The following is a 57518-nucleotide window of genomic DNA, read 5'->3' as shown; positions in this document are numbered from 1 at the left end:
CGTTCCGTCTCCCGGTACGCGTCGGCGACCAGCCCGCAGTGCTCGTCCACGAAGCTCCAGACGTCGGCGGCGACATGGACGAGCAGCCGGATGTCCTCGGGCTGGCGCCGGGTGGTCTCGTCCACCAGGCCCTGCCACACCATGGCCCCGCCGAGCCGGAAGGCGTGCAGCAACGCGTCGAGCGGCAGGCCCTGTTCGGCCCGGCACTCGCCGATGCGCCACGACAGCCGGCAGGCGGCCTCGCGGGACTCGCGGGGCCGGATCAGGGAGCCGACGCTCAGCCGCAGCGAGCGGTTGACCTCCTGCCAGATCTCGGCGGCGTCGGCGTCGATCGCGGCCCGGTACGCCGGTTCCTCCTCGCGCAGTACGGCCACCAGCCGGTGGGTCAGCCCCGCGAGGTCGTCCATGAGTGCCTGGGCGGCGCGGTGCAGGACGGCGACGGCCTCGGCGTCCACCAGGGAGCGGGCGCGGCGGGGCCCGGCGGGGGCCCGGTCGGCGGAGTGGACCGGGGAGGCGGACGGTGTGCCGGGAGAGGTCCCGGCGGACGGCGTGGCGTACGTGACGGGGGACGCGTGCAGCGCCCGGACCCGCGAGCGGATGACATGCGGCATGGCGGCCTCCACCGGGGAGTCGGTTCGCTCCGGCGCGGCGGAGTGCGGCCGGGCCCGCGCCGGATCTTCCTGACGTCCGCAGAATGGCATACCGCCCGGTCGGTACCTAGGGGTTTGCCGCATTCTCCTCGTCACGGTCCAGCAATCGCGCCAGTTCCGTCCGGGACCTGACCCCCAGCAGGGCGAAGACGTTGCGCAGATGGTGGTCGACCGTGCGCGGGCTGACCGAGAGCCGTACCGCCACCTCCCGGTTGGTCGCGCCCTCCGCCACGCACCGGGCGACGCGCCGCTGCTGGGCGGTGAGCAGGTCCACCGGCCCCGCGCCGGCCACCGACTCGCCCGCCGCCCGGAGTTCACCGCCCGCGCGTTCGGCCCAGGCGCGGGCGCCGCACCGCTCGAACGCGACGAGCGCGTCCCGCAGCGGGTCCCGGGCCTCGCGGGTCCGGCGCCGACGCCGCAGCCACTGGCCGTACAGCAGTTGCGTCCGGGCGCGTTCGAAGTCGCCGCTCGCACGGGCGTGATGGGCGAGTGCCTCCTCGTAGCGGGCGGCGGCCTCGCCCGGCGGGGCCAACAGCGCGCGGCAGCGGGCGAGTTGGGCCGGTGCCTGCGGGTCGGCGGTCCAGGCCGTCCACGCCGTGAACTCCTCGACCGCGCCGCGCGCCTCGTCGCCCCGGCCCGCCAGGACGGCCGCTTCGACGAAGCACGGCACGGCGAGCATCCGGGCGGCGAAGTGCCCGGACAGGGGGCCGTCGAGGACCAGCGGGGCGAGCCGGGCGGCGGCCCGGGTGTGCCGTCCCGCGGCCAGGTCCGCGCGGCCCACGGCCCAGGTGGCGAGGGTGTCGGCCTGCCAGAGCCCGTGCGCTCCGGCGTCGGCCGCCGTGGCCGCCGCGTGTTCGGCGCAGGCGGCGGCGTCGCCCTCCACGGAGGCGGCCAGGGCGAGTACCGCGTGCAGCGCGGCGGCGGCGTTGCGCTGGCCAAGCCGGTCGGCGGCGCGCAGCCCCTCGTACGCGTGGGCGCGGGCCCGCGCGTGGCGGCCGGCCCGCAGTTCCCCGTAGGCCAGGTGCTCCAGCACCCGGGGCAGCAGCGCCTCGGGGCCGTGCGCGCGTACGGCGGCGAGCGCCCGCGCGCCGGCCCGGCAGGCGGCCTCGACCTCGCCGAGGACGAGGGCGGCGATGCCCGACCGCAGCAGGGCGGCGGGATCGCCGGCGCGGTCGCCGGTCCGGTCGTCGGTCCGGTCGTCGGAGCGGCTTGCGGAGTGGTCGCCCTCGCGGTCGTCGGAGCGGTCGTCGGTGTCGAGGCAGGCGCGCAACAGGGCGCGCCCGTCTGCCGTACGCCCGGCGAGCACGGCGCACATGCCCGCGCGGAAGCGGTCGAGCGCCGGCGCGTCCCGCTCACCACCGGTGTCGGGGCGGGGCGGCGTGATCCGGTTCATGGCGCGGAGGTAGCCGGGTACGTCGCCGGTGACCCAGGCGGCCTCCGCCGCGCCGAGCAGGGCGCCGACGGCGCGCGCCCCGTCGTGCGGCGCGAGCAGCCCGGCGGCGGTGAGCAGGGCCTCCGCCGCGTCGGCGGCCGGTCCGTCGCGCAGGGCGATCAGTCCGCGTACGTAGTGGGCGCGGCCCGGCGCGGGTTCGGTGCGCACCCGGGTCAGCAGGGCGCGGGCGCGGCCGGGGTCCCCCGCGAGCCAGGCGTGCTCGGCGGCGGCGGCGAACCGTTCGCCGCGCAGCGCCTCGTCGGTGGAGAGCGCGGCGGCGCGGGCGAGGGCGGCGGCCCGGTCGGCGTGCGGCCGGGGCGGCGCCGCCGCGCTCTCCAGGGCCTCGGCGAGCGCCGGGTCGTGGCCGCCGGCCGCGCAGGCGCGCTGGACCAGTCGCGGCAGGGTCCGGTGCGGCCCGTCGAGCACGGTGGCCAGCAGCCGGTGTACGGCGCGGCGCCGGGCGAGCGGCGCGCGGCGCATTACGGCGCGGCGCAGCAGCGGCTGGGTGAAGTGGACGCGGTCGCCGTCGACCCGTACGGCCCCGAGGGTCTCGGCCGGGGCCAGCCGTCCGGGGTCGATCCCGGCGAGCGCCCCGGCGCGCAGCAGGACGGCGGTGTCCGCGCCGGTGCCCTCGGGTTCGTGTTCCTCGGCCGCCGCCGCGAACAGCAGCAGGAGGCGGGTGTCGTCGGGGAGTCCGTCGAGGTGGGCGGCGTAGGAGTCGAGGAGGCTCTCGCCGCCGGGCAGGGGCTGGGGCAGGCGGCCCCGGCCGGCGAGTTGGTCCTCGGTGAGCCGGCCGGCGAGCGCGGTGAGCAGCCGGGGGTTGCCGGTGGCCTCGCGCAGGAGTTCCTCCCGTACGCCGGGGTCGGCCCGGCCGCCGGTCAGCCGGTCGAGGAGCGCGCGGGAGGCGGAGTGGTCGAGGGGGCCGAGGCGCAGGGTGGGCAGGCCGGTGAAGTCCCGTTCACCGGGGTGCTGTTCGGCGGTGGTGAGCAGAGCGGTGACGCGGCGGGCGGGGGCCAGCCGGCGCAGGGCGAAGGCGAGCGCGGCGCGTGACGCGGCGTCCCACGCGTGGGCGTCGTCCACGCAGATCAGCAGGGGGCGTTGGGCGCCGAGGGTGGTGAGGAGGTCGAGCAGCGCGATGGCGGCGGTGTCGGGTCGCGGGGTGCCCGTGGGAAGGGGCAGCGGGTCCGGGGCCGAGCAGAGGAGGGTGTGCAACCCGCTGTAGGGGAGCAGGCGTTCGGCGGGGGCGGCGGTGGCGTGGAGCAGGACGGGGGCGGCGGGCCGGTCGTCGCGGGGGTACCGGTGCCGGGCACGCCCGTCGTGGACCAGGCCGTCGTGGACCAGGCCGTCGTGGACCAGGCCGTCGAAAGCGTGGCTGCCGAGGGCGGGACGGTCGTCGCGGTCCTGGGCATGGCCGGGGACGTGGCCCTCGTGGGCGTAGCCGTCGATGATGTGGCGCAGGAGCGCGGTACGGCCGAGCCCCGGCGCCCCGGTCAGTACGAGGGTGCCGCCCCGGCCGGCCCGCAGCCGGGCCACCGGCGCTTCCAGGAGGGCGAGTTCACCGGCGCGGCCGTACAGCCGGAGCGGACTGCGAACGGTCGTCGTAGGGGTCACGTCCGGCACGTTACTTCTGCGTAAACAACCCCGGAAGCCTCCCGTCCACGGCCACCGCCCCGGCCGGGCGGTGCTGGGCGGCGTTCCAGCGGACCGGCCCCCGCGCTGTGCGCGGGCACAGTGCGGGGGCCGGGGGACGGACCGGGCCGGGGTCAGCCGAGGGGGCAACTCCCCCGGTATTCCTCGATGGTGAGGCTGGGCCGGGGCAGCGGGCACAGGAACTGGTCGTAGCGGGTGTCGTTGTCGATGAAGCGCTTCAGCCACGAGAGGCTGTACTTGCCGATGGTGGTGTTCGACGAGTTGGGCGTGAAGTGGGTGGCGCCGTTGAGCTCCAGGTACGCCTTGTCGAGCGAGCCGGGCAGCGACTCGTAGAACGGCTCGGAGTGCGAGGAGACGGGGGCGACCGTGTCACCGTCGGCGCCGATGACCAGGGTGGGCGTGCGCAGTTCGGGCCAGCTCTTGTCGGTGTTCCAGCCGGTCAGCGGGATCGCGGCCTTCAGCGACGTACGGCTCTTGGCGGCCTCCAGTGAGCCGCCGCCGCCCATCGAGTGGCCCATGACACCGAGCCGGGACGTGTCGATGCGGGTACGGACGCTGCTGCGCTGCGTCAAGTAGTCCAGCGCGGCGAGGAGTTGAGTGCCCCGGCTGGCGGGCTGGTCGAGGGTGGTGTTGGTGTCGATGGTGAAGACGACGAAGCCCTGCGAGGCGAGTCTGGGGCCGAGCCACGAGATGCTGGACTGGGTGGCGGTGAAGCCCGGGGAGACCGCGACCGCGCCGAAGGTGCCGTCGGCCGTGGACGTCGGGTAGTAGATGGTGCCGCCGCCGAAGCCGGTGACGCTGAGCGAGGAGACGCTGGTCTGCGAGACGGCGTACGTGCCGCGTGACGCCTCGATGCTGGAGTTGGTCGGGGCGGGGCCGCGCTCGTACGGGTTGGCGGCGACCGCCCCGGGGGCGGCGGGGGCCGCCTGGGCGCCGGGGACGAGCCCGCCGAACAGGGCGGCGGTCGCGGCTCCGGCGATCAGGGCGACGCTCCGGACGCGTGAACGGGCCCGGAGGCGGGGAAGGGCGCGGTCGCGGCTCGCGGTGCTGTCGCCGGTGGAGAGTGGGCGCACGAGGGGGGTCCTCTCGGTGGGGGCGGCGCCCCGAGCGGGGACCGGGCCCGTCGTCCGGGGCCACGGGTCCCGCCGGACGGCGACCGCCGTACTGGCTGACGAAAGCCACCATCCCGCCGTCGACTCCCTTCGCGCATCGGCGAGTTCGCCAGTGTCCGGTACGGGGCCGGAAACCGACGCCGGGCGGCCGGGCGGGTGGCGAAAGCGTTGCCGCCCGCCCACAGGGGCGGAGCGCGCCCGTCACGGACGATCGGCGGGGTGGAGGGTCCGGCCGTACGTGGCCGACTCCGACCACACAACGAGCGCGCGTGCCGGGCGTCACGCGAAACGGTCATACAGGTCGCCCCAGGACCGGACCCGGAACCGTCGCAGTGCCCCCGGCCCGGCAGCCGCCGCGCCCGTGCTCAGCGCACCGCGTGCCCGCTCGCAGTCGGACACGACCCGGGACCGGTACGCCGTGCGGGATCGCTGCCCCCACCGCGACCTGTTCCGGACCCGGTCCCGAACAGGTCGTACGGATCGTCGTCCAGGTCGCCCCAGGACCGCGCCCGCCGCCGTACAGAACGGGCCCGTGCTCAGCGCACCGCGTGCCCCGCGTCCCGCAGCGCCTTCTTGACCTGGGGGATCCGCAGGTCGCCGAAGTGGAAGACGGACGCGGCCAGTACGGCGTCCGCGCCCGCCTCGACGGCCGGCGGGAAGTGCGCGAGTCCGCCCGCGCCGCCCGAGGCGATGACCGGCACGGTGACGTGTTCCCGTACGGCCCGGATCATCTCGGTGTCGTAGCCGTCCTTCGTGCCGTCCGCGTCCATCGAGTTGAGCAGGATCTCCCCCGCGCCCAACTCGGCCGCGCGGTGCGCCCATTCGACGGCGTCGATGCCGGTGCCCCGGCGCCCGCCGTGCGTGGTGACCTCGAACGTGCCGTCCGGTGTGCGCCGCGCGTCGACCGACAGGACGAGCACCTGGCGGCCGAAGCGCTCGGCGATCTCCCGGATCAGGTCGGGGCGCGCGATGGCCGCCGTGTTGACGCCGACCTTGTCGGCGCCCGCCCGCAGCAGTTTGTCGACGTCCTCGGGGGTGCGGACGCCGCCGCCGACGGTGAGCGGGATGAAGACCTGCTCGGCGGTGCGGCGCACCACGTCGTACGTGGTCTCGCGGTCGCCCGAGGAGGCGGTGATGTCGAGGAAGGTCAGTTCGTCGGCGCCCTCGGCGTCGTACAGCCTGGCCATCTCGACGGGGTCACCGGCGTCGCGCAGGTTCTGGAAGTTGACGCCTTTGACGACGCGGCCGTTGTCCACGTCCAGGCAGGGGATGACTCGGACGGCGAGACTCATGCGGGGCCTCCCGACGGCGCGCGGAACGCTTCGAGTTCGACCTCGACCAGCAGGTCCGGGTCGATCAGTCCGGCGACGACGACCATGGTGGCGGCGGGCCGCACGGTGCCGAAGGCTTCCTTGTGGGCGCGCCCGACGTCGTCGGCGTCGCGGGCGTGCGTCACGTACATCCGGGTGCGGACGACGTGCTCCGCGCCGAGGCCCAGCTCCTCCAGCGCCCGGACGCCGACGCCGAAGGCGATGACGGCCTGTTCGTACGGGCTTCCGCCGCTGATCCGTCCCTCCACGACCGAGGTGCAGCCGGAGACGAGGACGAGTCCGCCGGGGAGTGCGACGGCGCGCGAGTAGCCGTAGGTGTCCTCCCAGGGGCCGCCGGAGGAGATCCGGCGTACTCCGTCGGCGGGCGCGCCGCCGGGCTCCGGCCGGTCGCTCATCGGGTCACCTCCACGAGCGCCTCTTCGAGGGTGAACGCCTTCGCGTAGAGGGCCTTTCCGACGATCGCGCCCTCGACCCCGTCGGGCACCAGGCCGGCGATCGCGCGCAGGTCCGCGAGCGAGGAGACACCGCCGGAGGCGACGACCGGCCGGTCGGTGGCCGCGCACACGCGCTTGAGCAGGTCCAGGTTGGGCCCCTGGAGGGTGCCGTCCTTGGCGATGTCGGTGACGACGTACCGCGCGCAGCCCTCGGCGTCGAGGCGCGCCAGGGTCTCCCACAGGTCGCCGCCGTCGCTGGTCCAGCCGCGACCGCGCAGCGTCGTGCCGCGTACGTCGAGGCCGATCGCGATCCGGTCGCCGTGTTCGGCGATGGCGCGGGCCGCCCATTCGGGGGTTTCCAGCGCCGCCGTACCGAGGTTGACACGGGTGCAGCCGGTGGCGAGCGCGGCGGTGAGGGTGGCGTCGTCGCGGATGCCGCCGGACAGTTCGACCTTGATGTCCATGGCGCCGGTGATCGCCGCGACGAGGTCCCGGTTGTCGCCGGTGCCGAACGCCGCGTCGAGGTCCACGAGGTGCAGCCACTCGGCGCCCGCGCGCTGCCAGGAGAGCGCGGCTTCCAGCGGTGAGCCGTACGAGGTCTCCGAGCCCGACTCGCCGTGGACGAGCCGTACGGCCTGGCCGTCGCGCACGTCGACGGCGGGCAGGAGTTCGAGCCTCCGTACGGAGGGCACGGAGGGAGGGGTGGTGCCGGGCATCAGAAGGTTCCGATCCAGTTGGACAGCAGCTGGGCTCCGGCGTCGCCGGACTTCTCGGGGTGGAACTGCGTGGCCCACAGTGCACCGTTCTCCACGGCGGCCACGAACGGCTCGCCGTGCCGGGACCAGGTGACCTTCGGGGCGCGGATCTTGGGGTTGGTGACTTCGAGGGACCACTCGTGGACGGCGTACGAGTGCACGAAGTAGTAGCGCTCGTCGGCGTCGAGTCCGGCGAAGAGCCGGCTGTCCGCCGGGGCCTGGACGGTGTTCCAGCCCATGTGGGGGACGGTCGGCGCGGTGAGCGGGCCGACGGTGCCGGGCCACTCGTCGAGTCCTTCGGTCTCCACGCCGTGCTCGATGCCGCGCTCGAAGAGGATCTGCATGCCGACGCAGATGCCGAGGACGGGACGCCCGCCGGCCAGCCGGCGGCCGACGATCCAGTCGCCGCGTGCCGCGCGGAGCCCCGCCATGCAGGCGGAGAACGCGCCGACGCCGGGCACGATCAGCCCGTCGGCGTTCATGGCCTTGTCGAAATCACGGGTGATCTCGACCTGCGCCCCGGCGCGCGCGACGGCGCGTTCGGCCGAACGGACGTTGCCGAAGCCGTAGTCGAGGACGACGACGTTCTTGGTCATTCCCAGAGTCCCTGGATACGGAGGATGCCGGCGAGCAGGCAGAGTGCGGAACAGATCCCGAGCAGGACGACGACGCCCGTGGGCTGCTTCTGTTTCCAGAACGAGTAGACGCCGCCGGCCAGGAACAGGCCGAGGACGATGAGGATGGTGTTGAGACCGGTCATGGAATTACAGCGCGCCCTTCGTGGACGGGAGGATGCCGACCGCGCGCGGGTCGCGCTCGCTCGCGTACCGCAGGGCGCGGGCCAGGGCCTTGAACTGGCACTCCACGATGTGGTGGGCGTTGCGCCCGTACGGCACGTGGACGTGCAGCGCGATCTGCGCCTGCGCGACGAACGACTCCAGGATGTGCCGGGTCATCGTCGTGTCGTAGGAGCCGATCATCGGCGCCATGGACTCCGGCTCGGTGTGCACCAGGTACGGGCGGCCGGAGAGATCGACGGTGACCTGGGCGAGCGATTCGTCCAGCGGGACGGTGCAGTTGCCGAAGCGGTAGATGCCGACCTTGTCGCCGAGGGCCTGCTTGAAGGCGGCGCCGAGGGCGAGGGCGGTGTCCTCGATGGTGTGGTGCGAGTCGATGTGCAGGTCGCCCTCGGTCTTGACGGTCAGGTCGAACAGGCCGTGCCTGCCGAGCTGGTCGAGCATGTGGTCGTAGAAGCCGACGCCTGTCGACACCTCGACCCTGCCCGTGCCGTCGAGGTCGAGTTCGACGACGACCGAGGTCTCCTTGGTGGTTCGTTCCACGCGGCCGATCCGGCTCATGCGCTCTGCTCCTTCGTCAATGTTCGTGCCGCGTCGAGGAACGCGTCGTTCTCGGACGGGGTGCCCGCCGTGACCCGCAGCCGGCCGGGGACGCCGTTGTCGCGTACCAGCACGCCCTGGTCGAGGAGGGCCCGCCAGGCCCGCCCGGCGTCGTCGAAGCGGCCGAACTGGACGAAGTTGGCGTCCGACTCGGTGACGTCGAAGCCCATCGCCCGCAGTTCGGTGACCAGCCGGTCCCGCTCGCCCTTGAGCTGCTCGACGTATCCGAGCAGGGTATCGGTGTGCTCCAGGGCGGCGAGCGCGGTGGCCTGGGTGACGGCGGACAGGTGGTACGGCAGGCGCACCAGCTGGACCGCGTCGACCACGGCCGGGTCGGCGGCGAGGTAGCCGAGGCGCAGCCCGGCGGCGCCGAACGCCTTGGACATGGTGCGGGAGATCACCAGGTGGGGGCGGCCGGCGAGGAGCGGCAGCAGCGAGGGGTGGTGGCTGAACTCGACGTACGCCTCGTCCACGACGACCAGCGACGGCCGGGCGGCCTGTGCCGCGTCGTACAGCCGCAGGACGGTCGCGGCGTCGACGGCGCTGCCGGTGGGGTTGTTGGGGGTGGTGACGAAGACGACGTGCGGGCGGTGTGCGGCGAGGGCCGCCTCGGCGGCGGCGACGTCGATGGTGAAGTCCTCGTGGCGGGGGCCGGAGATCCAGCCGGTGCCGGTGCCGCGTGCGATGAGGTGGTGCATCGAGTACGAGGGTTCGAAGCCGATCGCGGTGCGGCCGGGGCCGCCGAAGGTCTGGAGCAGTTGCTGGATGACCTCGTTGGAGCCGTTGGCCGCCCATACGTGGGAGGCGGTGAGCGGCAGGTCGCCGGCGGTGCGGCGCAGATAGGCGGCGAGTTCGGTGCGCAGTTCGACGGCGTCCCGGTCGGGGTAGCGGTTCAGGCCGCGGGCGGCCTCGCGGACCCGTTCGGTGATGCGCTCGACCAGTGGTTCGGGCAGCGGGTACGGGTTCTCGTTGGTGTTGAGCTGGACGGGGACGTCCAGCTGGGGCGCCCCGTAGGGGGACTTGCCGCGCAGTTCGTCGCGTACGGGGAGCTCGTCGATGCCGGTCACGCGCCCTCCCCGGGGGTGGGCCGCGCGCCGGGCACTTTCCAGCCGAAACGGGCCTTGACGGCGGCGCCGTGCGCGGGCAGGTCCTCGGCCTCGGCGAGGGTGACGACGTGGTGGGCGACGTCGGCGAGCGCGTCCCGGGTGTAGTCCACGATGTGGATGCCGCGCAGGAAGGACTGGACGGACAGTCCGGAGGAGTGGCAGGCGCAACCGCCGGTGGGCAGGACGTGGTTGGAGCCGGCGCAGTAGTCGCCGAGCGAGACGGGGGCGTAGGGCCCGACGAAGATCGCGCCCGCGTTGCGGACCCGGGCGGCGACGGCGGCGGCGTCGGCGGTCTGCACCTCCAGGTGCTCGGCGCCGTACGCGTCCACCACGCGCAGCCCCTCCTCGACGCCGTCGACCAGCACGATCGCGGACTGTTTGCCGGCCAGGGCGGGCGCGATGCGCTCCTCGACGTGCTTGGTGGCGGCGGTCTGCGGCACCAGTTCCTTCTCGACCGCGTCGGCGAGTTCGACGGAGTCGGTGACCAGGACGGCGGCGGCGAGCGGGTCGTGCTCGGCCTGGCTGATCAGGTCGGCGGCCACGTGCGCGGGGTCGGCGGTGGCGTCGGCGAGGACGGCGATCTCGGTGGGGCCGGCCTCGGTGTCGATGCCGATACGGCCCGCGAAGTAGCGCTTGGCGGCGGCGACCCAGATGTTGCCGGGGCCGGTGACCATGTCGGCGGGCGGGCAGCCGTCGGGGCCGGTGGTGCCGTACGCGAACATCGCGACGGCCTGGGCGCCGCCGACCGCGTACACCTCGTCGACGCCGAGGAGCGCGCAGGCGGCGAGGATCGTGGGGTGGGGCAGTCCGCCGAACTCCTTCTGGGGAGGCGAGGCCAGCGCGATCGACGCGACGCCCGCCTCCTGCGCCGGGACGACGTTCATGACCACGGACGAGGGGTAGACGGAGCGGCCGCCGGGCGCGTACAGCCCGACCCGGCCGACGGGCACCCACTTCTCGGTGACCGTGCCGCCGGGCACGACCTGGGTGGTGTGCTCGGCGCGGCGCTGGGCGCGGTGGACGGTACGCGCCCGCCGTACGGACTCCTCCAGCGCGGCGCGGACGGCGGGGTCCAGCGCCGCCAGGGCCTCCGTGAGGGCTTCGGCGGGGACCCGTACGCGTTCCAGGGTCACGCCGTCGAACGTGCGCGCGTACTCGATCAGGGCCGCTGTGCCACGATGGCGCACGTCCTCGCAGATGGGCCGCACCTTGGCCAGGGCGGCTTCCACGTCGAACTCGGCACGGGGCAGCAGGCCGCGCAGTGCGCCGCCCTCGGGGAGGGCGTCGCCGCGCAGATCGATTCGTGAGATCACGCGGTCAATTCTCGCAGAATCGATCTGGCCGCCGGTCGCCCGTATCACTGGCTGATATGAGCCCTGAATGTCACTCACGGCTACTAAAGTTGACGATCGGCGTTCATTTGGTCACGCAGAGGGAAGGACAGTGATACGACTCCACACCAGCAGCCCCGCACGGCGACGGCTGCTCGGGAGTCACACGGCACGGCGCACGACGACAGGCACGGCACCAGGCACGGCGACAGAGCCCGCGGTACGGACCATCGGGGTACGGCGCGCGGCGCAGCACGGCACACGGGGAAGAGAGGCGCGGCAGTGTCCGAGCCGCACGACGACGAGGCTCCGGAATGGCTCTCGGCCACAGAACTCGGCATGTGGCAGGCGTTCCGGAACGGCAGCACCTACGACCTGAGCGTGCCGAGTCCGCTCCTCAACGACCCGGCGGCGGCCGGTCCTTGGGGCGAGCACCGCACGGTGCGCGCCCGGGTGATCGCCCTGCTGCTGCTCAGCGGCCCCGCCGCGCGGCCGGGCCGGGTGTCCGCGCTGAAGCTGCGCGGGGCCCAGATCAGTGGGTCGCTGGATCTGGCGGGCGGCAATGTCGAGCCGTACGTGGAGCTGACGTACTGCCGGTTCGAGCGGGAGGTGGTGCTGCCGGAGTGCCACTTCACCACGCTGCGGATGGTGGGGTGCGTGATCCCGCGTCTGGAGGGGGCCCGGCTGCGCACGGAGGGTGATCTGCATCTGCCGCGCTGCCGGATCGCGCGCGGGATCCGGCTGACCGACGCCCAGATCGGTACGGACCTGCTGATCAGCCAGATATCGGTGCGGCCGGACAGCAACAGCCGGGCGATAGCCGCCGACGGGATGTCGGTGGGCCAGGATCTCCAGGCCGAACAGATCGAGACGTACGGCGAGTTCAGTCTGCGCGGCGCGAAGGTCGGGGGTTCGCTGATGCTGCGCGGCAGCCGGCTGCGCGCGGCGGGCGAGCGCCGCGCGCTCAACGCGCCGCAGCTGACGGTGGAGCGCTCGCTGTATCTGACGGCGGCGGTGGTGAGCAGTGCGACGGGCCACGCCAACTCCACCCCGCCGTACGGCACGGTCTACACCGGCGCGCACGCGACGCTGCCGCCGGGCACCGAGATCCGGCACTTCGAGTGCTACGGCGGTGTGCGGCTGGACGACGGCCGGTTCGGCGACACGGTCGATCTCCTTCAGGCGCGTTTCCTGATGGCGGCCGGTGAGGAGCTGTCGCTGCGCCGGATCACGGCGACGGAGCTGCGTTTCCAGTGCGAGCGCCCGCTGGAGGGCCGGGTGGTGCTGAACGGGGCGAAGATCACCACGTTGATGGACCTGTCCACGAGCTGGCCGGGCCCCGGTGGTCTGGCCATGGGCGGCTTCACGTACGAGAACGTGGTGCCGTCCGGTCATTTCCCGCTGACCCGGCGGCTGGAGTGGCTGGACGCGGCGACGCCGGAGTATTCGCCGGAGCCGTACGAGCGTCTCGCGCAGGTGATGCGCAACAGCGGCGAGGACGCCGACGCGCGCGAGGTGCTGCTGGCCAAGCAGCGCAGGCGGCGCGAGACGCTGCCGATGGCGGCGAAGGTGTGGGGCTATCTCCAGGACTGGACGGTGGCGTACGGCTACCGGCCGGGCCGGGCCGCGCTGTGGATGGCGATGCTGTGGGCGGCGGGCACGTTCGCCTTCGCCCGGCACGCGCCGGAGCCGCTGAAGGGCGCCGAGCACCCGGCGTGGAATCCGGCGCTGTATGTGCTGGATCTGCTGGTGCCGGTGATCAATCTGGGTCAGGACGGGCACTGGCGGACGGAGGGCGGCTGGCAGTGGCTGGCGGCCGGGATGGTCATGATCGGCTGGATCCTCGCCACAACTGTCGCAGCGGGTGCCTCACGTCTCCTGCGTCGCGGCTGACACAGCGCGCCGTCCGCTTTCTTTGCTTCCCCTTGACCTGTGGGGAGACAACCTTTCACCTACCACGAAAGCTTCACACCCGCCCTCTGGCGCGCCTGCGACCTGCGGTTTTCAATGGTCCGCACCATGTCATTGATTCGCGCCCTGGTGAGCACCGCGCGCATGCTCCGGCACACCCCGAGGCTCGCCGACGGGCTTCCGCCGGACGACGCGGTACTGCTCGACGCCCCCGACGACCGGCTCGCCCCGGCGCTGGTCTCCGCCGCCCTCGGTGAGTACGAGCACGCGGCGAAACTGCTGGCGGCCACGCGCGACGCGGCCGAGTGGGAGAACCGCGACCGCTATGTGATGCGGCTGGCCGCCTTCGCCCACCACCGGGACGCCTGGCTGGGCCGCTGGCTCGCCGCCGCCCCGGGCGACCCGGACGCGCTGGTCGTCAAGGCGGAGCTCACGGTGCGCCGGGCCTGGGAGTCCCCGGCCCGTGCCGAGCTGCTGCGCGAGGCGGGCCCGCTGGTCGGCGCGGCGGCCGGGGGCGACCCGCGCGACCCGGTGCCGTGGCGGATCGCCCTGGACCACGCGCGCGGCACGCACGCGGGCCACGACGCCTTCGAGTCGCTGTGGGGCGAGGCGGTGCGCCGCTCCTCGCACCACTACGGATGCCATGTCGCGGCGCTCCAGTACCTCTCCGCCCAGTGGCACGGGTCGCACGAGGAGTGTTTCGACTTCGCCGAGCAGGCCGCCGCCGACGCGCTGCCGGGGTCGCTCGTCAAGGCGCTGCCGATGCGCGCCGCGTTCAGCCGGCTCACGGGCGGCGATCCCGCCCCCGTGACGGCCGGCCGGGTCGACGCGGCCTGCGACGAGGCGATCGACCTCTCGTCGGTGTACGCGGTGGGTGACCCGTGGCCGGCCGAGGTGCGGAATCTGCTGGCGTACGTGCTGGTCGCGCGGCAGCGGTGGGACGAGGCACTGGAGCAGTTCCGGCTGATCGGCCCGTACGCGACGTCCTTCCCGTGGACGTCGCTGACCGACGATCCGCTGGGCCGCTTCCTGGAGACACGCGACGGAGTACGCCTCCAGGTGGCCTCCGGCATGCCGTTGTGGAACAGGACCGACCGACGGCGTCCGCGCGGCCATTACGCTTGACCGTTGTGACCACCGCACATCTCCCCCTGTTCCCGCTGAACGCGGTGCTGTTCCCGGGCCTCGTGATGCCCCTGAACGTCTTCGAGGAGCGGTATCGCGCCATGATGCGCGAGCTGCTCAAGACCGACGAGTCGGAACCCCGGCGTTTCGTCGTGGTCGCCATCCGGGACGGGCACGAGAGCGCGCCGACCGCCTCCGGCATGCCCGACCCCACCTCCGTGCCCGAACGCCGCCCCGCCGAGGGTTTCGGCGCCGAGCCGATGAAGTCCTTCCACGAGGTGGGCTGTGTCGCCGACGCGACCAGCATCCGGGAACGCCCGGACGGCAGCTTCGAGGTGCTGGCCACCGGCACCACCCGTGTCCGGCTGCTCTCCGTCGACCCGGGCGGGCCCTATCTGACCGCCGGGGTCGAGGACCTGGAGGAGGACGCCGGAGAGGGTGCGGGGGCGCTCGCCGAGGGTGTGCTGCGGGCCTTCCGGAGCTATCAGAAACGGCTGGCGGGGGCACGGGAGCGGTCGCTGTCGACCGGTGACGACCTGCCGCACGAGCCGTCCGTCGTCTCGTACCTGGTGGCGGCGGCGGCCGTGCTGGACACCCCGGCGAAGCAGCGGCTGCTCGCCGCGCCGGACACCGTGACCCGGCTGCGGGAAGAGCTGCGGCTCCTGCGGTCCGAGACGGCGGTGATCCGGCATCTGCCGTCGCTGCCGGCCGTCGATCTCACCCTGAAGCCCACCAGCCCGAACTGACGTCCCGCCGGCTCGGCGACGTCGGCCCGGCGGCCCGCGCGTCGGCCCACACGAGGAACAGGTCCCTTGGCGAAGAAGCAGGCGAAGAAGGCCGCGGGAGGCACCCCGGCGACGGTCGCGCTGACGGCGGCGCGGGCGGAGTTCACGCTGCACGCGTACGAGCACGACCCGGCGACGCCCTCGTACGGCGAGGAGGCCGCGCGGGCGCTCGGGGTGTCGGCGGACCGGGTGTTCAAGACACTGGTCGCCGACGTCGACGGCGACCTGACCGTGGCGGTCGTCCCGGTCTCCGGCTCGCTGGACCTGAAGGCCCTCGCCACGGCGGTGGGCGGCAAACGGGCGGCGATGGCGGACCCGGCCGCCGCGGAGCGCACCACGGGCTACGTACGCGGCGGGATCTCGCCGCTGGGCCAGCGCAAGCCGCTGCGTACGGTGGTCGACTCCTCGGCCCGGGAACACCCGACGGTCTGTGTCTCGGCGGGCCGCCGGGGCCTGGAGGTGGAGCTGTCGCCGTCGGACCTGGTGGCCCTGACCTCGGCGACGCTGGCCCCGATCGCCCGCGCCTGACGCCCGGCGGGGCCGTCGGCGCCCGCTCCGGGCCCGTCCTCGGGTCCGGCGGGGCTGTCAGCTCCCGCCCCCGGTCGGACCGTCCCCGGGTCCGGCGGCGGGAGGATACGGCGGGCCGAACGGGACCCACTCCGGCTCCGGATCACGCGGTCCGAACAGCGCCGTCAGCCCGAGATGCACGATCATCGCCGCCACCGGCCACGCCAGCAGCGCGCCCCGCGCGTTCAGCTCCAGGGGCGCGTCGAACGTCGCGCCCTCCCCCACCGCGCGCGCCTGCGCGACCACGTCGTCCGGGCCAAGCCCCCAGCCGACCAGCCAGCCCAGCCCGGAGGCGAGCAGCCCGCCCAGTGCCAGACCCACGACCAGCGGGATACCGCCGCGCCTGCGGAACCAGAAGACCAGCGCGGCGCTGACCACGCCGAATCCGAGGGCCAGCAGCACGAACGTGCCGTCCGCGCCGATGGCCTCCTCGCCCTCCGTGTCCTTCAGGAAGACGGCCGACTCACCGGCGATCAGCGGCACCCGGGGCGCGAGCCAGAACCAGAGCAGACCGAGCAGGACACCGGAGAGCGCCACGACGAGCGCCACGACGGCGGCCTGCCTCAGCTCGGTCCTCGTGTCGGTCTCCGCCACCGTCCCGGCGCCGTGCGCCGTGGCTCCCGCTTCCTGCGGTTTCTGCCAGGGATCGTCGTTCGGCGGCTGGTGGGGCGGCGTCAGGGGTGCGGTCACCCCGCCATGGTGCCAGGCATGGCCCGGCGGTGCCTCATCGGACCGCCGCACGCCGGTACGCCCAGGTCGCCACGGCCAGGGACGCGACACCGACACCCGCGCAGACCGCCAGATCGAGCACGACCGCCGGCCAGTCGGGATGCCGGTCGAAGCTGCGGGCCAGGGCCTCCACACCGTAGGTGGACGGCAGCAGATCACGGGCGTACGCGATCGGTCCGGGCAGCCGCTCGGCGGGCAGCACGCCCAGCAGCAGCGCGGCGGACATGCCGAGCTGTCCGAGCAGCGTGGCCAGCTCCTGCCGGGGCGCGAGCAGCCCGAGCGCCGCGCCGAGACCGGCGAGCGCGGCACCGGAGAGCGGGATGACGGCCACGAGCACCCAGAGATGGGTGAGCGGCAGATCGAAGAGGAGGCTGCCGGTCACGGCGGTCACGGCCGTGCCGGGCACGGTGAAGGAGGCGTACGCGCCGGCCGCGCCCAGCACCACGGCGGCGGGCGGCACCGGCAGCGTCGCGTAGTGGTCGAGCCCGCCGGTCGCGCGGAGCTGGCCGAAGTACTGGGCGAGCAGGTTGAGCGCGACGAAGGCCACGACGAGCACACTGGACCCGGCCACCACGGCCCGCGCCTCGGCACCGCCGTCGACGACCCCCCGCATCAGGATCATGATCCCGACGGACTGGAAGGTCGCGACGAAGAGCAGCGGGATCCGGGCGACCCGGGCCCGTGAGAGCTGCGCGCGGTACACGGCGGCCAGCGAGGGCAACAGCCGCGCCCGGGGCGCCAGCGCGGCCGGCCACCCGTCGTCCCCGTCGGTCACGGCACGGGGCTCCGGTACGGTCCGGCTCTCCCCGGTCTTCCCGGCGACGGCTTCCGCGGGCACGATGCTCACCTGGCGCTGCTCCTGTTCGCTGCGTACGACCGACCACGCCACACGCACGCCGCCGACCGCCCCCAGCGTGCCATACGGCTCCGGGCCCCCGAACGCCCCGTGGGAACGGGGCCCTTGCGCACGGGAGCCCTCCCAGCCCCTCCGGCGCTTGAGGAGCGAGCACTGTCAGCCCCTCCGACGCTTGAGGAGTAAGCACTGTCAGCCCCTCCGGCGCTTGAGGAGCAAGCGCTGTCAGCCCCTCCGGCGCTTGAGGAGCGAGCACTGTCAGCCCCTCCGGCGCTTGAGGAGCGAGCACTGTCAGCCCCTCCGGCGCTTGAGGAGCGGGGTCCGGGGCGGCGCCCCGGTTTCGGGAAGGGGCGGGGAGGGGAGCAGGCCCGCCGCAGGCGCCACCCCCGCGCCCGCCCACCACGCGCCGGCGCACAGTCGCACACCCGCCCACCCGCGCTCCACCCACCGCGCGTCCCCCGGTGGCGACCCGGCCCACCCTCGGAGCCGTACGAAATCATGACTTCACCAGGCCCGCGGGCCGCCCGCCGCCCAGCGCCAGATACACGTCCTCCAGGCTCGGCGTGGCCAGCGTGAAGTCGTCCAGCGCCGCGAACGCCGCGCCGCCGGTCACCGCCGCGACCGCCGCCCGCGCCTCGTCGGGGGCCAGCCGCAGCACCCAGCGCCGCCCCGACTCCTGCGCCGATCCGCGCAGCGCCGCGACCTCGGGCACGTCGAGCGGGGCACGTTCGCGCCAGACGAGTTCGAGCCGTACGTCGCCCGCGACCTGTTCCTTGAGCCCGGACGGGGTGTCGCAGGCGATGACCTTGCCCCGGTCCAGCACGGCGACCCGGTCGAGAACCGTCTCCGCCTCGATGACGTTGTGGGTGACGAGCAGCACCGTCACGCCGCGTTCCGCCCGGCGCCGGTCCACCGCCGCCCACACGGCACGCCGGGCGACCGGGTCCATGCCGGTGGTGGGTTCGTCCAGGACGAGCACCGGCCGGTCCCCCACCAGCGTCGCCGCGAAGCACGCCATGCGCCGCTGCCCGCCGGAGAGCTTCTTCAGCGGGCGGGCGGCGAGTTCCGTGAGCCCGAGTTCGGCGAGCACCGCGTCGCGCTCGGCGCGTGCCTCGACCTGGGTGAGCCCGCGCAGCCGCCCCGTGGTCTCGGCCGCGAGTGCCACGGTCAGCTCGTCGAGCGCGGTGGACTCCTGGCCGAGATAGCCGATGAGCCGGGAGGCGCGTTCGGGGTGGCGCACCAGATCGTGGCCGAGGACGTCGACGCTGCCGGAGTCGGGCCGCATGAGCCCGGTGAGCTGCCGTACGAGGGTGGACTTGCCCGCGCCGTTCGGGCCGAGCAGCCCGAAGATCTCGCCCTCCCGCACGTCCAGGGAGATGCCGTCCGTGGCGCGTACCTCGGGTGTCGCGGGGGTGCCGCGCCGGCCGCGCGCGGCGGGATACGTCTTGACCAGTTCCCGTACCGCGCACACCGTTCTCACGAGGCACGAGCCTACGGGGTCCGGCCGTCCGGAAATCGCCGGGGGCCGCCCGGGGTCGGGGCCGCCGCCCTGCGGGGACACGGCCCCGGGTCCCGTACCGGCCCCGGTGTCACGCCGGACGCGGCCCCGGACATCGCTCCCGGCGTCACTCGGCCGCGGGGGTCCGTTCCCCGGCCGCCCGTACGTCGATCTCGCGCCAGAACCCCGCCCGGATCGCGTACCGGTCGTGCTCGTCGATCTGGTCGTCCTTGTGGGCGAGCAGCCCGAAACGGGCCGCGTACCGCAGCACCTCACCGTCGATCCGGTGCGGAATCCGCGGGTACATCGTGGACAGTTTCTCCACGTGCCCGGCGTCGGGCAGCCGCTCCACCCACCGGCGGGCGAACACCTGCCCCACCTCGAACGGGTCGCCGCCGACCGTCGTGATGTCCTCCTCGCGGTCGGCCCAGCGCTGCTCGGCGCTGGTGAGCTGCGCGAGCGTCGGCAGCGACGCGGTCTCCGGCGGCTCGCCGAGCGGGCCGCCGCCCGGACGCTCCACCCAGCCCCGGTCGGACGACCAGCGCAGCGTCGCGTTGCCCGGCACGGGCTGCGCGGTGTGCGGGCCGGCGGCGCGCAGGGCCGCCAGGTCCTTGGGGGTGGGGACGCCCTTGCCGCCCGTGGGCGCCGGATGCGCGGTGCCGGGGGTGTGTACGGGCGGGTGCTGGGTGGCCGGCGGCGCGGAGCCGTTGCGCGTGGCCGTGGCCTGCGCGTCGGTCGCCCGTTCGGCGGAGGCGGCGAGCGCCGACTCGGGCAGCGGCGCGGAGAGGATGGCGGCGATCTCGGGCCGGGGCGCGGGCGACGGGGCGCAGACCCCGCCGAAGTCCTTGGCCTCCTTGGCGCGTACGGCCTTGGTGATCCAGGCCCGGTCGAGGACCCGGCGTTCGTCGGCCTCGGCGACCAGGTCCTCGGACTGGTTGTAGTCGCCGTCGGCCGCCTGCACCGCCCAGAGGTGCACGGCGACGCCGTGTTCCTTGGCGGACATCAGTCCGGGCAGCAGATCGCCGTCGCCGGTGACGAGCACCACGTCCGAGCAGGCGCGATTTCTGGCCAACTCCGTGAGCTCGGCGTGCATCGCGGCGTCCACGCCCTTCTGCGCCCAGCGGCCGTCGCTGCGGGTCAGGGCGCCCAGCCGGACGGTGACACGTGACATGACGCGCAAGCGCCGGTGTTCGGGCTGCGGGACGCGGTCGGGCGCGCCGTCGAACCAGTAGATACGGAGCAGGGGCTGCTCCGTATCGGCCTCGGCGCGCTCGCGCAACCCCTGGATGAGGGCGGCGTGGTCGACGGTGATGCGTGAGCGGGCCGGCTCTCCGGCGAGGAGACTCGCGGCGGCGCCCAGCAGATAACCGGCGTCCACCAGGACGACGCAGCGGTCCACGTGTTCCACCTTCTTTCGGGAACGTCGCGATCGGGGAGTTGCTACGGCTTTCCATCGAGTCTGCCCGACCGCTACTTGCTTAACGGCCGGAACTGGATCATCGGCGTGGCGTATCTCCCGCGATCACCCCTACGAGACTCTGGACTTTGGTCAGTTACGCACAGCAATGATCCAAAATGCGACAGTAAGCGGCATATGTGAGTCTGGTCGCGGCCCTGGACCCCACATCCTTCAGGAGGCAGCACCATGGCCAAGAACCGGAACCGTGACCGCGGCCGCGAGGGCGACGGACAGCAGAACCGTTCCTCCGCCGAGCGCGGCACCGAGCAGTCCACCAGCTCCTCGGACGCCAAGACCGAGCAGATACAGGCTCAGGTCACACCGACCGACGTGCCGCGCAAGGGCCGCCAGAAGAAGTTCGGCCACAACTGACGCGGCGGCGGCGCGCACGACGAGAGGGGCACGTCCGGGAGACCCGGGCGTGCCCCTCCGTGTATCCCGGGCGCACGCGGCCGGGATCCTCCGTACGGAGGCCGGACCGAGGGTCGAACCGCCGTACGCCGCCGGGTGGTTCACCGGCACGGGAGCGGGCGTCCGGCACGAGCGGGGCCCGGTCACGGTCGTACCCCGGCTCGTGCCGTCGCGGCCCGACTCCTGCCGCACGCCCGCTTCGGCGCCGGATCCGACCACGCCACCGTTCCGGGCCCCGCGAACCTCCGGGACCACCGGGCGGCGGACGGGCACGCACCGGTACCTTCGTGCGTTGCCAGTACTGACGACGCCGTCACCCGAGCGGGGTGACGTACGCGCATGCCTGCCCATACGCATGCGCGTGTGCGCGTTCGTTCGTTCCACCCCCCGTTCGTCATGTCCCAGGAGGCACCACCCATGTCGGTCCCGCGCCCGGTCGAAGCCGCTGACCAGCAGCGAGGGGAGGAGATCCTCGACGTGTTCGGCACCGCCTTCGGTGCCCTGCTCGCCGCCGATCCGGCCGCCTTCCAGGTCAAGTTCCGCAAGATGGCGGCCTCCGCGTTCGCCTTCTACCGGGGAACCGCGTGCCTCTTCTACAACGACCTGGCGCAGGAGCGCGACGGCGGCCCGTACGTGGACGACCGGACCGGCCGGGTCTGGATCCACGGCGACCTGCACGCCGAGAACTTCGGCACGTACATGGACGCCAACGGCCGGCTCATCTTCAACGTCAACGACTTCGACGAGGCGTACGTCGGCCCGTTCACCTGGGACCTCAAGCGGCTGGCCGCCTCGCTGGCGCTGATCGGCTACACGAAGGCCCTCAGCGACGACCAGATCAGCGAACTCGTCCGGATCTACGCCTCCGCCTACCGCGAGCGCATCCGCGCGCTGGCGACGGGCGCGAAGAACGACGAGGTGCCCCCGTTCACCCTGGACACGGCGGACGGCCCGCTGCTCGGCGCGCTGCGCGTGGCCCGCTCGCTGACCCGCTTCGGGCTGCTCGACTCGATGACCGAGATCCGCGACTTCGAACGCCGCTTCGCCTCCGGCGGCGGCTCCATCGAACTGGACGCCGCCACCCGCTACAAGGTCCTCGCGGCCTTCGACGGCTACCTGGAGACCCTGCCGGAGTCCAGCCTGACCCGCCCCGACTCCTACCGGGTCAAGGACGTCGTGGGGCGGCGCGGCATCGGCATCGGCTCGGCGGGCCTGCCCTCGTACAACATCCTTCTGGAGGGCAACAGCGACGCGCTGGAGAACGACGTCGTGATCTACGTCAAGCAGGCGCAGACCCCCGCCGTCTCGCGGCACATCACCGACGAGGCGGTACGCGGCTACTTCCAGCACGAGGGCCACCGCACGGTCATCTCCCAACGCGCCCTCCAGGCCCACGCGGACCCCTGGCTCGGCTGGACCGAACTCGACGGCGCGGGCCAACTCGTCGCCGAGGTCTCCCCGTACGCGGTCGACCTCGACTGGTCGGACATCGACGACCCGGCGGAGATAGCCGCCGTCGTGGCCGACCTGGGCCGGGCGACGGCCACGATGCACGGCGCGGCGGACGACGAGAGCGGCCACTCCCTGGTCCCGTTCTCCACGGAACGCGCCATCGACGCGGCGATCGCGGCGGACGAGGAGGGCTTCCCGGACCTCCTGATCACCTTCGCCCACACCTACGGCGCCCGCGCCCGCGCGGACCACCAGATCTTCGTGGACCTGTTCCGGAACGGGCGACTGGGGTGACGGGGGCGGCGACGGCAGACCGGGCGGAGGGGCGCGGAACCGTATCGCGGAGAAATATGGCCGCTGTGCCGGAATTTGACGAAGCAGGCAAATCCAGGCGCCTGCCCGTCTAGACCCCCAGGTCGGCGCCTGTGCTCCCCGCAGGTGCGGGGTTGGTCCCGCGATGTACTCCTCGTCGACGATCAGCAGCGAGTACTCCCCGCAGGTGCGGGGTTGGTCCCTCGACGGCGGTCCCGGCTGCGAGGTCGAGGTGGGTGCTCCCCGCAGGTGCCGGGTTGATCCCGACCACATGACGTAGCTGGCGCGTACGACGGGGTACTCCCCGCACCTGCGGGGCTGGCCCCGCCCAGCCCCGCCGCCAATCCCGCCCGCACCTCACGCGATCGCGGGCCGCCGACGTCATGTCCCGTACCCCGCCTGTCACCCATCCGCGTGCCCTTTGACGGGACAGAGCAGAGGCCCAGGTCGCAGCCGGTTCCGGCTCACGGGTTCGGGCACCGCACACGGCCTCCTCCGCGAAGGCCGGACGTTTCGGCACGCCCTCGCAGTACGGTGGGAACCTCACTCTCCGGCGGGGGTAGCTGTGAGCACCACACACGAGTCCGGGATGGGCGACCGCCTCGCGGAACTGCGGCTGCGGCGGAAGCTGACCCAGGAGCAACTGGCCGAGCGCGCCGGTATCTCCGTCGATGTCATCCGGAAACTGGAGCAGGGCCGCCGCAACTCCGCTCGGCTCTCGACCATCAACGCCCTGGCGAGCGCGCTGGACACCGAGCCGAGCCATCTGGTCGGGCAGCCCACGACGTTCGAGGGGGACGCGGACCAGCAGGACGGGCCGCCGTCCGTTCTGGCGTTGCGGGAAGCCGTCTCGCCGGTCGCCGATCTTCTCGGCGGGGACGACGATCCCGAGGACCCTCCCACCCTCGACGCGCTGCGCGCGGCCCTGCGCTCCACGGAGGACATCCGCAGGGAGGGTCGTATGGGGGAGATCGGCCGCCTGCTTCCGCAGCTCATCCGCGACGCGCGCGCGGCGGTTCACGCTTCGACGGGCAGCGACCGGGCGGCGGCCAACTCCGTTCTCGCCGTGGCCTGTCAGGTGGCCGCGACGACGCTCACCGGCCTCGGTAAGGAGGACGCGGCGTTCACCGCGATGGAGCGGTCCCTGGCCGCCGTCCGGGAGTGCGACGACCCGGGCCTGGAGACGATGGCGGCCTCCACCCTGGCGTGGGTGCTCACCCGGCAGGGCCGCCTCGCCGATGCCGAGCGCGTCGCCCTGGCCCGCGCCGAGAAGATCGAGCCCGGCTTCCGGTCCTCGCCGCGGGATCTCGCGCTGTGGGGAATCCTCCTGCTGCGCGCGGCGACAGCCGCCGTACGACAGGAGAAACGGGCCACGGTGGCCGACCTCATGCGGCTGGCGAAGGGCGCGGCCGAGAGCATGGGCGAGGACCGCCTCGTCTATGCCACCCCCTTCGGTCCGACGAACACCGGCGTCGCCCATGTCAACTTCCTTGTGGAGATGGAGAAGGCCGACGAGGCGATCGCTGCGGCGCGCGCCATCCCCGGCCTCAGCTCCCTGCCCCCGACGTGGCGGGCCCGCTTCCAGGTCGACCGGGCGCTCGCCTACAACGACCTCGGCAAGGACCGTTCAGCCGGCCGGGCATTGCTGCTGGCCGAGGCCGACGCCCCGGAGTGGATGCGGTACCACTCCACCTCGCGACGGCTGGTTGAGGAGTTGAGGGGGCGCGCCTCCCGCGCGGACACGGAGATACTGGGTCTGGCCGCCCGACTCGGTCTCGCCGGGTAGGACACGGCGTCCTACCGGGTACGCAAAATGGCACCGCACGCCCCTGGGGTTGTGATCGCACAGCTACCTAACGTGGTCGACACATTGCGGCGCCGGGCGACTTCACCGGAGGCTCCGGTACCGCCCCTGTCCCAAGGAAGCCGACCGTGACGCAACAACCGCCATTCGCCGCCGGCCCGCCGCGCCCCGCGCCCACCGAAACGGACGCCGCCTACACCACCGCGTACGACGCGTTCATGTCCCACGTCTCGGACTGCGACGCCTGCCGACACCGCGGCGCCGACTGCCAGGACATCGGCCCCCTCAAGGACCGGCTGCGCGCGACCTGGTCGGCGAGCATGGCCACCAGGCAGGCGGCGACCCGATGATCCCACCGATGACACCCACCCCGGCCCCGAACCCGGCCCACCCCGACCACCACCGCCGGGACGGCGACCGGCCGCACCTCACCCCCGCCGAGCTGGACCAGCTCACCGCCGTCCTGGCCACCATCGCCACCCTCGCCTGGGGAACCCCCTCGTGATGTGCGTCTCAGGGGTGCACGACTTCCCCTTCGAAGACCCGACCGGCGCGTACTGCCCCGAACACGGCGCAACGATCCTCTTCCACAACGCCCGCAACCCCCGCAACGCCCGCAACACCCCCACCCCACCCGAGGACCCGCCGCCCCACGACCACCACCCCGACCGCCCCGCCCGCTGACCCCCGCCCCGGCCGGATCCCGCCCCGTCGCCCCCGACCTTAAGAGCCCCTTACAGCCCCTCGTGGCACACTCGGCGGCAATGGCCATATCGGCGGCACGGCTCAGGGCGCTGCGGGCGGCGTTGTTCACGGCTCTGGTCGTGACGCTGTCCGCCGGTTCGCATGTGCTGTTGTCGCAGGCCCCGCTGCCGTTGTCCGTCGTGGCCGTCCTGTGCGCCGTCGTGTTCCCGGTCTCCTACGCCCTCGCGGGGCGGGAGCGGGGCTTCTGGCGCATCGCGGGCCTGCTCGTCCCGCTCGAACTGGCCGCGGACACGATATTCACCACCGGCCAGACCGTGTGTTACGGCCCTTCGGGCGGCCCCGTCACCGGCTCGCTGCGCGCCGTCGGGCTCGACGTGCTGTGCGGTGGCGGAGGCGTCGGCTCGCCGCTGCCGGGCGTTTCCAGGGACGGCGCGGCGGCGACCCTGCTGGGGTCCCCCGCGCCCGCGCTCCCGTGGCTGCTGCTCGCCACGCATGTCGCGATCGGTCTGCTGGCCGCGTTCTGGCTGCGGCGCGGCGAGGCCGCCCTGGCCCGCTCGGCTCGGGCGGTCGCCGGGTTCGCGTTCCGGCCGCTGCTGGTCGCGGTCGCCGTGGCCGGCACGGTGCGCCGTACCGTACGGCGGCTGCCGCGCCCCGCTGCCCGCCCCAGCACCTCCCGTACGTATCTGCTCACGCACTCCGTCGGACGACGGGGACCACCGCGCTCGGCCCTGCTCCCGGCCTGAGCACGACGACGGGCGCCGTTCCCGGCCGCCGTCGATCCCCGCGTACCCGCACATCAAGACTTTCGGAGTGACCCGTCATGAGCGCACGCAACAGCAGCACCAACAAGGCAGCGGCCCGCGAGAGGCTGCGTGAGGAGCGCGAGCGGCAGGCGAAGAAGGACCGGACGCGCCGCCAGCTGGTCGTCGCCGGTTCCACGGTCGCGATCCTGGCGATCGCCGGGGGCGTCGGTTTCGGCGTCGCCCAGGCGAACAAGCCCTCGCACTGGGAGGCCGCGAAGGACGCCAAGACCGTCACCGCGCCGAAGCACACCTCCGGTGAGAACGGCACGACCGTCGTCATCGGCAAGCCGGAGGCGAAGAAGACCCTGGAGCTGTACGAGGACTCCCGCTGCCCGATCTGCGCGACCTTCGAGCAGCAGGTCGGCGGCACGATCCAGAAGGACGTCGACGCGGGCAAGTACAAGATCCAGTACGTGGGCGCCACGTTCATCGACAACTCGGACAACGGTGAGGGTTCGAAGAACGCGCTGTCCGCGCTGGGCGCCGCGCTCGACGTGAGCCCGGAGGCGTTCTCGGCGTACAAGACCGCGCTGTACTCGGAGCGGAACCACCCCGCCGAGAGCGAGGACAAGTTCGCCGACGACGGCGTCCTGCTCAAGATCGCGGACTCGGTGGACGGTCTCAAGGGCAACGCGGCGTTCGAGAAGAACGTCAAGGACGGCACCTTCGACGCCTGGGCGATGAAGATGTCGGCGACGTTCGACAGCAGCAGTGTGCAGGGCACGCCCACGCTCCGGATGGATGGCAGGACGGTCACCGGGGCGGGCAGCGAGAACGCCCCGCTCACGGCGGCCGAGTTCACCCAGGCGATCACCAAGGCCCTCGCCGGCTGACTCCCCGCCCCGCCACCGGGCGCGGGAGGGGTGGCGCGAGGCCACCGGAGCGCGACCAGGGCGTGACGGCGTACGGGCCGCCCCACCGCGGCCCGTACGCTGACCCGCATGGGCGGGGGCGACGGGACCAGGATCATCGACGGACGGTTCGAGCTGCTGGAGCGGCTCGGCAGCGGCGGCATGGGCACGGTGTGGCGGGCCCGCGACATCGTGCTCCACCGTGAGGTGGCGCTGAAGGAAGTACGGGCGCCCGACCCCGCGCTGGCGGCGGCCACCCCGGACAGCCAGCGGGTGCTGCGGGAGCGAGTGCTGCGCGAGGCACGGGCGTTGGCGAGGATCAGCCATCCGCATGTGGTGACGGTTCATCACATCGTGGATGTGGCACCGCATCCGTGGATCGTGATGGAGCTGCTGCCCGGCGACACCCTCCAGGACCGGCTCGCGCGCGGCTCGCTGGACCCGGCCGGGGCGGCCGGGATCGGCCGTCAGGTGCTGTCCGGGCTGCGGGCCGCGCACGCGGCCGGTATCCGGCACCGCGACGTGAAGCCCGGCAACGTGATGCTGCGGGAGGACGGCTCCGCGGTCCTCACGGACTTCGGCATCGCCGCCCTCCAGGGCTCGACCTCCCTCACGGCCACCGGCGAACTGGTCGGCTCCCCCGAGTACTTCGCCCCGGAGCGCATCCGGGGCCACGACGACGACCCCGGGTCCGACCTGTGGTCGCTGGGGGTGACGCTGTACGTCTGCGTGGAGGGGGTCAGCCCGCTGCGCCGTGCCACGACGCTGGCCACGCTCGCCGCCGTCCTGGACGAGCCGGTCCCGCCGCCCGTACGGTCCGGGGTGCTCGCGCCCGTACTGAACGCGCTGCTCGTACGCGACCCGGCCGCGCGGCCGGACGCGGCCACGCTGGATCTGATGCTGGCCCAGGCCGAGTCGGGCACCGCACCGGACTGGGCGCCCCCGACGGGCACCACCGGCGCGCCGCCGGCGGCCTCGCCGTCTCCGCCCGGTCGGACGCCGCCGTCACCGCCGCCCGTTCCGGGTCCGCCCGTTCTCGGTCCGACGGCGACGACGACCCGGCCCGACCTGCCGCGCCCGGTGGTGGACACGGGGCCGGCCGGGCCCGCGCGCGGCGGGCGTACTCCGGTCTTGGTCGCCGCCGTCGCCGTGGCCGTCGCGCTCGTCGCGGCGACCGCGCTCGTCGTCACCCTCCGGGGCGGCTTCGGCGCACTGTCCGCCGGGAAGGGCGGCGAAAGGACCGGTGAGGCGAGTGCGGCGGCGAACGGCGGGCCGGCCGGTTCCTCCCCCGAGGAGCCCCCGGCCTCCGGGCCGTCCACCACGTCCCCGCCCCCGGAGACGGACCCGGCCGACGAGGGACCGTCCGGCGCCGATCTGACCGGCAACTGGGTCGCCCAGCTGATCTCCACCGAGAAGTCCGCGGGCCCCGCCGCCCGTGAACGGCAGGCGGCGGCCCTGCGCGCCAAGGGCATCACCAACGCCCGCTACCTGGACAGCGACAACCACGCCTCGCTGAAACCGGGCTACTGGATCTTCTACGTCTCCGGCTTCGGCAGCGGCACCCACGCCGTCGACTGGTGCCGCACCCGGGGTCTCGACTCGCGGGACAGCTGCGTGGGCCGTTACGTCAGCGACGACGCGGCCGACCGCCCGTATCTGTGTGCCCCGGCACCGGACGGCGCCACCACGGGACGCTGCACACGCGACTGAGGCCCCTCCCGCCCCTGGCCGCCATGTCCCGGACGACTACCGCCCGTCCGCCAGCGACTCGACGAACGCGAGGCCCACGCGCCAGGTCTCCTCGGCGGCCCGCGCGTCGTGGTCCGGCAGGTCCGGGTCGGTGTAGAGATGCCCGACCCCCGCGTAACGGTAGATCTCCACGTCCGCGCCGACCGCCCGCATCCGCAGATACCAGGCGTTCAGCCAGTCGTGCGGCTCGGCCACGTCCGGGTCGGCGACATGCAGTTGCACGGGCAGGTCGTCCACCGACGCGTTCTCCGCGATGTCCGACGTGCCGTGCATCAGCAGCAGCCCGCGTGCGCGGGAGTCGCCCAGCGCCAGTGTCTGCGCCACCGAGCCGCCGAAGGAGAAGCCCGCGTAGACCAGACCGCGCTCCGAGTAGGGCGCCACGGCCAGCACGGCCCGCCTCAGCAGCTCGTCGGAGCCGATCTTGTCCACCAACGCCCGGCCCTCCTCGGCCGTTCCGGCGGTTTGCCCCTCGAAAAGGTCGGGCACGTGCACCTGGTGTCCGGCAGCGCGCAGCCGTTCGGCCCCCGCGCGCACCGCCGGGCGCAGGCCATGGGCCGAATGAAAGAGAACGACGTCCATCCGCCCATCCTGCCAGGTGGGCCCTCTCGTCCGAATCCGGAGCCATGGAGAACGTACTGCGACCGCTGACCGTGCTGGGTGGCACGGTCGTCCTCACGCTGCTGCTCGGCTGGGTCGTCGACCTGCTGCTGCGCCGCGCGGACGCCCGTCACCCGGAAACCCCGCTCTGGGGGCTGCTGCGCCGCTGCCGGCTGCCCCTCCAGGTGGTCCTGCTCACCGCCCTGCTGCGCGCCACGTACCGGCAGACCCGGTGGTGGATCGTCGAGAACCACGAGGCCGTGATCGGCCGCGCGCTGGCACTGGTCCTGATCGGCGCCGGGGCCTGGCTGGTGATCCGTATAGCCGCGGCCGTCGTGGAGTCGACGTACGCCCGTTACGCGACGTCCGCCCGTGACCGGGCGAAGGTCCGCCGCGTCCGTACGCAGGTGACGCTGATCATGCGGATCGTGACGGCGGTGGTCGTGGTCGTGGCGGTCGCCGCGATCCTGCTGACCTTCCCGAGCATGAAGACGGTCGGCACGTCGATGCTCGCCTCCGCCGGCATCATCGGCATCGTCGCCGGTGTCGCCGCGCAGTCCACGCTCGGCAACCTCTTCGCCGGCTTCCAGATCGCCTTCGGCGACATGGTGCGGATCGGCGACACGGTCGTGGTGGACGGCGAGTGGGGTGTCGTCGAGGAGGTCACGCTGACGTTCCTCGCCGTACGGACATGGGACGAACGCCGTATCACGATGCCCGTGTCGTACTTCACCAGCAAGCCGTTCGAGAACTGGTCGCGCGGCGGGGTCCAGATGACCGGCACCGTCTTCTTCCAGCTCGACCACTCCACGCCGGTGGGTCTGATGCGGGAGAAACTGCACGAGATCCTTCAGGACACGGCCGCCTGGGACGGGCGGGACTGGAGCCTGGCCGTCACCGACACCACCCCGAGCACCATCGAGGTCCGGGCCGTGGTCACGGCCAAGGACGCCGACGACATCTGGACCGCGCGCTGTGCCGTGCGGGAGCAACTGATCGGCTGGCTGGCGGACGAACATCCGTACGCGCTGCCCCGGTTCGCGACCGCGCAGGCGGCGGTGGTCCCGGCCCGGCGGAAGAACGGCGCGGCGGCGTTCGTCAAGGCTCGCGCGCAGGAACCCGATCCGGCGGTGACGGAGAACGCGGAAGGCGATCCGCGTACGGGCCGGGGCTGACAGGGGGCGGCGGACCGGCCGCCGCTTCCGCGAACCGGGCGCCCCTCCCGCTCACCGCAGGCTGCGCACGTCCAGATAGCGCAGCACCCGGTCCACCACCTCGGGGTTGGCGTTCGGTTCGCTGCGTGCCGCGAGGACCTCGTGCCGGGCGGCCGACATCATCTCGCGCTGGATCCGCTGCAAGGTCCTGACCCGCTGGCTGCGTTTGGCGACCCAGTCGCGCCGTTCCTCGTCGATCACGTCGGGGCTGATCCGCGCCCCGATGTCGAACGCCCCCCGGGCCAGGCGCTCGCTCAGTTCCTCCGGGAGGTCCTCGACCTCCTCGATCTCCTTGAGGCGGCGCTTGGCGGCGCGGGCGGCGCGCACGGCCAGTTCGTGCTCGAACCCGCGCTCGGCCTCGGTGTCGGCGCGGACCCCGAGGCGCTTGACGATCCAGGGCAGGGTCAGCCCCTGGAAGACGAGCGTGGCCATGATGACCGCGAACGCGATGAAGATGATCACATCGCGGCCGGGGAAGGGTGTGCCGTCGTCGGTCTCCAGCGGAATGGCCAGCGCCAGCGCGACCGAGGCCACCCCGCGCATCCCGGCCCACCACATGATGACGGTCTCGCGCCAGCCGACCGGGAACTCCTCCTCGTAGTCCTGGAGTTTGTGCAGTCGCCTGGTGAGCCAGACGGCTGGCAGCAGCCACAGCAGCCGTACGCCGACGACGACCCCGATCACGGCGGCCGACCAGCCGAGCAGCGCTCCCAGCCGGCCCTCCGCCCGGCCGAAGGCGTTGTGCAGTTCGAGTCCGACGAGGCCGAAGGCGATGCCGGTGACGAGGATGTCGACGATCTCCCAGAACGTGTTCCCCGCGAGCCGTCCGAGCACGTCGTCGGCGTCGGCGGTGTGTTCGGCGAGGAAGAGCGCGGTGGTGAGGACGGCGAGGACACCGGAGCCGTGCAGTTCCTCCGCCAGGACGTAACTCACGAACGGCACCAGCAGGCTCAGGCCGACCTGGAGGGGCGCGTCGCCGAGCAGCGCCATCAGTTTGTTGGAGAGCCAGGCGAGCGCGACACCGACGACGACGGCGACCACGGCGGAGAGCACCAGCGTGCCGGCCGCGCTCGGCCAGGAGAAGCTGCCGCTCACCACGGCGGCGATGGCCACGTGGTAGAGCACGATCGCCGTGACGTCGTTGAACAGCCCCTCGCCCTCCAGGATGGAGACGAGCCGCCGGGGCAGTCCCAGAGACCCGGCGACGGCGGTCGCCGCGACGGGGTCGGGCGGTGCGACGAGCGCGCCGAGGACGAACGCGGCGGCGAGCGGCAGTCCGGGGACGACGGAGTTGGCCACGGACGCCACCGCCGCCATGGTGACGAAGACGAGCGCCACGGCGAGCAGGAAGATCGGCCGCAGGTTCGCCGTGAACTGCCGCCAGGAGGTGCGCTGGACGGCCGCGTACAGCAGCGGCGGCAGCAGCAGCGGGAGGATCAGGTCCGGCGGTACGTCGATGTTCGGTACGAAGGGCAGCAGCGCCAGGACGATGCCGAGGAGGGTCATCAGCACGGGCGACGGCAGGTTGAGCCGTTCCCCGAGCGGCACCGTCACCACGGCGCCCAGCAACAGCAGGAGCAGCAGGGCGAACTGGGCCACGACGCGCCCTCCGGGATCTCGGGCCCTGACGATCAAGGCCCTTCAACCCTGCCACGCCCGCCGTCGAAACGGGCCGAGGCGCTGCCTCCTCGCGGTCCGTGCACGGACCGCGAGGAGAGGTTTCAGCGCCGCGAGAAGGGGGCGGGGGTCCGCTTACGGCGGTCGGACCAGGCCGGTCCGGGCGCCGTGGAGGGTCCGGTCAGCGGATCCGGTCCCTGATCCAGACCCCGGCCTCCTTGAGCACGCCGGTCCCGGAGAACCGGCCGGCGTTGCAGGAACCTTCCTTGAAGACGGCGCCGGAGCGGTTGTCGTCGGAGTAGTTCCAGTTGGTCCAGGAGATGTTCTTCCGCTTCATCAGGTCGAGGAAGCGCTGGGACATGCCGAAGTCGTTGGCGCCCTCGCCGGCGTAGTTCTGGGTGCCGAACTCGGTGACGAAGACGGGCAGTCGGTCCGACGCCCGGTCGAGCGCGGACAGGTACTCGTCCCGGTGGGACGCCGCGTAGAAGTGGAAGGTGTACATGATGTTCGAGGCCCGGACGGGGTTGTTCACGACCTCCTTCTCGTCGGCGCCGTCCGAGACGCCGAAGGACGACCAGGCGCGGGTGCCGACGAGGACGACCGCGTCGGGGTCCTGGGCCCGGATGACGGGGATGATCTTCTCCGCGTACGACTTGACGGTGGACCAGCTCACGTCGGACGGCTCGTTGGCGATCTCGTAGAGGACGCCGGGGTTGTCCTTGTACTTCTTCGCCATGGCGAAGAAGAAGGTCTTCGCCCGCTCCAGGTTGAAGTTGGGGTCGCCGGGGCTGAGCATGTGCCAGTCGATCACCGCGTACATGCCGCGCCGGGTCGCGCCGTCCACGAACTTCTGGGCGAGCGAGGTGAAGCGCGCCGGGTCGGTCTCGTAGCCGCCCTCCTGGACGTACGTGGAGACGCGCAGGACGTCGCCGCCCCACTCGTTGGCGAGGACGTCCAGCGAGCCGTCGGTGACGCACTGGGAGTACCACTGGGTGCCGTGCGTGCTCATGCCGCGCAACTGGACGGCTTGTCCGCCGCTGTTGCAGAGGCGGTTGCCGCAGACCTTGAGCTGGCCGTTCTCGCTGATGGGTGAGGCGGCACCGGCGGGAGCGGCGGGGGCGGGCGCGGGGGCGGCGCCCGCCCTGACCGGGGACAGCAGGGCGGTGACGACACCGAACGCGGAGGCCGCGAGCAGTGCCTTGCGGCCGAGGCGCGACGGGGCGCGGCCGGCTCGGGACGTGCGGGATTCGGGGTGCTGGGGCATGGGGTGGTGCTCCCTTCGGGTGGGGTCCGTTCTGGGAGTGCGACTGCCGGAGGCCGTGACAGCAAGTGAAAGTTAGGGTTGTTTCCAATCACCCGTCAAGAGTGTTGGTAAAGTTTCCTAACGATTGAACCTCAGAGGTCTCCCCCGACCACCCGACTGTCCGAACCGCCCCCCTTCGCCCCCGCCGCCCACCGCCGCCGGGCCCCAGGACCCAGAACCCCAGGACCCGGACACACGTGATCGCGGCCGGCTCCCGAAGGATCCGACCGCGATCACGTCACATCAGTTCACGCCGCCCAAGAGCACGCCACCCGAGGTCACGTCACCCGAGGTCACCACTCGCCACGGCGGGCCACATCACCGTCATACGTTGCTCTCGGCCCGCACCGTGTCGAGCGCGCGCTGGAGGTCGTCCGGGTACGTGCTCTCGAACTCCACCCACCGCCCGTCCGACGGATGCTCGAAGCCCAGCCTCATCGCGTGCAGCCACTGCCGGGTCAGCCCCAGCCGCTTGGCCAGCGTCGGGTCCGCGCCGTACGTCAGGTCGCCCGCGCACGGGTGCCGGTGGGCGGCCATGTGCACCCGGATCTGGTGGGTCCGCCCGGTCTCCAGCTTGATGTCCAGCAGCGAGGCGGACCGGAACGCCTCGATCAGGTCGTAGTGCGTCACCGACGGCTTGCCCTCGGCGGTCACCGCGAACTTGTAGTCGTGGTTCGGGTGCCGCCCGATCGGGGCGTCGATGGTGCCGCTCATCGGATCGGGGTGCCCCTGCACCAGCGCGTGGTAGCGCTTGTCGACGACCCGCTCCTTGAACTGCGCCTTGAGCGAGGTGTACGCGCGCTCCGACTTGGCCACGGCCATCAGCCCGGAGGTGCCCACGTCCAGCCGGTGCACGACGCCCTGCCGCTCGGCCGCGCCGGAGGTGGAGACGCGGTAGCCGGCGGCGGCGAGCCCGCCGATGACGGTGGTGCCCGTCCAGCCGGGGCTCGGGTGGGCGGCCACGCCGACCGGCTTGGCGACCACGACGATGTCGTCGTCGTCGTACACGATCTCCATGCCCTCGACCGGTTCGGCCACGACCCGTACGGGGGCGGCGGGTGCGGGCATCTCGACTTCGAGCCAGGCACCGCCCCGCACCCGTTCGGACTTGGCGACCACGGCGCCGTCGACCTGCACCTTCCCGGCGGCGGCGAGCTCGGCCGCCTTCGTACGGGAGAACCCGAACATACGGGCGATCGCGGCGTCGACGCGCTCGCCCTCCAGGCCATCGGGAACGGGCAGGGTGCGGATATCGGGAACGGTACTCACCCGTCGAGTATGCCTTGCCCCCACCGCCCGCCCACCCACGGACGGCCCTCCCCGCCCCGGAAGCGGCCCCGGAGAGGGCCTGGGACCGGGCGTCAGTCGCGGTGGACGGTCCCGTCGGGGTCCAGCCCGCGGAAGGACAGGATCACGATCAGGAAGCCGCCGCAGACGATCGCGGAGTCGGCGAGATTGAACACCGCGAAGTTCGCGGGCGCGATGAAGTCCACGACCGCGCCCTTGAACAGCCCCGGCTCCCGGAAGATCCGGTCGGTCAGATTGCCGAGCGCCCCGCCGAGCAGCAGACCGAGCGCGAAGGCCCAGGGCCCGCTGTAGAGCTTGCGGGCCAGCCGCGCGATCACCACGATCACGGCCACCGCGACGAACGTGAAGAAGAAGGTGTACGCCTCACCGATGCCGAAGGCCGCGCCCGCGTTGCGCACGGCCTCGAACCGGAGCAGATCGCCGACGACCCGGATCGGCTCGTGGTGCTCCAGCTCGGCCACCACGAGCATCTTGCTGCCGAGGTCGAGCAGATAGGCCAGGAGCGCCACGGAGAACAGCACGACGATCTTGCGCTTTCCCCGCACCGGCCCGGCGGGAGCCGCGCCCTCGTCGTCCACATCCGGCGTACCGATGACGCGCTCCGCCTCTGCCACGTGAGTCCCTCAAGTTAGATCCTGACCAGGTCCGATCGGCCGGACCGGCCCAAGGATCGAGGGTACGGCACCCGCCGGCGTCCTCAGCCGCGCCTTTCCTGCTTCTGCTTGTCCTCGACACACAGCGTGGCCCGCGGGAACGCCTGCATCCTGGCCTTGCCGATCGGCTTGCCGCAGACCTCGCAGAGACCGTACGTACCGGCGTCCAGGCGCAGCAGCGCCCGCTCCGTCTGCTCCACCATCTCGCGCGCGTTCGCGGCGAGGGACATCTCGTGCTCACGGGTGATGTTCTTGGTGCCGGTGTCGGCGTCGTCGTCCCCCGCGCCGTCGCCGGAGTCCCGCATCAGCCCGGCGAGCGCCTGTTCGGACGCGGCGATCTCGGCGTTCAGCCGGGCCGCCTCGCTCTCCAGACCGGTCCGCGCCTCCGTGACCTCCGCCGCCGTCCACGGGTCCTCCCCGGGCCGTACGGCGAGTTCCCCCGGCTCCGTGGTGCCGCGCGCCGGCGGTACCGCGGTCGCCGTGGCGCCCGTGGCCGCCCGCCCCTTGCCCGCTGCTGTCTTCTTCGCTGCCACCGTCCTGGCTCCCGTCTGTTCCGCGGCCTCGGCCGCCCCCTCGGCCGCGGACGCGGCCTTTTTCGCGGCTTTTCCGGCGGCGGCCTTCCGAGGAGGCGCCGTCTTCCTCGCCGCGGTCTTCTTCGCAGGTGCCTGGTGCTCCGGCCCGGCCGCGGTGGTCTCCTCCGCGTCCGGTGCGTGCGTCGCCGGTCCTTCTCGCTCCGGTGCTCTCGTGGCCGGTGTCCTCCCGGCGGCGGCCGTCCCGGCCGCCGGCTCTCTCGCCGCCGGGTCTCCGGGCGGCGGCTTTCCGGCCGTCGACCTCCCGGGCGCCGTCTTCCCCGGCGCCGTTCTCTTCGCGGCCGACTTCTTCGCGGCGGCCGTCTTCCTCGCGGCCGTTTTCTTGGCCGCTGTCTTCTTCGCGGCGGTCTTCTTCGCCACCATGGCCGCGGCCCCTTCACATTTTGTGATCTTGCACGCGAGTCGTTCTGGGACGATAAATCGACACCAGCCACGCGGCAACGGGGCACGCCGCCGCCTCGACCCGCCTCCGCCCGGGGCAAGACGAGCCTCCCACCGTTGTGCCCAGCTCCCCGCCCGGTAATCCGCCCCGGGGCCCGTACGGAGAAGTCCGCCGGGCCCGGCCGGACCATTCGGGTCAGCGGCGCGGCCCGGCGCCGCACGCCCGCTCCCGGCTCCCGGCCCGCCCGTGACGGCCGCGCGGAGGCCCGGAAATCCGGTCGGCCGGGCCCGCCCCGGCCCCGTACACTGGCCGCAGCGAGAGGCGTGGATGGGGACGAGTAGCTCCGAGAGCGGCCATGAGCGACCCGGGGACGGTGCGAGCCCGGGGGCACGGCGCGGAGCGAAGGATCACCCCGGAGCCGCCGGAGGAAAGCCCTGGCCGTACGCGGCGGGGCCGTAGAACCGGCAGCGCGACCCCAATGAGGGGGCCGGGGGCGGCTGGCGCCGTCCGTGGCCAAGGAGGGTGGTACCGCGGGAGCCGAGGCTCTCGTCCCTCCGACGGAGATTCCGCAGTTCCGTTGGAGGAGTTTCATCCATGACGTCACCGCTGTACAGCCAGGTGCCCGCCCAGGTCGACCTGCCCGCGCTCGAACACGCCGTGCTCGGCTTCTGGCGCGAGCACAAGATCTTCGACAAGAGCCTGGCACAGTCCGAGGGCCGCCCCGAGTGGGTCTTCTACGAAGGCCCGCCGACCGCCAACGGCATGCCCGGCGCCCACCACATCGAGGCCCGCGTCTTCAAGGACGTCTTCCCGCGCTTCCGTACGATGCGCGGCTACCACGTCGCGCGCAAGGCCGGCTGGGACTGTCACGGGCTGCCCGTGGAGATCGCCGTCGAGAAGGAACTCGGCTTCACCGGCAAACAGGACATCGAGAAGTACGGGATCGCGGAGTTCAACGAGAAGTGCCGCGCCTCGGTGACCCGGCACACGGACGCCTTCACCGAACTGACGACCCGCATGGGGTACTGGGTCGATCTGGACGACGCGTACCGGACCATGGACCCCGAGTACATCGAGTCCGTCTGGTGGTCGCTGAAGGAGATCTTCAACAAGGGCCTGCTGGTCCAGGACCACCGGGTCGCCCCCTGGTGCCCGCGTGACCAGACGAGCCTGTCGGACCACGAACTGGCGCAGGGCTACGAGACGATCGTCGACCCGTCGGTCTTCGTCCGCTTCCCGCTGACCTCCGGCCCGCTGGCAGGCGACGCCGCCCTGCTGGTCTGGACGACGACACCCTGGACCCTGGTGTCCAACACGGCGGTCGCCGCCCACCCCGACGTCACGTACGTCGTGGCGACCGACGGCACGGAGAAGCTGGTCGTCGCCGAGCCGCTGGTCGCGAAGGCGCTCGGCGAGGACGGCTGGGAGCTGACCGGCGAGCGGTTCACGGGCCGTGAGATGGAGCGGTGGACGTACGAACGCCCGTTCTCGCTCATCGAGTTCCCCGAGGACTCGACGGCGCACTACGTCGTCAACGCGGAATACGTGACCACCGAGGACGGTACGGGGCTGGTCCACCAGTCCCCCGCGTTCGGCGCGGACGACCTGGTGGTCTGCAAGGCGTACGGCCTGCCGGTCGTCAACCCGGTCCGTACCGACGGCACGTTCGAGGAGGACGTGCCGCTCGTCGGCGGTGTCTTCTTCAAGAAGGCCGACGAGGCGCTGACCGCCGACCTGGCCGCGCGGGGGCTGCTCTTCCGTCATGTGCCGTACGAGCACAGCTATCCGCACTGCTGGCGCTGCCACACGGCGCTGCTGTACTACGCGCAGCCGTCCTGGTACATCCGTACGACCGCCGTCAAGGACCGCCTCCTTCAGGAGAACGAGAAGACCAACTGGTTCCCGGACTCGGTCAAGCACGGCCGGTTCGGCGACTGGCTGAACAACAACGTCGACTGGTCCCTGTCCCGCAACCGCTACTGGGGCACCCCGCTGCCGATCTGGCACTGCGAGGAGGGGCACCTGACCTGTGTGGGCTCGCGCGCCGAGCTGACGGAGCTGAGCGGCGAGGACCAGTCGGCGCTGGACCCGCACCGCCCGTTCATCGACGCGGTGACCTTCCCCTGCCCGTCCTGCGGGCAGACCGCGACACGCGTCCCCGAGGTCATCGACGCCTGGTACGACTCCGGTTCGATGCCGTTCGCGCAGTGGGGCTACCCGTACAAGAACAAGGACCTCTTCGAGAAGCGCTACCCGGCCCAGTTCATCTCGGAGGCCATCGACCAGACCCGCGGCTGGTTCTACACGCTGATGGCGGTGGGCACCCTCGTCTTCGACAAGTCCTCCTACGAGAACGTGGTCTGCCTCGGGCACATCCTCGCCGAGGACGGCCGGAAGATGTCCAAGCACCTGGGCAACATCCTCCAGCCGATCCCGCTGATGGACCAGCACGGCGCGGACGCGGTGCGGTGGTTCATGGCGGCCGGCGGCTCCCCGTGGGCGGCGCGGCGGGTCGGAGACACCACGATCCAGGAGGTCGTCCGTAAGACGCTGCTGACGTACTGGAACACCGTCGCCTTCCAGGCCCTGTACGCGCGCACGTCGGGCTGGGCGCCGTCGGCGGCCGACCCGGCCCCGGCCGAGCGGCCGGTGCTCGACCGCTGGCTGCTGAGCGAGCTGCACGCGCTGGTCGACCAGAGCACGAAGGCGATGGACGCGTACGACACCCAGCGGATCGGCAAGCTGCTGTCCGCGTTCGTGGACGACCTGTCCAACTGGTACGTACGCCGTTCCCGTCGTCGTTTCTGGCAGGGCGACAAGGCGGCCCTGCGCACGCTGCACGAGGTCGTGGAGACGGTGACCCGGCTGATGGCGCCGCTGACGCCGTTCATCACCGAGCGGGTCTGGCAGGACGTGGTGGTCCCGGTCACGCCCGGGGCGCCGGAGTCGGTGCACCTCTCGTCGTGGCCCGAGGCGGACCTGTCGGCGATCGACCCGGCGCTGTCCCGGCAGATGACGCTGGTACGGCGCCTGGTGGAGCTGGGCCGCGCCACCCGGGCAGAGTCGGGGGTCAAGACCCGCCAGCCGCTGTCACGCGCTCTGGTGGCGGCCTCGGGCTTCGAGACGCTGTCGCCGGAGCTGCGCGCGCAGATCACGGAGGAGCTGAACGTCTCCTCGCTGGCGTCGCTCTCGGAGGTCGGCGGCTCGCTGGTCGACACGACGGCGAAGGCGAACTTCCGGGCGCTGGGCAAACGGTTCGGCAAGGGGGTGCAGGCGGTGGCGAAGGCGGTCGCCGACACGGACGCGGCGGCGCTGTCGGCGGCGCTGCGCGACGGCACGGCGACCGTCACGGTCGACGGCGAGCCGGTCTCCCTGGCCCCCGACGAGGTGATCATCACGGAGACACCGCGCGAGGGCTGGTCGGTCGCGTCCGACTCGGGCGCCACGGTGGCGCTGGACCTGGAGATCACTCCGGAACTGCGTCTGGCGGGCCTGGCCCGCGACGCGATCCGCCTGATCCAGGAGGCCCGCAAGAACAGCGGCCTGGACGTCGCGGACCGTATCGCGGTGCGCTGGTCGGCGACGGCGGACGAGACACGCACGGCGCTGTCGACACACACGTCCCTGATCTCGGACGAGGTCCTGGCGCTGGACTTCACCCCCGGCACCCCGGACACGACGTTCGGCCCGGCGTTCACGGACGAGGGCCTGTCGCTGACGTTCCACCTGCGCAAGGTGTGACACGCGAGGGCGGGCTGTTTCCCCTGCCCGTCCCTTCCCGAAACCCGGGGGCACTGCCCCCGGACCCCCGCTCCTCAAACGCCGGAGGGGCTGAAAGTCGGCCCGCCCGGCGTGTGAGGGCACGGCCGAAGGCCGTACGGGGCCCGGGGCGGAGACCCGGGCCGGGAAGGGGCGGGCAGGGAAACAGGCCCGCGCAGCGGCACAGCGGCAACGCAAAGGGCCGGGCCCGGGGTGTGAACCCCGGGCCCGGCCCTTTCAGCCTGCCGACGGCTGTGCGCGACTCCCGCGCCCGCCACCCGTCAGTTGTCGTCCTCGTCGATCAGGAACCCGCGCATCGGCGACGGAGCCTGCTGCATCGGCTGCATGGGCTGCGGCGCCTGCGGCCGGACCGGTGCCATCGGCTGGGTCATCGCCGGGGACATCTGCTGCTGGTTCCCGTACGACGGTCCGCCCGAGGGCCCGTGGCCGCCGCCCATGGACGGGTTGCCGCCCATGGTGTGCCCCATCGCGCCCGCACCGGCCGGTGCCATGGACGGCGACGGCGGCAGTGAGGCCGCGGCCGGCGTACGCGGCGGGGCCAGCGAGTCGTCGGCCTGGGTCTCCAGCTGACGGAGCTGGCTCTCCAGGTACGACTTCAGCCGTGTCCGGTACTCGCGCTCGAAGCCGCGCAGATCCTCGACCTTGCGTTCCAGCGTCGCCCGCGCGGACTCCAGGGAGCCCATCGCGACGCGGTGCTTCTCCTGCGCGTCCCGCTCCAGGGCGTCCGCCTTCGCACGGGCGTCCCGCTCCAGACCCTCGGCGCGGCTGCGTGCCTCACCGACGATCTTGTTGGCCTCGGACCGGGCCTCCGCGATCGCCTGGTCGGCGGTCTGCTGGGCCAGCGAGAGCACACGCGCGGCGCTGTCGCCGCCGGGACCGCCCTGACCGGGGCCGGGGCCGTGCCCCATGGGGCCGCCCATCGGTCCACCCATCGGACCGCCCATGGGGCCGCCCTGCATCTGGCCGGGCATCTGCCCCTGCATCTGTCCCTGCATGGGGCCGCCCTGCATCTGCCCTTGCATCTGGCCCTGCATCTGTCCCTGCATGGGGCCGGGGCCGTGCTGTCCCTGGGGACCGGGGCCGTGACCGGGGTGTCCACCGGGGCCGGGGCCGTGACCGCCGGGGCCGGCGGGAAGCTGCGGGGGGCCACCGGGCAGCTGCGGCTGGCCCATCTGCGGGGGGCCCTGCTGGACAGGCGGTCCCGATATGGCGGCGGGGACGGGCGCGCCGGGTCGCTCCTGCTGCTCGGGCGGCTTACGCATCCCCTGCTGCTGTTGCTGCTGCTGGTTCTGCGCGGCGGCACGCGTGGCGGCGGCCAGCTTGGCGCGCAGGTCCTCGTTCTCACGAAGCAGGCGCGTCAGTTCGGCCTCGACCTCGTCTAGGAAGGCATCGACCTCGTCCTCGTCGTAGCCTTCGCGGAGCCGGACGGTCGTGAACTGCTTGTTCCGCACGTCCTCGGGGGTCAACGGCATCTCTTCTTCACCTCTACGTAGTCGTCGGCAGTCGGCAAGACCGTATCGCTCACATTCCCCTCGCAAGGCCGCTGACGACCGAGATAAGGATGTACACGATGATCATCAGAACGAAGAAGGACAGGTCGAGTGCCACGCCCCCGAGACGCAGCGGCGGAATGAACCGCCGCAGAAGCTTGAGCGGTGGATCGGTGACAGTGTAGGTGCCCTCCAGAACGACCACCATCGCCCTGCCGGGCTGCCATGAGCGGGCGAATTGGAAGACGTAATCCATGACCAGCCGGAAGATCAGCACGATGAGGAAGCACATCAGCGCGATGTAGACCACCTGTAGCGCAACGCTCATCCCGCGCTTCCCTCTCCCCTGGCTCTCTCTGGTCCGGCCTCACGGCCGGGTCGTTCCCGTTGTCGATCTCAGCTCTGGTTGAAGAACCCGCCCTCTGCGATGCGGGCCTTGTCCTCCGCCGTGACATCGACGTTAGCAGGCGACAACAGGAACACCTTCTGCGTCACCCGCTCAATGCTGCCATGGAGACCGAAGACCAGTCCCGCGGCAAAGTCGACAAGTCTCTTCGCATCGGTGTCGTCCATCTCGGTCAGGTTCATGATCACCGGGGTGCCCTCGCGGAAGTGTTCCCCGATGGTACGGGCCTCGTTGTAGGTCCGCGGGTGCAGTGTGGTGATGCGGTAGGGCTCTCGTTCGGAGACGACCTTGGGCATGATCACTGGTGCGTTCTTCTCCAGGCTGGGGCGTTCAGGTGTGATGGATGCCACGGGGGCGATTCGGGCAGGACGTCCGTTTTCCGCCGATGCCGACACCGGCTGACGCTCCCGCTCACGCTGCGGAGGAGGCTGCACCACTCGTACTGGTTCGTCCCGTTCGACCTGGTGCGCCGGCTGATGGCGCCGGTGCTCACGCTCGGGTTCGGGCTCGGGTTCGAAGTCGTCGTCGGGGTCGAAGCCCCGGCCGTCGTACCCATCGTCCTCCACGAGGCCGAGGTAGACCGCCATCTTGCGCATCGCGCCGGCCATGCTCTGAGTCCTCCGCTCTGTGGTGGATCGGCCTCGTCACCAAGTGCCCGCGATCCACTCGGTCCATCCACCATTCGGTGGAAATGACCATATTTTCTGCTGTGGTCCGACTTGCTTCGCGACGTTACCCGAGCCGGGGGCGGACTCCGAGTACCGCAGTACCGACGCGCACATGTGTCGCTCCGGCCGTCACGGCTGCTTCGAGATCCGCGCTCATCCCTGCTGACACCATGTTCGCAGCAGGATGGTCCGCGCGCAGCAGGGATGACAATTCCATCAGCCGCTCGAACGCGGCCGGTTGGCGGCCGGCGTACGGTCCGGTGAGCGGGGCGACGGTCATCAGACCGTCCAGCCGCAGTCCGGGTGCCCCGGCCACGGCCGCCGCCAACTCCCCGATCCCGTCGGGCGCGACGCCGCCCCGGTCGCCGCGCGCGCCGGAGTCGGCGTCGAGCGCGACCTGGATCAGCGTGCCGAGCCGGCGGTCCGCCCGCCCGGCGGCGGCGGAGAGTGCCGAGACCAGTTTGACTCGGTCGACAGACTGCACGACATCGGCATAACCGGCCACGGAACGGACTTTGTTGGTCTGCAACTGGCCCACGAAATGCCATGTCAGTGACAGATCCGAACACGCGGCGGCTTTGGGCGCCGCGTCCTGGTCACGGTTCTCCGCCACGTGCCGCACGCCGAGTTGGTGCAGCAGGCGGACGTCGCTCGCGGGGTAGGTCTTGGTGACCACGATGAGAGTCACCTCGTCGCGCTCGCGGCCGGCCGCCGCGCAGGCGGCGGCGATTCGGCTCTCCACCGTGTGAAGATTCTCCGCGAGTTCGTCGGCGCGACCGGTCATGACGCCCCCAGCCAGACGTAACCGGCGAGCCGTCCGGTGAGCCGGTCCCGGCGGTACGAGAAGTGGTCGGCCGATTCGAGGGTGCAGACCTCCGAGCGGTGCCGGTCGGCCACCCCGAGCGCCGCGAGTTGCGCGTGCACCCCGGCGGCGACGTCGACGGCGGGGGTGCCCCAGCTCGTCTCGGACCAGGACTCCGGTACGGCGTCGGCGACTTCGGCCCGCATGGCCTCGGGGACCTCGTAACAGCGTCCGCAGACCGCGGGTCCGGTCCGGGCGGTGATCCGGGAGGGCTCGGCGCCCCGCGCGACCATCGCGCCGACGGCGGCGGGGACGATTCCCGCGACGAGTCCGGGCCGGCCGGCGTGCGCCGCGGCGGCGACTCCGGCCACCGGGTCGGCGAGCAGGACCGGTACGCAGTCGGCGGTGAGGACGGCGAGCGCGAGCCCCCGGCGGGTGGTGACCAGCGCGTCGACCGCCGGGATCCCGGCCGCCGTGCCCGGCTCCGGAGACTGCCCCGGCTCCGGTGACGGCCAGGGTCCGTCCACGACGGCGACGTCCCGCCCGTGCACCTGGTTCATCCAGACGACCAGCGCCGGGTCGAGTCCGAGGGACTCGGCGGCGGCGGTCCGGTTCGCGCGGACGGCGGCGGGGTCGTCGCCGACCGCGCCGCCGAGGTTGAGCCGCTCGTACGGAGCGGCGCTCACCCCGCCCCACCTGTCGGTGAAGGCGAAATGGGCGCCGCGCGTCGAGATCGACGTGTCGTGCTGACCTATCACTTCAAGAAGTCCGGGACATCCAGCTCTTCGGCCTGGGTGTCCTGGTAGGGACGGGCCGGCGGGACGTGCGGCGGCGAGACCGTCATCGGCTTCTCGTTGACCGCCGGAGCCGGCTCGGGGGAGGACGACTCCTCACGGGCGGGGACGGTGCCGAGTCCGCCGGAGGAGCGGATCGGCTCCGGCTCGGGGGCGGAGGACCGGTAGGACGGCTGGTCGTCCCGCTTGGCCGAGGTGAGGCCGCTCTCGCGCCGGGTCGGCGGCTGGCCGCCGTCGAAGCCCGCCGCGATCACGGTGACCCGTACCTCGTCGCCGAGGGCGTCGTCGATGACGGCGCCGAAGATGATGTTGGCCTCGGGGTGCGCGGCCTCGCTCACCAGCTGCGCAGCCTCGTTGATCTCGAAGAGACCGAGGTCGGAGCCGCCGGAGATGGAGAGCAGCACCCCGCGGGCGCCGTCGATGGAGGCTTCGAGGAGCGGGGAGGAGATCGCCATCTCGGCGGCGGCCACCGCGCGGTCGTCGCCGCGGGCGGAGCCGATGCCCATGAGGGCCGAGCCGGCCTCGGACATCACGGACTTGACGTCGGCGAAGTCGAGGTTGATCAGACCGGGCGTGGTGATGAGGTCGGTGATGCCCTGAACACCCGAGAGCAGCACCTGGTCCGCCGACTTGAAGGCGTCCAGGACGCTGACCTGGCGGTCCGAGATGGACAGCAGGCGGTCGTTGGGGATGACGATGAGGGTGTCGACCTCTTCGCGGAGTTCGGCGATGCCGTCCTCGGCCTGGTTCGCGCGCCGCCGGCCCTCGAAGGTGAAGGGGCGGGTGACGACGCCGATGGTGAGGGCGCCGAGCGAGCGGGCGATGTTGGCGACGACGGGAGCGCCGCCGGTGCCGGTGCCACCGCCCTCGCCGGCGGTGACGAAGACCATGTCGGCCCCCTTGAGGACCTCCTCGATCTCCTCGCGGTGGTCCTCCGCGGCCTTGCGGCCGACTGCCGGGTTCGCGCCTGCGCCGAGTCCGCGGGTGAGTTCCCGGCCGACGTCGAGTTTGACGTCGGCGTCACTCATCAGCAGGGCTTGTGCGTCGGTGTTGATCGCGATGAACTCGACGCCCTTGAGGCCGACCTCGATCATTCGGTTGATGGCATTGACACCACCGCCGCCGACACCGATGACCTTGATGACTGCGAGGTAGTTCTGCGGTGCTGCCACGTCGAAGGCCTCTCGCCTCGAGTTACGTGTCGTCGCTCCGCTGTTGACGCGGGACGACGACTGATGCCGATGGGACGGTCCGGACGCCGACCCGAACCCTAACCTTGAAGTTTAGGGTTACCGGTGTGCCTGCTTCTTGGACTCTTCCGAACAGGACACTAAGTCGACACGTGGCGCACGTTCAACGAACACGCCGAACCTCCCGTTTTTCTTTTCACCCTATGTGATCACGCACCGGGCTGACCAACCAGGGTGCTGGTCAGCACATATACGCGTCAACTCCCTGATACGGAAGGGGCGGTGGGCGCACTCACATCGAAGTGCGCCCCCTTCGGAACTGCTTTCATGAGGGCGGTGAGCGCGCGCGCCTTCGCGCGGCCGTCCTGTGCGCTCCCCCACATCACGGTGCGCCCGCCGCTCAACTCCAGCGAGATCGAGTCGTACGAACGGACCTTCAGCACCCTGGTGTCCCGGGCGACTTCGTCCGGGAGTTCGTCGCGGACCCGGACCGCCCCGGCCGTCAGCCGCGCGTCCGGGAAGCGCCGGGCGGCCGATGGCTGATCGGCCGTCAATTCCAGCAGCGGTACGCCCTTCGGCGCCTTCTCGACGGTCGCGAATCGCACGCCGCCCGCGTCCACTTCGATGAACTTTGCGCCCTTTTTGATAAGCAGCGCGGGCTTTCGCTCTGTCACTTTCAGACCGATGGTGTTCGGCCATGACCGAATGACATCGACGGAGTCGATACGCGGAAGCTTCTGACGAAGTCGTTGCTCGATCGCTTCGGTGTCGACGGAAATCAGCGGTGCGTTGATCGGAACTGTCGCTACGGCTTCCACCTCGGCGGGCTTCAGGATCCGAGTGCCCGAAGTCCGCACCTCCTCGACCCGCAGCCAGGCGGAGCCGTAAAGCAGCCAGATTCCGCCCCCGCCGATCAGGATCACGGAAGTCAGAACAAGCAGAATACGGCGTCCGGGAAGCCGGAAACGACGGGCCGGGGGCCGGCCCGACCGGGTCCGGCCGGAATCCGACTCGGTGCGTACGGCACCGCGCTCGGCGGTCGTCGGTCCGGCCACTGACCCTGCCTCCCTATCCCTGGCGGCGCGCTGCGACCGCCTCGTACACCATGCCGACCAGCAATTCGTCCGCGTCCCTGCGGCCGAACTCGGCCGCCGCGCGGGACATCTCGTACAGCCGGTGCGGATCGGCGAGCACCGGGAGCACATGGCCCTGGACCCACTCGGGCGTCAGTTCGGCGTCGTCGACCAGCAGCCCGCCGCCCGCCTTCACCACCGGCTGGGCGTTGAGCCGCTGTTCACCGTTGCCGACCGGCAGCGGTACGTAGGCGGCCGGGAGCCCGACGGCGGAGAGTTCGGCGACGGTCATCGCGCCGGCGCGGCAGAGCATCATGTCCGCCGCCGCGTAGGCGAGATCCATCCGGTCGACATACGGTACCGGGATGTAGGGGGGCATTCCCGGCATGTTGTCCACGCGCGGCATTTCGTTCTTCGGTCCGACCGCGTGCAGGATCTGGATCCCCGAGCGCTGGAGCAGCGGGGCGGCCCGCTGGACCACCTCGTTGAGCCGGCGGGCGCCCTGCGAGCCGCCGGAGACCAGCAGCGTCGGCAGGTTGGGGTCGAGTCCGAAGGCGGCGCGCGCCTCGGGACGGACCCGCGCCCGGTCCAGGGTGGCGATCGTACGGCGCAGCGGGATGCCGATGTAGCGGGCGCCCCGCAGCTTGCTGTCGGGCGTGGAGACGGCGACGGCCGCCGCGTACCGGGACCCGATCTTGTTGGCGAGTCCGGGGCGGGCGTTGGCCTCGTGGACGACGATCGGCACCCCGAGGCGCTTGGCCGCGAGATAGCCGGGCAGGGCGACGTAGCCGCCGAAGCCGACGACGCAGTCCGCCTTGGTGCGCTCCAGGATCTGCTCGGCGGCCTTGATGGTGCCGCGGAGCCGCCCGGGGACGGTGATCAGTTCCGGGGTGGGTTTGCGCGGCAGCGGGACGGCGGGGATGAGGGCCAGGTCGTACCCCCGCTCGGGTACCAGCCTGGTCTCCAGTCCGCGCTCCGTGCCGAGGGCCGTGATCCCCACGGTGGGGTCCTGCCTGCGCAGGGCGTCCGCGAGGGCGAGCGCGGGCTCGATGTGGCCGGCGGTCCCCCCACCGGCGAGTACGACATGCACCGAAATTCACCGCTCTCCGGACGGACGCCTCGTGACGCGCCGTCTCATCGTCTTCCATCTCACGCCGGGCCTTCGCATGGCCAGGGCCGCTCTCGCGGCGGGATCCTCTCGCGCGAACGCGATCAGCAGTCCGACAGCGAACATGGTCGGCAGCAGGGCTGAGCCTCCGTAGGAGAACAGCGGGAGCGGCACTCCGGCGATCGGCAGCAGACCGAGCACCGCGCCGACGTTGACCACGGCCTGCGCCGTGATCCACGTGGTCACACCTCCCGCCGCGTACCTCACGAAGGGGTCCTCCGTGCGTCCGGCCACGCGGATACCCGCATAGCCTAGAGCCGCGAACAGGGCGAGTACCGACAGCGTCCCCGCCAACCCCAGTTCCTCACCGGTGATGGCGAAGATGAAGTCGGTGTGCGGTTCGGGGAGTTGACCCCATTTTTCCACACTCGCGCCGAGTCCGGAACCGAACCATCCGCCGGAGGCCAGCGCGTAGAGGCCGTGCACGGCCTGCCAGCACTGGCCGTCGGGGCCGAGGTCCTTCGCGCCGATGCAGGCGAGCCGGGACATCCGGTTGTGGTTGGTGCCGATGAGGACGAAGCCGAGGGTGACGGCGACGGCGAGCACCCCGCCGAAGAGCCGGGTGGGCGCCCCCGCGAGCCACAGCAGCCCGAAGAGGATCGCGGTGAGGATGATGGCGGTGCCCATGTCGCCGCCGAGCATGATCAGTCCGAGCAGCATGAACGCGACCGGGACGAGCGGCACCAGCAGGTGTTTCCACTGGGTCAGCAGTCTCTTGTCGTGTTTGCGGGCGAGCAGGTCGGCGCCCCACAGGATCAGTGCCAGCTTGCCGAACTCGCTGGGCTGGAGCTGGAAGGGTCCGCCGAGGTAGATCCAGTTCTGGTTGCCGTTGACCGCGTGCCCTATCCCCGGGACCTGCACGAGGACCATCAGGAAGACCGCGCCGACGAGCAGCGGGTAGGACAGCGCGCGGTGCAGTTTGGCGGGCATCCGGGAGGCGAGCAGCATCAGTCCGGCGCCGATGGTGGCGGCCAGGAACTGTTTGCGGAAGAAATACGAGCCGGGCAGCGAGAGCTCCAGCGCCTTGATCATCGAGGCGCTGTAGACCATCACCAGACCGAGGACGGTGAGCAGCAGGCTCGCGCCGAGGATCAGGTAGTACGCGGTGAGGGGGCGGTCCCAGGTGCGGCGGGCCCTCTCGTACATCCGCCGGACGCGGTGGCCGCGCGGCGGCCGGGGTCCCCGGGCCCGGGGGGCGGCGGTCCGCCCGCGGGCCGTGGGAGCGCCCCGTACGGCCGTGCCGGGGACCCGGCCGCGCAGGGCGTGGCCGGGCTGTCCGAACAGCCGTGGAGGGCCGCCGAGGACGCCCGCCGGGCCGCCCGGCAGGGCCGCGGACGGCGGGGGGAAGGGCGGTGCGGCGGGGAAGCGCCGGTGCGCCGGAGGGCGCGTGCGGTGCGGTCCCCTGCCCGTGCCCGTGGTGTCGTCGGCCGGCATCTTCGCTGTCCCCTCCAGTCGTGCGCGGCGCGACCGGCCGGTGGGGCTGTCGCGGCTCGCGCTCGCAGGACGGTCGCCGGTCGGTCAGGCGTGCTCGGCGGCGAGTGCGCGGACCGCTTCCGCGAACGCCTCGCCCCGCTTGTTGTAGTTGACGAACATGTCCATCGAGGCACAGGCCGGGGCCAGCAGGACGGTGTCCCCGGTCTCGGCGAGGCGTGCCGCCGCGCGGACGGCCGCCGGCATCGCCCCAGTGTCCGTCCGGTCGAGGTCCACGACCGGGACGTGGGGGGCGTGTCGCGCGAGGGCTTCGGCGATCAGCGCGCGGTCGCGGCCGATGAGGACCGCGCCGCGCAGCCGTCCGGCGGAGCGCGCGACCAGTTCGTCGAAGGAGGCGCCCTTGGCGAGGCCGCCGGCGATCCAGACGATCGGGTCGTACGCGGCCAGGGAGGCTTCCGTGGCGTGGGTGTTGGTGGCCTTGGAGTCGTCCACGTAGGCCACGCCCGCGATGTCCGTCACGTGCTCGATGCGGTGCGGGTCCGGGCGGAAGGCGCGCAGTCCGTCGCGTACGGCCCTCGCGGGGACGCCGTAGGCGCGGGCGAGGGCCGCCGCCGCGAGGGCGTTGGCGATGTTGTGCGGGGCGGGCGGGTTCACGTCCGCGACCTCGGCGAGTTCCTGGGCCTGGGCGGCGCGGTTCTCCACGAAGGCACGGTCGACCAGGATGCCTTCCACGACGCCGAGTTGGGAGGGGCCGGGGGTGCCGAGGGTGAAGCCGACGGCGCGGCAGCCCTCCACGACGTCCGCCTCGCGCACCAGGTCCTCGGTGGCCTTGTCGGCGGCGTTGTAGACGCAGGCGACGGTGTTGCCCTCGTAGGCGCGCCCCTTGGCGGCGGTGTAGGCCGCCATGGAGCCGTGCCAGTCGAGGTGGTCGGGGGCGATGTTGAGGACGGCGGCGGAGTGGGCGCGCGGGCTCGGTGCCCAGTGCAGCTGGTAGCTGGACAGTTCGACGGCGAGGACGTCGTACTTCTCCCGGCCGTCCTCGTCCGGCAGGACGGCGTCGAGCAGGGAGACCCCGATGTTGCCGACCGCCTCGGTGCGCAGGCCCGCCGCCCGGAGGATGGCGGCGAGCATGCGGACGGTGGTGGTCTTGCCGTTGGTGCCGGTGACGACGAGCCAGGGCGCGGCGTCGGGGCCCCTGAGCTGCCAGGCCAGTTCGACGTCGCCCCAGACCGGTACCCCGGCCTCGGCCGCGGCGGCGAAGAGGGGTTTGCCGGGGCCCCAGCCGGGCGCGGTGACGACCAGTTCGGTGCCCTCGGGGAGGGTCGCGCCGTCACCGAGCCGTACGGTGACGCCGGTGCCGTCGAGTTCGGCGGCCTGGGTACGGGCCCGCTCGTCGTCGCCGTCGTTGACGACCGTGACCTCGGCGCCGAGGTCACGCAGCGCGCGGGCCGCCGGTACACCGGAGACGCCGAGACCGGCGACGGTGACCCGCCTGCCCCGCCACCGGGCCCGGAGGCCGGCCGGGTCCCCGGCCGGCCGGTGGTCGCTCACTTGTCGGCCGCCCAGCCCGCGTAGAAGAGACCGAGTCCGACGATCACGCACATGCCCTGGATGATCCAGAAACGGACCACGACAAGGACTTCGGACCACCCCTTGAGTTCGAAGTGGTGCTGGAGCGGGGCCATCCGGAAGACGCGCTTGCCCGTCAGCCGGAAGGAGCCGACCTGGATCACCACGGACATGGTGATGAGGGCGAAGAGGCCGCCGAGCAGGGCGATCAGGAGTTCCGTGCGGGAGCAGATGGCGAGACCCGCGAGGGCGCCGCCGAGCGCGAGCGAACCGGTGTCGCCCATGAAGATCTTGGCGGGTGAGGTGTTCCACCACAGGAAGCCGAAGCAGGAGCCCATCAGGGCGGAGGCGACGACGGCGAGGTCGAGGGGGTCGCGTACCTCGAAACAGGCGTTGGGGTTGGTCAGGGTCAGGGCGTTGGCACAGGACTCCTGGAACTGCCAGAGACCGATGAACGTGTACGCGCCGAAGACCATCACCGAGGCGCCGGTGGCCAGGCCGTCCAGACCGTCCGTCAGATTCACGCCGTTGGACATGGCGAGGATCATGAACAGCGCCCAGACCACGAAGAGCACCGGTCCGATGGACCAGCCGAAGTCCGTGACGAAGGACAGCTTGGTGGAGGCCGGGGTGTTGCCGCGGCCGTCGGCGAACTGGAGCGAGAGCACCGCGAAGGCGATACCCACGATCAGCTGTCCGGCCATCTTCGCCTTGGCCCGCAGGCCCAGCGAACGCTGCTTGACGATCTTGATGTAGTCGTCCAGGAAACCGACCAGGCCCATCCCCGTCATCAGGAACAGGACCAGCACACCCGAGAACCTCGGGTCCTCGCCGGTGATCACCTTCGCCAGGGCGTAGGCCATCAGGGTGGCGAGGATGAAGGCGATGCCGCCCATGGTGGGCGTGCCCTTCTTGCTGCCGTGGCTGCGCGGGCCGTCGTCCCTGATGAACTGGCCGTAGCCCTTGCGGGCCAGCAGCTTGATCAGCAGCGGTGTGCCGATCAGGGTCAGGAAGAGCCCGATGGCTCCCGCGAAGAGGATCTGCCTCATCGGCCGGAGACCTCACCCTCGACAGCGTTCCCGAGCAGTGCCTGGGCGACCCGCTCCAGTCCGGCCGACCTGGAAGCCTTCACCAGCACGACGTCCCCCGGACGCAGTTCACTGCGCAACAGATCGACCGCCGCCTGCGCGTCGGACACGTGCACCGACTCCTCACCCCACGAACCCTCGTTGTAGGCGCCCAGTCGCAGCCAGGACGCTTCCCTGCCCCCGACTGCGACGAGCTTGCTGACGTTGAGCCGGACGGCGAGCCGTCCGACCGCGTCGTGCTCGGCGAGCGCCTCGTCCCCGAGTTCGGCCATCGGGCCGAGCACCGCCCACGTGCGGCCACCGGTTTCCCTGGCGGCACCGCCCATGGCGACCAGCGCGCGGAGCGCTGCTCGCATGGAGTCGGGGTTCGCGTTGTAGGCGTCGTTGACGATCGTCACGCCGTCCGCGCGCTCGGTGACCTCCATACGCCAGCGGGAGAGGGTCTCCGCCTCGGAGAGCGCCAGGGCGATCTCGTCGACGGACATGCCCAACTCATGGGCGACGGCGGTCGCGGCGAGCGCGTTCGACACGTGATGCTCACCGTACAGCCGCAGCGTCAGCTCCCTGCACCCGGTGGGTGTTCGAAGGCGGAAGGAGGGTCTGCCGAGGGGGTCGACGTGCACGTTCTCTGCCCGTACGTCTGCTTCGTCGGACTCTCCGAACAGCACGACGCGTGCCTTGGTGCGGGTGGACATGGCGCGTACGAGGGGGTCGTCGGCGTTCAGGACGGCGACACCGCCGTCCTCGGCGGACGGCAGGGACTCGACCATCTCGCCCTTCGCGACGGCGATCTGCTCGCGTCCGCCGAACTCGCCGATGTGGGCGGTGCCGACGTTCAGGACGAGGCCGATCCTCGGGGGGACGAGGCCGGTGAGATAGCGGATGTCGCCGATGTAGCGGGCGCCCATCTCCAGGACCAGGAAACGGGTGTCCTCGGTCACGCGCAGGGCGGTGAGCGGGAGTCCGATCTCGTTGTTGAGGTTGCCCTCCGGCCACACGGTGGGGCCCGCGCGGCGCAGGAGCTGGGCGATGAGGTCCTTGGTGCTGGTCTTGCCCGACGATCCGGTGAGGGCGACGGTCGTGGCACCGGTGCGCTCCACGACGGCACGGGCGAGGGCGCCGAGGGCCTGGACGACGTCCTCGACGACGACGGCGGGGACGCCGACGGGCCGGGTGGCCAGGACGGCGGTGGCGCCCGCCTCGACGGCCCGGCGGGCGTAGTCGTGGCCGTCGACGTTCTCGCCGGCGAAGGCGGCGAAGAGGCTGCCGTCGGCCACCGCGCGGGAGTCGATGACGACGGGGCCGGTGACGCGGGCGGCGGGGTCAGGTATGTCGTGGGGCTGCCCGCCGACGATGGTGGCGATCTCGGCGAGGGAGAGGGTGATCACTGGGACCGTCCGGCAAGTGGTGGGCGGGTGAAGGGGACGCGGGAGGGGGAGGGCGGCGGGGCGGGGGCCCGGCGGGGTGGTGGCGGACGGCGCGGGGTGCGGGACGTGCGGGAGCGCGCGGGGGCGCCGTCGGGGAGCCCGGCGCGCGGGCGGCGGGCGGCGGGGCGTCCGCCGTACGGGCACGCCGCGGGCCGCCGCACGGGTCCTCGTACGGGGTGTACGCGGCCGGCGGCACGCGCGTGCCTGCCGGGGCTCTGACGGCACGGTCCGGGGCCGCCGGACGGTTGCCTCATTCCTGGCCGGGGCGCTCGGTCCGACGGCCGCGGGAGCGCTCGATGGCCTCCCGCAGCACCTGGCGGTCGTCGAAGGCGCGCACCACCCCGGCGATGTCCTGGCCCTGCTCGTGGCCCTTCCCGGCGATGAGGACGGTGTCGCCCTCGCCCGCGCGGGAGACCACGGAGGCGATGGCCGCCGCGCGGTCGGCGTCGACCAGCACGTCGCCGCGCTCGTGGATGGGCACCTCGGCGGCGCCCGCGAGCATCGCGGCGAGGATCGCGAGGGGGTCCTCGGAACGCGGGTTGTCCGAGGTCAGTACGGCGGTGTCGGCGAGCCGGGCGGCGGCGGCGCCCATCGAGGGGCGCTTCGAACGGTCGCGGTCGCCGCCGCAGCCGAGGACGATGTGCACCTTGCCCCGGGTGACCTTGCGCAGGGAGCGCAGGACGGATTCGACGGCGTCGGTCTTGTGGGCGTAGTCCACGACGGCGAGGTAGGGCTGGCCGGCGTCGACGCGCTCCAGCCGGCCGGGGACGCCGGGGACGTCGGCGATGCCGTCGGCGGCGACCTGGGGGTCGATTCCGGCCACGGCGAGGGTGACGACGGCGGCCAGGGTGTTGGCCACGTTGAACGGGCCGGGCAGCGGGGCCTGGGCGCGGATCCGCTCGCCCTTGGGGCTGACCACGGTGAAGGTGCTGCCGTGCGAGCCGACCTCGACGTCCTCGGCGCGCCAGTCCGCGTCGGGGTGGCCCTCGGCGGAGAAGGTGGTGAGGGGCACGCCCGCCTCGGTGACGAGCCGGCGGCCGTACTCGTCGTCGAAGTTGACGACGCCGAGCCGGCTGCGTTCGGGGGTGAACAGCCGTGCCTTGGCCTGGAAGTAGTCCTCCATGCCGGAGTGGAACTCCATGTGCTCCGGGCTGAGGTTGTTGAAGACGGCGATGTCGAAGACACAGCCGTCGACCCGGCCGAGCACCAACGCGTGGCTGGAAACCTCCATGGCGACGGAGTCGACACCGCGTTCGCGCATGACGGCGAGGAGCGCCTGGAGGTCGGTGGCCTCGGGGGTGGTGCGCTCGGACTTGATGCGCTCGTCGCCGATCCGCATCTCGACGGTGCCGATGAGCCCGGTGTGGTGTCCCGCGCCGCGCAGGCCGCCTTCGACCAGGTACGCGGTGGTGGTCTTGCCGGACGTGCCGGTGATGCCGATCTGGAGCAGACCGGCGCCGGGGTGGCCGTAGATCTCGGCGGCCAGTTCGCCCATGGCGCCCCGGGGGTCGGGGGTGACCAGCACCGGCAGGCCGGTCGTGGCGGCGCGTTCGGCGCCGGCCGGGTCGGTGAGGATCGCCGCCGCGCCGAGGTCGGCGGCCTGGGCGGAGAAGTCGGCGCCGTGGAAGCGGGAGCCGGGCAGGGCCGCGTACACGTCACCCTCGCGCACCGCCCGCGAGTCGTGGGTGATGCCCGTCGCCGCTCCGTCGGCCGGGGGCTCGGCGCCCAGCCGGGCGGCGAGGCCGGCGAGCGGGGTCGGCCGGACCTGCTGGGGGCGGGGCGCTCCGGGATGGTTCACGGGCGCGTCCTTTGTGGTGGTTACGTACTGATCTGCGTGGGGCACGGCGGTGAGCGTACCGGGCTCGGCGGGGGCCCGGCCACGTGAGGGGCGCCGGGTGGCGGGGGCGTCCGTCGGGGTGTCGGACGGGTCGTCGTGGTTCCCGGAGTCGGGGGTGATCGTTGTCACTGGGTTGTTCCTCGGGTCACTCGCCGGGCTTGAACTCGACCGGCAGGGGATCGGACTTCCTGCCGGTCGGTGGGACCTGGAGGCTCTTGAGAGCGAACTCCATGACCTCCTTGTAGATGGGGCCGCAGATCTGGCCGCCGAAGTAGCTGCCCCGGGTGGGGTTCTGGATGGCGCAGTAGACGGTGAGCTGCGGGTCGTCGGCGGGCGCGAAGCCCGCGAAGGAGGCCGTGTAGCCCTTGTAGCGGCCGGTCTCGGGGTCGACCCGGTTGGCGGTGCCGGTCTTGCCCGCGACGCGGTAGCCGGGGATACGGGCCTTGGTGCCGGTGCCCGCCTCGTCGCCGACGACGGATTCGAGCATGGTGGCGAGTGTCTTCGCGGTCCGCTCGCTGACGACCCGGGTCTTCTTCGGGGCGGGCGCGGGGGTGAAGCGGCCGTCGGGGCCCTGGGTGCCGCGGACCAGGGTGGGTTCGATCCGTACGCCTCCGTTGGCGATGGTCGAGTAGACCGAGGCGGCCTGCATGGCGTTGACGGACAGGCCCTGGCCGAAGGGAATCGTGTACTGCTGCGAGGTCGACCAGTCCCCCGGGTCGGCCAGGATGCCCTGGGTCTCGCCGGGATAGCCGAGGCCGCTGGGGCTGCCGATGCCGAATTTGCGCAGATAGGAGTGGAGGACCTTGTTGGCCTCGGGCTGGGTCCTGCCGAGCTGCCCGGTCGCCAGGATGGTGCCGATGTTGCTGGACTTGGCGAGGACGCCGTTGAGGGTCAGATACCAGGTCGGGTGGTCGATGTCGTCCTTGAAGAGGCGGTCGCCCCGGTGCAGCCGGTTGGGCACGGTGACATGGGTGCCGGGGGTGGCGGCCTGCTCCTCCAGGACGGCGGCCATGGACATGACCTTGCTGGTGGAGCCCGGTTCGAAGGCGTCCTGGAGGGCGGCGTTGCCCATGGCGGTGGCGTCGGCCTGGGAGAGGTCGTTGGGGTCGAAGCCGGGGGCGTTGGCCATGGCGAGCACTTCGCCCGTCCGGGTGTTCTGCACCATCACGTAGCCCCGGTCGGCCTTGGACTCGGCGACCTGGTCGGTGATGGCCCGCTGGGCGGCCCACTGGATGTCCCGGTCGATGGTGAGCTCGATGTCGGTGCCGGGGACGGCGGGGGTCTCCTCGGAGTCGGCCGTGGGGACGCGCCGGCCGCCCGAGTGCGCGTAGGTGATCTCGCCGTCCTGGCCGGACAGCTTCGCGTCGAGCATGGACTCCACGCCGCCGCCCCCGTGGCCGGCCGCGTTGACGTACCCCAGTATCCCGGCGGCGAGGTCCCCGTTGGGGTACACCCGTTTGCTGCTGGGCTCCTGGAAGACCCCGGCGAGAACGCTGGTCGGCGCGTCGTCGGCCTTGCCGCCCTTGGCGACGAGCGCGGCACGCGCGGTGTCGGCCTTCTCGGCGAGGACGGCCCGCAGATCGCTGATCTGGTTCCAGACCTGGGGTGTCTGGCGGTGGGCGAGGACGGTGAAACGGGACCGGGGCGCCGAGAGCTGCTTGGCGAGCGTCTCGGGCTCCTTGTCGAGGATGGGCGCGAGGAGCGCGGCGGCCTGCTCGGGAGCGTCGGGGACGTTGCTGTCGCCGGGGGTGAACATCTTCGGGTCGGCCGTGATGTCGTGCGCGTCGACGCTGGTGGCGAGGGCGACTCCGGCGCGGTCGGTGATCTCGCCGCGCTCGGCGGCCAGCGTGACGCTCATGAACCGGTTCTTCTCCGCCTTGGCGGTGTACGCGTCGGCGTCGACCGCCTGCACCTGGAGCAGCCGGACGACGAAGACCAGCATCACCAGGGTCAGACCGATGCTGACCAGCCGCAGCCGGGGCCGGTGGTCGCCGAGCTGGATGCGGTGCGGGGTACGGGAGCCGGGGCGCGGCCGGCCCTGGGCGGGGCGGCGCGGGCGGCCGGCGGGCGCGGGGCGCTGCGGGGCGCGCGGTTCGGGCCGGGGGCGCCGGCCGCCCGCGCCGCGGGCGGGCCCGGGGACGCGGCGGCGCGGTGGTTGCTCGGGGGGCACTGCGTCACCTGCCGGAGGTCGTCGGGGTGGGGGTGCCGGCCGTCGCCGCGGGCCGGGACCCGCCGGAGGGGCCGCCGCGCGGGCCGGCCGACGCGGAGGGGGTGCCCGACGGGGTGGCGGACGGGGCTCCTCCTGAGGAGGACGGGGTCGCCGCCGGGTCCGCGGGCGCCGGCGAGGGCGTCACGGACGGGGCGAGCGAAGCGGGCAGGCCCGGCGCGGCGGGCGGGGTGGCGCCCATGGCGGACGGCGCGGTGTACGGGAGCGCGTCGGCCTCGGCGGGGACGCCGCTGACGCTGCCGTCGGGGTGCAGGAAGGCGGGGCTGCCGCCGGGCACCATGCCGAGCTCCCGGGCGCGGCGCTGGAGCGCGTCGGGCGCCGAGAGGCCGTCCACGTCCCGCTGGAGGGCCTGCTGCTCGTCGGTGAGGTCGGTGGTCTTCCTCTTGAGCTCGCTGAGCGTGAACGAGCCCTCGTTGAGGGAGGAGTTCAGCAGGAGGAGCGTGATCAGCCCGCCGCCGAGGAGGACGACGACCAGCAGGACGAACGGCGTACGCGCCGCGGTACTCGGCCCGGTCGTCGGCATCAGCCGGGCGAGCCGCGCGGCGCGCCCCCTCAGCTGCCTGGCCGGGCCCCTCACCGCACGTCCTCCCGGATCCGTTCCGCGCCGCGCAGCCGGGCGGGGGCGGCCCGGCGGTTCTCGGCGACCTCCTCCTCGGTGGGGAGTTCGGCGCCCCGGGTGAGGAGCTTGAGCC

52 protein-coding genes (2 of these 52 running past the window's edge) are annotated in these 57518 nt (G+C 72.5%); 15 read left to right on the top strand and 37 right to left on the bottom strand.

Annotated features, from left to right (window positions below):
• The 11 genes from OG875_RS24040 to hisD all read right to left on the bottom strand — a co-directional run.
• Positions 1-611, bottom strand: partial view of a PucR family transcriptional regulator gene (locus OG875_RS24040; protein WP_330176301.1) — the 5' portion only. 769 nt of this gene lie to the left of the window's left edge; only the first 611 of its 1380 coding nucleotides appear in the window; it begins with the start codon at positions 609-611; its stop codon lies off the left edge, out of view.
• 106 nt (positions 612-717) lie between these two features.
• Positions 718-3693, bottom strand: a complete 2976-nt coding sequence (locus OG875_RS24035) for a helix-turn-helix transcriptional regulator (protein WP_330176300.1) — start codon at positions 3691-3693, stop codon at positions 718-720.
• Between the two features lie 152 nt (positions 3694-3845).
• Positions 3846-4715 (bottom strand): bis(hydroxyethyl) terephthalate hydrolase, encoded by an 870-nt coding sequence (gene bdeA, locus OG875_RS24030; protein WP_330177885.1) that lies wholly within the window; start codon positions 4713-4715, stop codon positions 3846-3848.
• Positions 4716-5380: 665 nt separating this feature from the next.
• Positions 5381-6136, bottom strand: coding sequence for an imidazole glycerol phosphate synthase subunit HisF (hisF, locus tag OG875_RS24025; protein ID WP_330176299.1), 756 nt, complete (start codon positions 6134-6136; stop codon positions 5381-5383).
• Entirely contained in the window at positions 6133-6570 is a 438-nt protein-coding gene (locus OG875_RS24020) for a RidA family protein (protein ID WP_330176298.1), read from the bottom strand. The genes hisF and OG875_RS24020 overlap by 4 nt, the downstream gene beginning before the upstream one ends.
• Positions 6567-7325, bottom strand: coding sequence for a bifunctional 1-(5-phosphoribosyl)-5-((5-phosphoribosylamino)methylideneamino)imidazole-4-carboxamide isomerase/phosphoribosylanthranilate isomerase PriA (priA, locus tag OG875_RS24015; RefSeq protein ID WP_330176297.1), 759 nt, complete (start codon positions 7323-7325; stop codon positions 6567-6569). The genes OG875_RS24020 and priA overlap by 4 nt, the downstream gene beginning before the upstream one ends.
• Positions 7325-7960 carry an imidazole glycerol phosphate synthase subunit HisH gene (hisH, locus tag OG875_RS24010; RefSeq protein WP_330176296.1) on the bottom strand — a complete coding sequence of 212 codons (636 nt, stop codon included), beginning with the start codon at positions 7958-7960 and terminating at the stop codon, positions 7325-7327. Before hisH ends, priA begins: the two co-directional genes overlap by 1 nt.
• Entirely contained in the window at positions 7957-8124 is a 168-nt protein-coding gene (locus OG875_RS24005; RefSeq protein WP_330176295.1) for a hypothetical protein, read from the bottom strand. The genes hisH and OG875_RS24005 overlap by 4 nt, the downstream gene beginning before the upstream one ends.
• Positions 8125-8128: 4 nt before the next feature.
• On the bottom strand, positions 8129-8722 hold the full coding sequence (hisB, locus tag OG875_RS24000; RefSeq protein WP_330176294.1) for an imidazoleglycerol-phosphate dehydratase HisB: 594 nt from the start codon (positions 8720-8722) through the stop codon (positions 8129-8131).
• Positions 8719-9828, bottom strand: a complete 1110-nt coding sequence (locus OG875_RS23995) for a histidinol-phosphate transaminase (protein ID WP_330176293.1) — start codon at positions 9826-9828, stop codon at positions 8719-8721. The genes hisB and OG875_RS23995 overlap by 4 nt, the downstream gene beginning before the upstream one ends.
• Entirely contained in the window at positions 9825-11180 is a 1356-nt protein-coding gene (hisD, locus tag OG875_RS23990) for a histidinol dehydrogenase (protein WP_330176292.1), read from the bottom strand. The genes OG875_RS23995 and hisD overlap by 4 nt, the downstream gene beginning before the upstream one ends.
• Before the next feature lie 300 nt (positions 11181-11480).
• On the opposite strand from hisD, the gene OG875_RS23985 reads away from it, so the two are divergent.
• The 4 genes from OG875_RS23985 to ybaK all read left to right on the top strand — a co-directional run bounded on the left by OG875_RS23985 (position 11481) and on the right by ybaK (position 15547).
• Positions 11481-13091, top strand: coding sequence for an oxidoreductase (locus OG875_RS23985; RefSeq protein WP_330176291.1), 1611 nt, complete (start codon positions 11481-11483; stop codon positions 13089-13091).
• A gap of 114 nt (positions 13092-13205) precedes the next feature.
• The gene (locus OG875_RS23980; RefSeq protein ID WP_330177884.1) at positions 13206-14234 is read left to right on the top strand and encodes a hypothetical protein; all 1029 of its coding nucleotides are present in this window, start codon (positions 13206-13208) and stop codon (positions 14232-14234) included.
• A 5-nt stretch (positions 14235-14239) separates the two neighbouring features.
• On the top strand, positions 14240-14980 hold the full coding sequence (locus tag OG875_RS23975) for an LON peptidase substrate-binding domain-containing protein (RefSeq protein ID WP_330176290.1): 741 nt from the start codon (positions 14240-14242) through the stop codon (positions 14978-14980).
• Between the two features lie 66 nt (positions 14981-15046).
• Positions 15047-15547 (top strand): Cys-tRNA(Pro) deacylase, encoded by a 501-nt coding sequence (ybaK, locus tag OG875_RS23970; RefSeq protein WP_330176289.1) that lies wholly within the window; start codon positions 15047-15049, stop codon positions 15545-15547.
• Positions 15548-15604: 57 nt separating this feature from the next.
• Here ybaK and OG875_RS23965 read toward each other — a convergent pair whose 3' ends face one another.
• The 4 genes from OG875_RS23965 to OG875_RS23950 form a co-directional block, all read right to left on the bottom strand.
• Positions 15605-16276 (bottom strand): ABC transporter permease, encoded by a 672-nt coding sequence (locus OG875_RS23965; RefSeq protein ID WP_330176288.1) that lies wholly within the window; start codon positions 16274-16276, stop codon positions 15605-15607.
• A 34-nt stretch (positions 16277-16310) separates the two neighbouring features.
• Entirely contained in the window at positions 16311-17162 is an 852-nt protein-coding gene (locus OG875_RS23960; RefSeq protein ID WP_330176287.1) for an ABC transporter permease, read from the bottom strand.
• A gap of 502 nt (positions 17163-17664) precedes the next feature.
• Positions 17665-18639 (bottom strand): ABC transporter ATP-binding protein, encoded by a 975-nt coding sequence (locus tag OG875_RS23955; protein ID WP_330177883.1) that lies wholly within the window; start codon positions 18637-18639, stop codon positions 17665-17667.
• A gap of 154 nt (positions 18640-18793) precedes the next feature.
• Positions 18794-20074 carry an NYN domain-containing protein gene (locus OG875_RS23950; RefSeq protein ID WP_330176286.1) on the bottom strand — a complete coding sequence of 427 codons (1281 nt, stop codon included), beginning with the start codon at positions 20072-20074 and terminating at the stop codon, positions 18794-18796.
• A gap of 237 nt (positions 20075-20311) precedes the next feature.
• On the opposite strand from OG875_RS23950, the gene OG875_RS23945 reads away from it, so the two are divergent.
• The 9 genes from OG875_RS23945 (at position 20312) to OG875_RS23905 (ending at position 28173) form a co-directional block, all read left to right on the top strand.
• A complete protein-coding gene (locus OG875_RS23945; protein ID WP_330176285.1) occupies positions 20312-20497 on the top strand; it encodes a hypothetical protein in 186 nt (61 codons plus the stop codon).
• Between the two features lie 456 nt (positions 20498-20953).
• A complete protein-coding gene (locus OG875_RS23940) occupies positions 20954-22282 on the top strand; it encodes a DUF2252 domain-containing protein (protein ID WP_330176284.1) in 1329 nt (442 codons plus the stop codon).
• Between the two features lie 607 nt (positions 22283-22889).
• Positions 22890-24086: a helix-turn-helix domain-containing protein gene (locus tag OG875_RS23935; protein ID WP_330177882.1), complete on the top strand. Its 1197-nt coding sequence runs from the start codon at positions 22890-22892 to the stop codon at positions 24084-24086.
• 146 nt (positions 24087-24232) lie between these two features.
• On the top strand, positions 24233-24454 hold the full coding sequence (locus OG875_RS23930; protein ID WP_330176283.1) for a hypothetical protein: 222 nt from the start codon (positions 24233-24235) through the stop codon (positions 24452-24454).
• Between the two features lie 8 nt (positions 24455-24462).
• Complete coding sequence (locus OG875_RS23925) at positions 24463-24609, top strand: hypothetical protein (RefSeq protein WP_330176282.1); 147 nt, start codon at positions 24463-24465, stop codon at positions 24607-24609.
• The gene (locus tag OG875_RS23920) at positions 24609-24788 is read left to right on the top strand and encodes a hypothetical protein (protein ID WP_330176281.1); all 180 of its coding nucleotides are present in this window, start codon (positions 24609-24611) and stop codon (positions 24786-24788) included. The genes OG875_RS23925 and OG875_RS23920 overlap by 1 nt, the downstream gene beginning before the upstream one ends.
• An 80-nt stretch (positions 24789-24868) precedes the next feature.
• A complete protein-coding gene (locus OG875_RS23915) occupies positions 24869-25552 on the top strand; it encodes a hypothetical protein (protein WP_330176280.1) in 684 nt (227 codons plus the stop codon).
• A 77-nt stretch (positions 25553-25629) separates the two neighbouring features.
• On the top strand, positions 25630-26445 hold the full coding sequence (locus OG875_RS23910; protein WP_330176279.1) for a DsbA family protein: 816 nt from the start codon (positions 25630-25632) through the stop codon (positions 26443-26445).
• Between the two features lie 108 nt (positions 26446-26553).
• The gene (locus tag OG875_RS23905) at positions 26554-28173 is read left to right on the top strand and encodes a serine/threonine-protein kinase (RefSeq protein ID WP_330176278.1); all 1620 of its coding nucleotides are present in this window, start codon (positions 26554-26556) and stop codon (positions 28171-28173) included.
• Positions 28174-28209: 36 nt separating this feature from the next.
• On the opposite strand, the gene OG875_RS23900 is transcribed toward OG875_RS23905, so the two are convergent.
• Complete coding sequence (locus OG875_RS23900) at positions 28210-28827, bottom strand: dienelactone hydrolase family protein (RefSeq protein WP_330177881.1); 618 nt, start codon at positions 28825-28827, stop codon at positions 28210-28212.
• An 8-nt stretch (positions 28828-28835) separates the two neighbouring features.
• On the opposite strand from OG875_RS23900, the gene OG875_RS23895 reads away from it, so the two are divergent.
• A complete protein-coding gene (locus tag OG875_RS23895; RefSeq protein ID WP_330176277.1) occupies positions 28836-29984 on the top strand; it encodes a mechanosensitive ion channel family protein in 1149 nt (382 codons plus the stop codon).
• Between the two features lie 51 nt (positions 29985-30035).
• Here OG875_RS23895 and OG875_RS23890 read toward each other — a convergent pair whose 3' ends face one another.
• The 5 genes from OG875_RS23890 to OG875_RS23870 form a co-directional block, all read right to left on the bottom strand.
• Positions 30036-31622 (bottom strand): Na+/H+ antiporter, encoded by a 1587-nt coding sequence (locus OG875_RS23890; protein WP_330176276.1) that lies wholly within the window; start codon positions 31620-31622, stop codon positions 30036-30038.
• Positions 31623-31821: 199 nt separating this feature from the next.
• Positions 31822-32904 (bottom strand): glycoside hydrolase family 5 protein, encoded by a 1083-nt coding sequence (locus OG875_RS23885; protein ID WP_330176275.1) that lies wholly within the window; start codon positions 32902-32904, stop codon positions 31822-31824.
• A gap of 363 nt (positions 32905-33267) precedes the next feature.
• Positions 33268-34212 carry an RluA family pseudouridine synthase gene (locus tag OG875_RS23880; RefSeq protein WP_330176274.1) on the bottom strand — a complete coding sequence of 315 codons (945 nt, stop codon included), beginning with the start codon at positions 34210-34212 and terminating at the stop codon, positions 33268-33270.
• A 92-nt stretch (positions 34213-34304) separates the two neighbouring features.
• Entirely contained in the window at positions 34305-34865 is a 561-nt protein-coding gene (gene lspA / locus OG875_RS23875; RefSeq protein WP_330176273.1) for a signal peptidase II, read from the bottom strand.
• A gap of 83 nt (positions 34866-34948) precedes the next feature.
• A complete protein-coding gene (locus tag OG875_RS23870) occupies positions 34949-35857 on the bottom strand; it encodes a TraR/DksA family transcriptional regulator (RefSeq protein ID WP_330176272.1) in 909 nt (302 codons plus the stop codon).
• Positions 35858-36470: 613 nt separating this feature from the next.
• Between OG875_RS23870 and ileS the strand changes: the two genes are divergently transcribed.
• Entirely contained in the window at positions 36471-39617 is a 3147-nt protein-coding gene (ileS, locus tag OG875_RS23865) for an isoleucine--tRNA ligase (RefSeq protein ID WP_330176271.1), read from the top strand.
• Between the two features lie 299 nt (positions 39618-39916).
• On the opposite strand, the gene OG875_RS23860 is transcribed toward ileS, so the two are convergent.
• The 16 genes from OG875_RS23860 to rsmH all read right to left on the bottom strand — a co-directional run.
• Complete coding sequence (locus OG875_RS23860) at positions 39917-41128, bottom strand: DivIVA domain-containing protein (protein ID WP_330176270.1); 1212 nt, start codon at positions 41126-41128, stop codon at positions 39917-39919.
• 49 nt (positions 41129-41177) lie between these two features.
• The gene (locus OG875_RS23855; protein ID WP_330176269.1) at positions 41178-41474 is read right to left on the bottom strand and encodes a YggT family protein; all 297 of its coding nucleotides are present in this window, start codon (positions 41472-41474) and stop codon (positions 41178-41180) included.
• Positions 41475-41542: 68 nt separating this feature from the next.
• Positions 41543-42160, bottom strand: coding sequence for a cell division protein SepF (locus OG875_RS23850; RefSeq protein WP_330176268.1), 618 nt, complete (start codon positions 42158-42160; stop codon positions 41543-41545).
• Between the two features lie 124 nt (positions 42161-42284).
• The gene (locus OG875_RS23845; protein ID WP_330176267.1) at positions 42285-43004 is read right to left on the bottom strand and encodes a YggS family pyridoxal phosphate-dependent enzyme; all 720 of its coding nucleotides are present in this window, start codon (positions 43002-43004) and stop codon (positions 42285-42287) included.
• Entirely contained in the window at positions 43001-43780 is a 780-nt protein-coding gene (pgeF, locus tag OG875_RS23840) for a peptidoglycan editing factor PgeF (RefSeq protein WP_330176266.1), read from the bottom strand. Before pgeF ends, OG875_RS23845 begins: the two co-directional genes overlap by 4 nt.
• Positions 43777-44988, bottom strand: coding sequence for a cell division protein FtsZ (gene ftsZ, locus OG875_RS23835; RefSeq protein WP_330176265.1), 1212 nt, complete (start codon positions 44986-44988; stop codon positions 43777-43779). The genes pgeF and ftsZ overlap by 4 nt, the downstream gene beginning before the upstream one ends.
• A gap of 275 nt (positions 44989-45263) precedes the next feature.
• Entirely contained in the window at positions 45264-46061 is a 798-nt protein-coding gene (locus OG875_RS23830) for a cell division protein FtsQ/DivIB (protein WP_330176264.1), read from the bottom strand.
• A 13-nt stretch (positions 46062-46074) separates the two neighbouring features.
• On the bottom strand, positions 46075-47169 hold the full coding sequence (murG, locus tag OG875_RS23825; protein ID WP_330176263.1) for an undecaprenyldiphospho-muramoylpentapeptide beta-N-acetylglucosaminyltransferase: 1095 nt from the start codon (positions 47167-47169) through the stop codon (positions 46075-46077).
• Positions 47170-47175: 6 nt separating this feature from the next.
• The gene (gene ftsW, locus OG875_RS23820) at positions 47176-48681 is read right to left on the bottom strand and encodes a putative lipid II flippase FtsW (RefSeq protein ID WP_330176262.1); all 1506 of its coding nucleotides are present in this window, start codon (positions 48679-48681) and stop codon (positions 47176-47178) included.
• Between the two features lie 84 nt (positions 48682-48765).
• Positions 48766-50229, bottom strand: a complete 1464-nt coding sequence (murD, locus tag OG875_RS23815) for a UDP-N-acetylmuramoyl-L-alanine--D-glutamate ligase (RefSeq protein WP_330176261.1) — start codon at positions 50227-50229, stop codon at positions 48766-48768.
• A complete protein-coding gene (gene mraY, locus OG875_RS23810; RefSeq protein ID WP_330176260.1) occupies positions 50226-51296 on the bottom strand; it encodes a phospho-N-acetylmuramoyl-pentapeptide-transferase in 1071 nt (356 codons plus the stop codon). The genes murD and mraY overlap by 4 nt, the downstream gene beginning before the upstream one ends.
• Positions 51293-52723 (bottom strand): UDP-N-acetylmuramoyl-tripeptide--D-alanyl-D-alanine ligase, encoded by a 1431-nt coding sequence (locus OG875_RS23805; protein ID WP_330176259.1) that lies wholly within the window; start codon positions 52721-52723, stop codon positions 51293-51295. The genes mraY and OG875_RS23805 overlap by 4 nt, the downstream gene beginning before the upstream one ends.
• Positions 52724-53012: 289 nt before the next feature.
• Entirely contained in the window at positions 53013-54560 is a 1548-nt protein-coding gene (locus OG875_RS23800; RefSeq protein ID WP_330176258.1) for a UDP-N-acetylmuramoyl-L-alanyl-D-glutamate--2,6-diaminopimelate ligase, read from the bottom strand.
• 184 nt (positions 54561-54744) lie between these two features.
• On the bottom strand, positions 54745-56769 hold the full coding sequence (locus OG875_RS23795; protein WP_330176257.1) for a peptidoglycan D,D-transpeptidase FtsI family protein: 2025 nt from the start codon (positions 56767-56769) through the stop codon (positions 54745-54747).
• Positions 56770-56773: 4 nt separating this feature from the next.
• A complete protein-coding gene (locus tag OG875_RS23790) occupies positions 56774-57403 on the bottom strand; it encodes a septum formation initiator (RefSeq protein WP_443079183.1) in 630 nt (209 codons plus the stop codon).
• Positions 57400-57518 carry the 3' end of a 16S rRNA (cytosine(1402)-N(4))-methyltransferase RsmH gene (gene rsmH, locus OG875_RS23785; protein ID WP_330176256.1) on the bottom strand. Its footprint extends 838 nt past the window's final position, so the window shows 119 of its 957 coding nt (coding positions 839-957); its start codon lies beyond the right edge, outside the window — the gene reads right to left on this strand; it ends in the stop codon at positions 57400-57402. Before rsmH ends, OG875_RS23790 begins: the two co-directional genes overlap by 4 nt.

This window comes from Streptomyces sp. NBC_01498, from assembly GCF_036327775.1.
In the GTDB taxonomy this organism is placed as follows: domain Bacteria; phylum Actinomycetota; class Actinomycetes; order Streptomycetales; family Streptomycetaceae; genus Streptomyces.
The sequence above is the reverse complement of the archived record's forward strand: the minus strand, read 5'-3'. Positions and strand labels throughout refer to the sequence as shown.

Excerpts from the sequence above, each read along its gene's own strand:
- hisF (WP_330176299.1), bottom strand. The coding sequence starts at position 6,136 with ATGAGTCTCGCCGTCCGAGTCATCCCCTGCCTGGACGTGGACAACGGC.
- OG875_RS24020 (WP_330176298.1), bottom strand. The coding sequence starts at position 6,570 with ATGAGCGACCGGCCGGAGCCCGGCGGCGCGCCCGCCGACGGAGTACGC.
- priA (WP_330176297.1), bottom strand. The coding sequence starts at position 7,325 with ATGCCCGGCACCACCCCTCCCTCCGTGCCCTCCGTACGGAGGCTCGAA.
- hisH (WP_330176296.1), bottom strand. The coding sequence starts at position 7,960 with ATGACCAAGAACGTCGTCGTCCTCGACTACGGCTTCGGCAACGTCCGT.
- OG875_RS24005 (WP_330176295.1), bottom strand. The coding sequence starts at position 8,124 with ATGACCGGTCTCAACACCATCCTCATCGTCCTCGGCCTGTTCCTGGCC.
- hisB (WP_330176294.1), bottom strand. The coding sequence starts at position 8,722 with ATGAGCCGGATCGGCCGCGTGGAACGAACCACCAAGGAGACCTCGGTC.
- OG875_RS23980 (WP_330177884.1), top strand. The coding sequence starts at position 13,206 with ATGGTCCGCACCATGTCATTGATTCGCGCCCTGGTGAGCACCGCGCGC.
- OG875_RS23945 (WP_330176285.1), top strand. The coding sequence starts at position 20,312 with ATGGCCAAGAACCGGAACCGTGACCGCGGCCGCGAGGGCGACGGACAG.
- OG875_RS23940 (WP_330176284.1), top strand. The coding sequence starts at position 20,954 with ATGTCGGTCCCGCGCCCGGTCGAAGCCGCTGACCAGCAGCGAGGGGAG.
- OG875_RS23935 (WP_330177882.1), top strand. The coding sequence starts at position 22,890 with ATGGGCGACCGCCTCGCGGAACTGCGGCTGCGGCGGAAGCTGACCCAG.
- OG875_RS23925 (WP_330176282.1), top strand. The coding sequence starts at position 24,463 with ATGACACCCACCCCGGCCCCGAACCCGGCCCACCCCGACCACCACCGC.
- OG875_RS23920 (WP_330176281.1), top strand. The coding sequence starts at position 24,609 with ATGTGCGTCTCAGGGGTGCACGACTTCCCCTTCGAAGACCCGACCGGC.
- OG875_RS23915 (WP_330176280.1), top strand. The coding sequence starts at position 24,869 with ATGGCCATATCGGCGGCACGGCTCAGGGCGCTGCGGGCGGCGTTGTTC.
- OG875_RS23910 (WP_330176279.1), top strand. The coding sequence starts at position 25,630 with ATGAGCGCACGCAACAGCAGCACCAACAAGGCAGCGGCCCGCGAGAGG.
- OG875_RS23905 (WP_330176278.1), top strand. The coding sequence starts at position 26,554 with ATGGGCGGGGGCGACGGGACCAGGATCATCGACGGACGGTTCGAGCTG.
- OG875_RS23895 (WP_330176277.1), top strand. The coding sequence starts at position 28,836 with ATGGAGAACGTACTGCGACCGCTGACCGTGCTGGGTGGCACGGTCGTC.
- OG875_RS23885 (WP_330176275.1), bottom strand. The coding sequence starts at position 32,904 with ATGCCCCAGCACCCCGAATCCCGCACGTCCCGAGCCGGCCGCGCCCCG.
- OG875_RS23870 (WP_330176272.1), bottom strand. The coding sequence starts at position 35,857 with ATGGTGGCGAAGAAGACCGCCGCGAAGAAGACAGCGGCCAAGAAAACG.
- ileS (WP_330176271.1), top strand. The coding sequence starts at position 36,471 with ATGACGTCACCGCTGTACAGCCAGGTGCCCGCCCAGGTCGACCTGCCC.
- OG875_RS23860 (WP_330176270.1), bottom strand. The coding sequence starts at position 41,128 with ATGCCGTTGACCCCCGAGGACGTGCGGAACAAGCAGTTCACGACCGTC.
- OG875_RS23855 (WP_330176269.1), bottom strand. The coding sequence starts at position 41,474 with ATGAGCGTTGCGCTACAGGTGGTCTACATCGCGCTGATGTGCTTCCTC.
- OG875_RS23850 (WP_330176268.1), bottom strand. The coding sequence starts at position 42,160 with ATGGCCGGCGCGATGCGCAAGATGGCGGTCTACCTCGGCCTCGTGGAG.
- OG875_RS23845 (WP_330176267.1), bottom strand. The coding sequence starts at position 43,004 with ATGACCGGTCGCGCCGACGAACTCGCGGAGAATCTTCACACGGTGGAG.
- ftsW (WP_330176262.1), bottom strand. The coding sequence starts at position 48,681 with ATGCCGGCCGACGACACCACGGGCACGGGCAGGGGACCGCACCGCACG.
- mraY (WP_330176260.1), bottom strand. The coding sequence starts at position 51,296 with ATGAGGCAGATCCTCTTCGCGGGAGCCATCGGGCTCTTCCTGACCCTG.